The organism is Streptomyces sp. NPDC046915 (assembly GCF_040644935.1).
Classification (GTDB): Bacteria; Actinomycetota; Actinomycetes; order Streptomycetales; family Streptomycetaceae; genus Streptomyces.
In genome coordinates, this window is sequence record NZ_JBEYXB010000032.1 from 1 (window position 1) to 56,372 (window position 56,372).

Below are 56,372 nucleotides of genomic sequence, written 5' to 3' on the forward strand. Positions count from 1 at the left end.
GAGGGCTCGCACCCGGCACTCCCCCAGCCTTCGGCCGGGGGGACCCCCAGAGCACGCACCGGACGCCGCTCCTTGACGGGCAAACGTTGCCTGCCCCGGCACTAGTCCATGGCCGAGCCGAGGGCGGTCGAGCCCGTGGTGAGGAAGGTCGTCGCGGGCAGCGAGCCGTCCGGCTTGCGGGCGCCGTACGCCGTGGTCGCGTCGGTCGACCTGAAGGCGGGGGTGCTGACGCCGCCGTCCCAGTTGTTGGCGGCGGAGACGGTGGCGGAGCCCAGCTTGTCCAGGCCGCCCTTGTTGCTCACGGCGAGGTTGCGGGCGAGGCGGGCCTTGCCGGTGGCGAAGTAGAAGCCGGCCTCGGTGTTGGCGTACGCGGTGTTGCGGCCCAGCACGATCGCGCCGGTGTTGGAGTTCTCGGTGAAGCCGTTGAGGGTGTTGTCCCAGGCCGCGTTGTTGTTCACGACGTGCCCGACCGCGACGCCCCCGCCGCCCAGTTTGAAGCCGTTGCCGTTGCCCTCGAAGGCCGAGTCGTTCCAGCGGTTCTTGCCGTTGCCGAAGGCCCAGGAGTGCTCGATGGTGACCGGCGAGGAGAACTGCCAGAGGTCGAGGCCGTCGTCCGAGTTGTTGTACAGGCGGGCACCGGTGACCCTGTTGCCCGCGCCGGAGCCGAACTTGACGGCGATGCCGTCGGCGTTCTGACCGTGCCCGGCGGCGTCGTAGTTGCCGTGACTGTCCAGGTTCTGCACGAGGTTGTTCACGGTGTTGTCGCCGCGCAGGGTGAAGCCGGAGTCGCCGTTGTCCGCGGTGACGAGGTTCTTGAAGACGCCGCCGGTGGAGGAGGTGACGACGAAGCCCTGGGCCGGGGAGTTCTGGAAGGTGAGGTTCTGGACGGTCCAGTAGCTGCCGTAGATCCCGGTGAGCCAGGAGCCGGCGGGCAGCTCGGACCCGTCGATCTTCACCTTCTCGCCGCCGTACGCCTGGAGCGTGATCCGGTTCGAACCGGTGCCGCTCGCGGTGGACTTGAGCGTGGCCGTCGGATAGTACGTGCCCCCGCGCACCTGGATGACGGTGCCGGCCGCCGCGTTCTTCACGGCCGACTCCAGCTGGGCGGTGCTGGACACGGTGACCGTCGTCGTGGCGGCCTGGGCGCCGCCGTTCGACAGGCCGAGGCAGACGCCGCCGGCCCCCGCGGCGACCGCCACCGCCGCGGCGATCGAGAGGGTGCGCGTCCTGCGGTGGCGTCCGGTGCTCTGGCGCACGGGAGGTTCCTTTCCTAGGGGGAAGCTACGGACACCAGTCGCCACCGTGGCCGGAGTGGGTTGCCGGGCCGAACGAAAACGAGCGAAAGTTTCGGCGGTTCTCATCCCGCTCTCATCGATTGACGCGTCTTTCCCCACTGGTGACACTCCGAGGGCGCAACACCCAACAGAAACCCCCACGCTCCGACAGGATTACCCATGCGCCTAAGAGCCGCGCTCCTCGCCTGTCTCGCCCTGCTGCTCACGCTGTTCGCCGCCCCGCCCGGCACCGCGCACTCTGGAGCCCCACCCGTGAAACACCCCAAGTACGCCGGTTACCTCTTCGCCTACTTCACCGGCGAGGGCACCGCCGACGGCGAACAGATCCGCTACGCCCTCAGCCGGGGCAACGACCCGCTGCACTGGCGCGAGCTGAACGCCGGGAAGCCGGTCCTGACCTCGACCATCGGCGAGAAGGGCCTGCGCGACCCGTTCGTCATCCGCTCCCCGAAGGGCGACAAGTTCTACCTGATCGCCACCGACCTCAGGATGTACGACAACAGCAGCGGCAGCTGGGACCACGTCCAGCGGCACGGCAGCAAGTCCATCATGATCTGGGAGTCCACGGACCTGGTGCACTGGACCGACCAGCGCCTGGTGAAGGTCGCCCCCGACAACGCGGGCAACACCTGGGCGCCGGAGGCCTACTGGGACGACTCGCTCGGCGAGTACGTCGTCTTCTGGGCGTCGAAGCTGTACGCCGACGACGACCCCGGCCACACGGGCTCGACCTACAACAAGATGCTCTACGCGACGACGAAGGACTTCCGCACCTTCAGCGCGCCCAAGGTCTGGGACGACCCGGGCTACTCCGTCATCGACTCGACGGTGGTCAAGTACAAGAACACCTACTACCGCTACACCAAGGACGAACGCGACCCGTCCTCCAGCTCCCCCTGCTCGAAGTTCATCACCGGCGAGAAGTCGACCAGCCTGACGAGCACCACGTACGACTTCGTCTCCGACTGCGTCGGCAGCGGGTCCATCGAGCGCGGCGAGGGGCCGACGGTGTTCAAGTCGAACACCGAGAAGAAGTGGTACCTGTTCATCGACGAGTACGGACTGCGCGGCTACGTGCCCTTCGAGACCACCGACCTGGACTCCGGCAAGTGGACGATGTCCAAGGACTACCAGCTCCCGGCGAGCCCCCGGCACGGCACGGTGATGCCGGTGACGCAGGCGGAGTACGACCGCCTGCTGGCCGCGTATCCGAGCACGCCCACCTCCGTGGTGGACGCGGCGGCGAAGGACCAGAAGGGGTACGCGATCGTCACCGAGTCGGCGTCGAAGGTCGTGCTGCCGGTGGCCCCGGACGCCGATCCGTCCCGGCTGGCGCCGAAGCTGTGGGTGGGTGAGGGCGCGACGGTCAGTCCGAGGTCCGGTACCCGGCGCGACTTCCGCAAGCCGCAGAAGTACACGGTGACGGCGGCGGACGGCACGACCCGCACCTGGACGGTCGAGGCCGTCCGCACCCGAAGTCCGATCCTGCCCGGCCTGAACGCGGACCCGGACGTCCACCACCTGAACGGCCAGTACTGGATCTATCCCACGACGGACGGCTACCAGGGCTGGAGCGGAACGAGTTTCAAGGCGTACTCGTCGAGGGACCTGGTCCACTGGAAGGACCACGGCGTGATCCTCGACCTGGGCCCGGACGTCTCCTGGGCCGACAAGAACGCCTGGGCTCCGGCGATCACCGAACGGAACGGGAAGTACTACTTCTACTTCTGCGCGGAGCAGCAGATAGGCGTGGCGGTGGCCGACTCCCCCGCCGGCCCCTTCAAGGACGCGCTCGGCAAACCCCTGGTCGCCAAGGGGAAGCTGGCGGGTCAGATGATCGACCCGGCCGTGTTCACGGACGACGACGGGCAGGCGTATCTGTACTGGGGCAACGGGCACGCGTACGTGGTCCCGCTGAACGAGGACATGACGTCGTACGACCCGGCGAAGGTGAAGGACATCACCACGGACGACTTCCGTGAGGGATCCTTTGTGATCAAGCGGAACGGCACGTACTACTTCATGTGGTCCGAGGACGACACCCGCAGCGAGAACTACCACGTGGCCTACGCGACGGGACCGTCCCCGCTCGGCCCGTGGACCAAGCGGGGGACGATCCTGTCCAAGCGTCCCGAGTACGGCATCCTCGCCACCGGCCACCACTCCGTGGTGAACGTGCCCGGCACCGACGACTGGTACATCGTCTACCACCGGTTCGCACTGAACGGCCCCGGCAAGGCGGGCGGTGACGGGATGCACCGGGAGACGACGGTCGACCGCATGCGGTTCGCGGCCGACGGCACGATCGAACCGGTCGTACCGACCCTGGAGTCGATCGGACCGGTGAGGACCGCTAGCTGACGAAGTACGTCGGGTTCGGGATCTTGTACGTACGGTCGGCGTGGCCGCCGTCGAGGTCCGAGTACTGGTCGCCGAAGTTGGCGATGATCTCGTACCCGAGGTCGTCCTCGATGTGCTCGCGGGTGCCGGACTTGTACTGGACCGTGGTGCAGTTCCAGGTGCCCGGGGTGGCGCAGGCGCTCAGGTAGGACGGCGGGTTCGCCTTGTCCTTGAGGAACATGTGGTCGGCGTCGAGGTTCACATCGGCGCCGACCTTCTTCAGGTTCTCGACGGCGGCGGTGCGCTGCGACTCGCTCAGACCCGAGTTGTAGAAGACCTCGACGCCCTTGGACTCGGCGTACTGGACCAGCTCGGGACTGCCGAAGACGGCCGGGCGGTCGGCCCGGTTCACGTAGTCGCCCCAGGTGGTCGAGTTGTACGTGTAGTTGTAGCGCTTCTCGTAGTCGAGGCTGAGCAGCAGCGTGTCGTCGATGTCGAAGACGACCGCGGGCTTCTCGTGCCGGTGGTGCGCCTTGCGCGCCGCCTGGTCGATGTACCGCTTCGCGGCGGAGTCGAGGCGCGCCAGGTCCTTGGCGTACGGGCTGTCCGGGGACGCCTGGTAGACGCCGTTGGCGTCCGCGGTGGTCCCGTAGTAGGTGTCGATGTCCTTCACCAGTTGCCCGATGTTGTAGGGCTCGTGGGTGGAGTTCGCCGTGGACTGACCGGCGGTGGCCGCACCGGCGCCGTACAGGGCACCACCGGCGAGGGCACAGGCGGCGGCCACAGAGGCCGCTCTGAGGGACTTCCGCATGGAATCTCCGGATCTTATGTTGTGATTGTTGCGCCAGGTCACGCATTGTCTACGCGCATCACGCAGGGGGATGCGACCCTAGTTATCCGATCGATACAATCCGGCCCTCGTGCCCCCAGTGGCTGGAGAACGCCTCCCCCGCGATTGCCCGGGCCGCACGGCGGACACAATTCCTGCACAGGGGACGCCGCCGAAGGTGGGTGAACGTGGCAGCCGACGGTCCCGAAGACCGGGCAGGACAGCGCTCGGACCTGTCGGGGGCGGCCAGGGACGTCGTGCAGGCCCGCGATGTCAGCGGCGGAGTGCACTTCCACTGTTCCGGAACGGCCAAGGGGCCTGGTCGAGGTCTCCGACGGCCTGTGTGCGGTTGACGAAATGGCCGATTCCGCGGGGCAGTTCCTTGGGCGGACAGCTCTACATCAACCTGCGCGGCTACGACCCTGGCGCCCCGGTCACGGCGGACGAGGCCCTGGAACGCTTCCTGCGCTCGCTCGGGGTGACGGCCCGGTCGGTGCCGACGGACACCGAACACAAGTCGAGCCTGTACCGGTCGCTGGTGGCCGGCCGCCGCCTCCTGGTGGTACTGGACAACGCCTCCAGCGTCGCGCAGGTGCGCACGTTGCTGCCCGGAGGCGCTCATACGGTCGTGTTGGTGACGAGCCGCAGCCGGCTTTCGGGGCTCGTCGTGCGGGACGGCGCACGCCGCTTCACGGTGGATGTCCTCTCCGAGGAGGACGCCATCGACCTGGTGCGGACCAGCACAGGCGAGTTCCCCGTCGGTGACGACGACGCCGACATCGCCGAACTCGCCCGGCTCTGCTCCTACTTGCCGCTGGCGTTGCGTATCGCGGCGGAGCGTGCGGCCAGCCGTCCGGGCATGCCACTGGCCGAGTTGATACAGGATCTGCGGGACGAGTCCGCCCTGTGGGACGCGCTGTCGGTGGACGACGAGGACGAGGCGGGCGCGGTGCGCTCGGTGTTCGCCTGGTCCTACCGCGCCCTGCCGGAGCCGGCCGCGCGGGTCTTCTGCCTGCTCGGGCTGCATCCGGCCGTCGACTTCAGCATCCATGCCGCCGCGGCGCCGGCCGGTGTCCACGTCGACCGTGTCCGGCACCCGTTGGACGTACTGGCCGGAGCACATCTGCTGGAGGCCCGCGGCCCGGGCCGGCGTCGCGCCGAGCTGCGGCGTCTGCTCACGGACGCCTGCTGAGGTCAGGCCGGGTCGAGCTCCCGGTCGCGGCGCAGCAGCGCGTACAGGACCTGGTCGTGCCAGGAGCCTTCGCGCCACTGCGCGTCCCGCAGGACGCCCTCGCGCCGGAAGCCGATGCGTCGCAGCGCGCGTTGTTCGGGGAGGTTCTCGATGTCCGTCATCGCCTGGATGCGCCAGGCGAGGGTGTTGGCGAAGAGGTAGTCCACCAGCAGCCGTTGGGACCGGGTGCCGATTCCCCGTCCCCGTGCGCGGGGGAGGATGTGCACGCCGATCTCCCAGCACCACGAGGTCTGCGGCAGACCGAAGACGCGTCGGTACCAGGAGACGCTGCCCACGGCTGCCTCGCCGTCCACAACGGTCAGCCGACCGCCGTCGGCACCGATCGCTCCCAGCTCCGCCAGGCCGCGGCCCGGTGGGCTGAGGCCGAACCACTGGTGTTCCCCGGCCCCGTCCCGCGATTCGTATGCCGTCTCGAACAGCGCGAGGTCCGACTCATGGAGGGGCCGCAGGGCGACCGAAGGAGGGCTGTCGGGCGCGTTCACCATGAGTACTCGCCGAGCAGTTCCCGTGTCTCCGGGTCGGCCGTGCGCCTCAACTCGTCAGTGAGGGGACGGGACGGCCGCACCCCGCGATCGCGGTGTCCGGCCTGATCCAGGAGGGGACGTAGCCGAGGAGGAGCAGTCGTCGCGGCCCGGCCGCGGCCGTCGCCGCGCCGACCCGGTGCCACAGATTCCCGTGCAGCAGAACGGCGTCTCCCGGCTGGAAGAGGAGCTCCACCTGCCCCGGGCGCGCGCTGTGATCGCCCGGTGGGATGGTGAGGTCGGTGCTGTGGTGCGACCCCGGTATCAGGCACAGGGGTCCCTCGTCCGCACCGATCGGATCGAGATAGACGAGGCAGTGGATTTGGTGGGGACAGCAGAAGAACGGCGGCAGAGGGCGCGGCACCACCGGCATGTGGATGTGCCAGGGCACGGCATAACCGGCCGCGCCCGCGAACGTCATCCGGGCGTCCAGGTCGAGCCACACCTGTGGGCCCAGCAACGACCGGGCGGTCGACAGCGTCGGTTCGAGCGTCAGCAGCGGGTGGAAGGTCGCGTCCTTGTCGAGGAGAAACCGTAGGTAGATGTTCTGCCCGGGAAGCAACTCCGCTGCCGGATCGTCCTTTTCGACCTCGACGAGACGCGAGACCGCCTCTGCCAGAGCTCTCGTCCGGACCGGGTCGATGAGTCCGGGCAACGTGAGATAGCCGTCCCGCACCAGCCTTTCGGTCGCGTCACGCATCGGGTACGCGCAGTTCGCTGTTCCGGATCCTGGCCAGCAGCTCCGACAGGGGAAACGAGCGCCGCAGGAACTCCTTCCAGGCGGTACGTGCCTGTTCGAGGCGCTCGGGGTCGTCGTTCTTGTTGATGTAGAGAAGCCGTCCCTCGTCGTCGTAACTAAGGTCGAGAACGGTTTCGTCGTCGAACAGCCAGGTGTCCGTGTAGACGAGATCGGGGACGTCCTCGCGGAAGATGAAACGGATGTCCTCGCCGGCGGCTCCGTTCACCGCGTAGTACCAGTCGATCTCGAATTGCAGATACGGCGTCAGCGTGCGCGGAATGATGTGGACGCGGCCCACGTATTTCCCGTCCTCCACGCATGCACGGATATTCTCTGCCCATTCCTGGTTCCGGCCGGCGGGCAGCGGATCCCCCGCGAGATAGCTGTGGAAATTTTCCTTCTCGTCTTCGACGCTGTAGACGTTCAGGGTTTCGATGCGTGTCGCCGAGGAACAAAAGCTCGTGAAGTACCGGCCGAATTCTTCCATGCTGACGATCACGCCGACAGACCGCGCGGGCATGGGCAGTTCCTGATCGCCCAGTGGAACGGAATGGGGGAAATCTGATGGATTTGACATCGATAGTGACTCCGGGGGCCCAGTCGCTGGTCGCCGCGATCCTCGCCGACGGATGGCAGCGCGCCCGTTCGGCGCTCGCCGCGCGGTGGAGCCGGGGCACCGGCGAGCCGCAGGCCGAAATCGAGCGGCGCCTCGACGAGGCGTGCCCCGCTCCGGACGCGGAAAGCACCGATCCGGCGGTCCGGCGGGCCCTGCTCCAGGCCCACTGGACCGCCTTCCTGCTGACGGCCGTCACCGAACGGCCCGAACTCCTGGACGTCGTGCGCCAACTCGGCGGCCAGGCCGACGACCGCGTCCACAACACCAACAGCGGGACCGTCACCACGCTCGTCCAGAGCCGTGACATCCACGGGGGGATCACGTTCGGCAACAGCCGCTGAGGCCAGTGGCAGGAGGTCAGTTCATGGTGGCGCCGATGGTGGTGCTGCTCGTGGTCAGGAATGTCGTGGCGGGCAGGGAGCCGTCGGACTTGCGGGCGTTGTACGCCGTCGAGGCGTCCGTGGACTTGAAGGCCGGCGTGGAGATGCCGGAGTCCCAGTTGTTGCCGGCCGAGACCACGCCGGAGCCCTTGCTGACCAGTCCGCCGCCGTTGCTCACCGCGAGGTTCTTGCCGAGCCTGGCGGAGCTGGTGGCGAAGTAGTAGCCCCACTTGCTGTTGGCGTAGGCGGTGGTGCGGTTGATGACGATGGCGCCGGTGTTGGAGTTCTCGGTGAAGCCGTTGCCCGCGTTGCCCCAGGCGGCGGAGTTGTTGACGACGTGCGCGACCGTGACGCCGTTGCCGCCCAGCTTGTAGCCGTTGCCGTTGCCCTCGAAGGCGGAGTCGCCCCAGCGGTTGACGCCGTTGCCGAAGGACCAGGTGTGCTCGATGGTGACGGGTGAGGAGAAGGACCACAGGTCGATGCCGTCGTCCGAGTTGTTGTAGAGCCGCGCCCCGGTGACGAGGTTGCCGGTGCCGGAGCCGAACTTGATGGCGACCCCGTCGGCGTTCTGGCCGTGGGTGGCGGCGTCGTAGTTGCCGTAACTGTCCAGGTTCTTCACGGTGTTGTTGACCGTGCCGTCCCCGGTGAGCGTGAAGCCGGAGTCGCCGCCGTTGATGGTCCTGACGTTGTTCCAGTTGGTGCCCGTACAGGACTGGCAGACGACCGCGCTGTCCGGGGAGTTCTGGAAGGTGATGTCGGAGACGTTCCAGTAGTCGGCGGTCAGCTTGAAGATCCAGGAGCCGGAGGGGAGCGACGAGCCGTCGATCTTGACGGTCTCCGAGCCGTAGGCGGTGAGCGTGACGGGCGAGGAGCTGCTGCCGTTCGCCGTGGACTGGAGCGTGGCCGTCGGGTAGTACGTGCCGCCGCGGACCTGGATGACCGTGCCGGCGGTGGCGTTCTTGATCGCGTTGGACAGGTCGGTGGAGTTGCTGACGACGACGGTCGCGGCCTGCGCCTGGCTGGGGAGCACGGCGAGTGAGGCGCCGAGCGCGAGGGCCGCGGCGACGGCGAGGGAGGTTCGACGAGACATGGGAGTGGGGTTCCTTTCGTCGTTTCAGAGCGGTTGCGCGGGGACCTTCCAGTCGCCGAGGTAGGCCGCCGGGGTGTGCGACCGGGCCTCGGTGCGGGTGAGTTGGGGCCGGTTCTCGGGGACCGTGATCACCGAGCCCGGCCCGGTGTCGCGGTACTCGTGGAAGCGCATGGACTGCCAGGGGTAGGCGTCGCGCATGTTGGTGTAGGGGGTGACCGGGTCGATGCCGGGGCCGATCCAGGTGTCCCGGACGACCAGGGACGGCCAGGCGGTCGTCTCGTACGACGGCACCCAGGGCCGCGCCAGCTTGTACGCCCCGTCCTCGGCTCCGGAGGTGATCCGGGAGCGGACGGCGAGGATGCCGTAGGGGTTGGCGCGGGCGGTGGAGGGGGCGAACACCATGCCCTTGGGGGTGAAGGACACGTCCCGCTGGAGTGTGCGGAAGTGGCAGCGGTCGAAGACGGCGGTCGCCCGGCCGAAGACGAAGTCGACGTCGCCCTCGATGTGGCAGCGGTGGAAGTACTGCCGGTCGAAGGTGTCGAGCGCCGTCGTGTCGACGAACAGCGTGTCCTGGTGGGCCAGCAGCCGGACGTTCTCGAAGCGGGTCCGGTCGCCGTAGGTGTAGGCGGCCACCGCCTGCGTGCCCGTGATGTCGGGGTGGTCGGCACGCAGCCAGTCGTTGGCGAGGGTCAGGTCGCGGACGGTCAGCCCGGGTGCCGCGGAGGTGAAGGTGGCCGAGCCCGCGGTGCCGTACGTCGTGCCGTCGGGCTTCTTCGTGCCGTTGGCGTGGTCGTAGACGATGATGGCGTCACGCGGGTCGCGGGTGGCGCCGCGGATCGTCAACTCCCTCTTCTCCACGGGGATGTCGACGACCTCGCGATACGTCCCCGGGTGCACGACGATCGTCCGGCCGGGCCCGTCCACCGCGTCCACGGCCGCCTGTACGGAGTCGCCGGGGCGGACGTGCAGGACACGGTGGCGGCCGCCGGCGAGAGCGGGCGGGGCGCCGGCGGCGAGCAGGCCGCCGGTGATGCTCGCCAGGAGGGTGCGCCTGCGCATGTCAGCAGCCCTCCCGCCACGGCGTCCAGTCCCCGAGATAGGCCTCTCGGGTCGCCGACCGGGCCTGCTCGCCGGTGAGTTGGGGGCGGTTCTCGGGGACGGTGATCTCCGCGCCCGGCCCCGTGTTGCGGTACTCGGCGAAGCGCTGGTCCTGCCACGGATAGGTGGCCGACATGTTGGTGTAGGGCGCGACCGCGTCGATGCCGGGGCCGAGGCGGGTGTCCCGGACGGTGAGCATCGGGCGGGCGGTGGGGTCGGAGCCGGGGACCCAGGGGCGGGCCAGCTTGTAGAAGGCGTCCGGGGCCTCGCCGCTGACCCGGCTGCGCGTCACCAGGTAGCCGCGGGGATCGGCGACCGCCGTGGAGGGCGCGAAGACGAAGCCGTAGGGGGCGGCGGTGAGGTCGGTGCGGTTCAGCGTGCGGAAGTGGCAGCGCTCGTACACGGCCGTCGCCCGGCCGAAGACGAAGTCGACGTCGCCCTCGACGTAGCAGTGCGCGTAGTACTGGCGGGCGAAGACGCCGAGCGCCATCGAGTCGGCGTACAGGGTGTCCTGGTGGCCGAGGAACCGGCAGTGGGTGAAGGCGCTCCGGTCGCCCTGCACCTTGATGGCCACCGCCTGCGTGCCGGTGATGTCCGGGTGGTCGGCGCGCAGCCAGTCGTTGGCGAAGGTGATCCAGCGGGCGGTGAAGCCGTCGGCCTGGACGGTCGTGGTGGCCGAGCCCGAGGTGCCGTAGGTGCCCGAGCCGTCCGGCTTCGGCGTCCCGTTGGCGTGGTCGTAGACGATCACGACGTCCCGGGGGTCCTCCGAGGCGCCGATCCAGGTCGCCTCGGTGCGGGTGGTGTCGACGGCGACGGTCTCCCGGTAGGTGCCGGGGCCGAGGACCAGGGTCCAGCCGGTGCCGGTCGCGGCGGTCACGGCGGACTGGACGCCGGTGAAGTCACCGCGGCCGTGCGGGTCGACGTACAGGGTCTTCGGCGTCAGGCGGCGCGCCGGTGACCCGTACCGGCCGAAGGGGCGCCGGCCGCCGGTGGCGTAGGTGGGGTTGGCGTGCGCGGGGGCGGCGGTCGCGAGGCCGAGCCCGGCGGCGGCCTGGGCGCTCGCCGTGAGGAAACCCCTTCTGGACAAGGGTGGTCGGAGGTGGGGCGAGGGCATGCGGATGCTCCTTCGCGGTGCGGCTCGTCGGGGGGTGCCGGCCGGGGCCCGTCCGGCCCCGGCCGTTTCGTGCGGTGCTCAGCGCAGGTGCCCGGCGCCCGCGCAGTGGTCGACGATCCTCGGGACGGCCTTCGCCGGGTCGACCCGCGTCCTCAGGGTCGGCGTCCAGCCGGCGCCCGACTGGAGGATCTCGCCGGGGACCTCGGCGTTGTGGACGGCGATCAGGTCGGTCAGGGTGCCGTTGACGTAGTTGTCGTCGGCGGTGACCGGTGCCTCCTTCCACTTCTTCAGGACCGAACCGGTGCCGACCCCAGCCGGCAGCGTGAACGCGTTGTGCTCCGCGACGAGCTGGGACTCCATACCGATGCCGTAGCTGTATCCGTAGCCGTCACCGGCGACGAAGTGGTTGTTGTACGAGTCCACCTGGCCGAAGCGGACCCGGGGCGCGCGCTCCACCAGGTTCGCGAACAGGTTGTGGTGGAAGGTGACCTTCAGATGCCCCCGGTCCACGGCGGCCGTCGAGGCGCTGTCGCTGTTGCCGATGAGGATCGTCTTGTCGTGGTCCTCGAAGACGTTCCAGGAGGCGGTGACATAGTCGGCGCCCTTGACGATGTCGAGCTCGCCGTCGTGCTGCTCGTAGATCCGCCCGAAGTAGTACGGCAGGGTGCTGTCCGGGTGGTCGCCGTCGGTGAAGGTGTCGTGGTCCATCCACACATGGGTGGAGCCGTAGACGACCGCGCTGTCGTACTCGGAGTTCCAGTTGCCGTCGGCGGTGTCGGTCGGGTCCCACTGCGGGAAGCAGTCGAGCGGGCTCTCGAAGCCCAGATTGCGGACGATGACGTTGTCGACGCCCTTGATCTGGAGGCTCGCACCCTTGAAGCCGGCGTCCTTGCCGATGCCGACGATGGTGGTGTTGGCCGGGATGTTCGCCTTGATGTACGCGTCCTGTACGGCGGCGGAGGCGCGGCGCAGGCCCTCGGGGCTGTCGTCGGGCTCGGCGTCCAGGGTCTTGGTGCGGCCCCAGACGGCCGGGTCGTACGTCTTCAGATAGGCGTCGAAGTCGTACCCCGGCACCGCGAACGACGCGCAGCTCGGCCCGTCGGCGTCGATGGTGCCCTTCACCCTGATGATCTTGGGTGCGCTGCCGCCGTCGGCGAGGGCGGCCTTGAAGGCGTCCCAGGTGGTGACGGTGTAGACGTGCGCAGGGTCGGCGGCGGCGCCGCCGGTGGTCCCGGTGGTGGCCGCGCCCCAGCCGTCGTTCGCGGCCAGCACCTGGCGGTCGAGCGCGACCCGGTGGGGGGCGGCCTGGGCCGTCCCGGTCACGGACAGCACGAGGGCCGTGCAGCCCACGACCGCCGCTATGACAAGTCCATGACATTTCTGTGTACGCACTGTGCGGGTCTCCTCAGCTTGCGGGTGGCCAGGTGATCCAGGAGGTGGGAATGGACTCGTGCAGCCGGATGACGTCGTGCCGGGCCAGCACCCGGGTGCGCAGCAGCTCCCGCGCCACGAGCCGGGCCACGGCGATGGCCCCCGGCGGGTTGAAGTGCGTGTTGTCCTGCTCGGTGTCCGTCCAGTTGAAGTACGTCTTGGTCGCCTCGACCCCGAGCGACTGCCACAGCGCGAGCGACAGCGCCTCGATGTCGAGCAGCGCCACGCGCTCCTCCTCGGCGAGGGCCCGCATCGCTGCCGGATAGTCGCCGTGGGTCGGCACGGCGTTGCCGTCGGCGTCGAACTTTCTCCGCTCGACCGCAGTGGCGAGGACGGGCCGGGCGCCCTTGGCCCGCGCCCCGTCGACGTAGAGCCGCAGATAGTCCTGGTACGTGGTCCAGGGCTCGGTGTAGCGGGTCGGGTCGGCGGACTTCTCGTCGTTGTGCGCGAACTGGACGATCAGCAGATCGCGCGGCCGGATGGTGGCGAGGACGGCGTCGAGCCGGCCTTCGTCGACGAAGCTCTTGGAACTGCGGCCGTTGACGGCCTGGTTGGAGACGGTGATCTCCTTCCGGAGGAAGAAGGGGAGGGCCATGCCCCACCCGGTCTCCGGAGCCGCGTCGGCGTACTTCTGGGCGGCGGTGGAGTCACCGGCGATGTAGAGGGTTCGTCGGTCCCTCTCGGGAGAACGACCGACGAGAGGAACGGCGGCAAGGGCCGCGGATGTTACCTGTCTGCGCGTAAGGGACACGTGGGTCGCCTTTCAAACAGGGGGTGAGGAGCCCGCGCCCCCGAAGGGGCGCGGGACCGTGCCGATGTGCGGCTCAGTGGTTCTTCTTCCAGTCGGCCTGCGCCTTGTTCAGCTGGTCGGCCAGCGTGTCCAGGAACTCCTTCGCGCTCATCTTCCCGAGCAGCAGCTTCTGGAAGTTCGGCTCGTTGTCCGCCTTGGAGATCGTGTTCCAGTCGGGCAGGTAGTAGGGCAACTGGACGATCTTCGTGTCGCCCCCGTTCAGCGCCTCGGCCGCCAGCTTCGTCGGCTCGGCCTGCTGGATCCACGCGTCCTTGGCCGCGTCGGTGTTCGCCGGGACCTGCCCCGCCGACTCGTTGAACTTGGAGTTCTCCGCGGCGGAGACCGCGAACTCGATGAACTTCCAGGCGGCCGCCTTGTTCTTGCTGGACTTGAACAGGCTCAGTCCGTCCACCGGGTTGGACACCTGCACCCGGGTGCCGTCGTCCATCGTGGGGTTCGGAACGCCCCGGAACTTCTCCTTGCCCAGCGCCTTCAGATGGTCCTGGTACGAGCCCAGGTTGTGGCTCAGCATGCCGATCGTGCCGCTGTCCCACTGGGCGACCATCTTCGTGAAGTCGTTGTTCACGTCGGCGGACGGGGTGTCCTTCTTGTAGAGCGCGACGTACTTCTCCAGGGCTGCCACGTTCTTGGGGTCGTTGACGGTGGTCTTGTCGCCGTTCCAGAACGACGTGATCCCCGTCTGGCCGTACACCGCGTCGAGGGCCGGCGCGATGGCGCCCTCGCCGCCGCGGATGGTGAAGCCGAACTGGTTCTTGCCCTTGTTCGTGAGCTTGCCGGCGGCCGCGTAGAACTTCGACCAGGTGGTCGGCGCGTCCAGGCCGGCCTTCTTGAACAGGTCGGTCCGGTACCACAGCGTGCCGTTGTTCGCGGAGGTGGGCACCTGGTACAGCGTGTCCCCGCCGCCCGCCGCCTTGCTGACGTCGATCAGGTTCTGGCTCAGCTTCCCGTTCAGCGGGCTCTTCGCCAGCCGGCTGTCCAGCGGCTCCAGCGCACCCTGGGCCCCGACCTCGGCGAGCATCGCGGTGCCCACGCCGCCGACGTCCGGCAGGCCGCCGCCCTGGATGGCGGTGTCGTACTTGGACTGCGCACCGGCCGCCGGAATGCCGACGTACTTGACCTTGATGTCCGGGTACTTGTGCTCGAAGTCGGTGATGATCTGCTTCCAGATGTCGGTGCGGACACCGCCGTTGTTGTCCCAGAAGGTGATCGTGCCCTTGCCGGAGCCCTCGTCGCCCTTGTCCCCCGCGCCGCCGCTGCCGTCGTCGCCGCAGGCGGTGGCGGCCAGCGCGAGCACGGAGCCCAGGGCGACGGCCGTGGCGGCGCGCCTGCTTCTGCGGATGCTGCTCTTCATCGGTCTGCTCTCTTCTTCCGGGTTCAGTGGAGACGTGAGGGGCAAGCGCTTGCTGCGCAGGTGCGTCATTGCGGCTCCCAAGAGGCGTGCGGGTTGAACCAGGCAGGTGATCAGCGGGGCTCGATACGGAAGTGCGTGAAGGTGCCCGCCCCGGCGTGCCCGGTTCCGGCCGGCGCGGCGGCGAACAGTCCGAGCAGAGCGCCGACCCAGCGCCAGGGGGTGGCGGCGAAGACGGGACCCGACGGACGGAAGCCGTCCCCGGTGTCGGCGGCGAAACGACAGCGCGCGTCCGGGCCGATCTCGATGCGCAGCCGGGCGTGTCCCTCGGGCGCGGGCCGCGGATGCCCGGCGTCCCGCTCCCTCTCGGCGACGGCCTCGGCGAACCGGTGCACGAGGTGGACCGTCCCGTCGTCCTGGCGTTCGAGTCCGATCCAGCCGAACGCGTCGCCGAGGACCGCCAGCCCGGCCCGAGCCCCCGGCTCCTCGCTGTGCAGCCTGAGCCCGGCCTCGACGGTCGCCGGGGTGCCGGGCAGCCGCTGGGTGAGGATGTGCGGCAGCGTGCGCAGGTCGTGGGCGCCGCGAGTGCGGACGCAGGTCAGCCGCAGTCCGTCGGCGGAGTGCTGGGTGGCCCAGCCGTCATGGGGGTCCCCCCGCTCGAGCGAAGCCGAGCGTGGGGGAGGATTGGCCGTCCACTGCCACTGACGGCCGTAGCGTCCGCCGGGGAAGTCGTCGTCGGTGGCGGGCGCGGCGGGCGGCTGCGGCGGCAGGGCGGGGCGGCGGTGTTCGGTGACGGGGGCGCCGTCGTCGCCGATCACCGGCCAGTTGTCGGGACCCCAGCGCATCGGCTGGAGGTGCACGACACGGCCGTACGCGCCGCGCTGCTGGAAGTGCAGGAACCAGTCCTCGCCGGTCCGGGTGCGTACCCAGCCGCCCTGGTGCGGCCCGTTGACGCCGGTGTCCCGCTGTTCGAGGACGATCCGCTCCTCGTACGGCCCGAAGAAGTCCCGCGACCGGAAGGCGCCCTGCCAGCCGGTCTCCACTCCCCCGGCGGGTGCCAGGATCCAGAACCAGCCGTCGTGCCGGTACAGCTTGGGCCCTTCGAGGGTGAACCAGCCCGGGATCCCGTCCCCGTCGACGATCAGCTTGCCCTCGTCCAGCAGGCCCGTGCCGTCGGGGCGCATCCGGTGGCCGGTGAGCCGGTTCTTGACGCCCGAGCGGGATTTCGCCCAGGCGTGCACCAGATACGCCTCGCCGGTCTCCTCGTCCCACAGGGGGCAGGGATCGATGAGTCCCTTGCCCGCCTCGACGAGGTACGGGCGGGTCCAAGGACCGCGTATCTCAGGCGCGTTGACCTGGAAGACGCCCTGGTCGGGATCGCCCCAGAAGATCCAGAAGCGGTCGTCGTGGAAGCGCAACGAGGGTGCCCAGACCCCGCAGTCGTGGCGCGGCGACCTGAACTCGGCGGCCGGCTCCAGGCGTTGCAGGGCGTGGCCGACCAGGGTCCAGTTCACCAGGTCGCGGGAGTGCAGCAGCGGGAGGCCGGGGGCGCGGCCGAAGCTGGACGCGGTGAGGTAGAAGTCGTCGCCGACGCGCACGACGTCCGGGTCGGACCAGTCGGCGTTCAGGACCGGGTTGCGGTACGTCTCCGCGGTCAGGGGGACGCTCATTGGCTCACCGCCTTCCGCACCAGCGCCGCCGCCTCGTCCCGGCCGAGCCGGCCGTCGGCGACGACGGTGACGATCCGCCGTACGACGGTGTCGCCGGGCGCGATCGGCAGCCGCTCCGTGGACGCCAGCGAGGAACCCACCCCCGGGTACTCGGCGGTGCGCACGAACCACGGGTCGCCGCGGGTCTCCTCGGTGGCCCCCGCGAAAACCAGCGTCCAGCCGGCGCCCGCCAGCGCCAGCCAGTCGGCGCGGGCGCCGTGCGCCTCGGCCTCGCCCGCACGCTCGCCGGTGAAGACGTCCGGCGCCGACGCCTCCTTGCGGGCCCGCCAGAAGAAGCCGCCGTACGCGGCACCCGGGCGCCCGTTCGTGGCGGGGCTGCCGATGGACAGCGCCTCGGGCGTGACGTTGGTGAGGGAGAAGGTGAAGTCCAACGCCCAGGCGGTGTCCGTGAGTTCGGTGGCGGCCACGGTACGGCGCTCGCGCAGCAGCTCGGCACCCGAGGCGACCCAGCGCAGTTCCTCGACGAAGCCGTCCGGGTCGCGCAGCTGGAAGCCGGTGTGGCGCTGGGCGCCATGGTTGTCCAGCTCTGTCGGGCCCTGGTCGCGGACGTATGTGCGCCCGCCCCAGAAGTTGTGCCCCTCGACGTCGGGAACGGCGACACCGACGCCGAGGTGGTGGGTGTGGTCGGCGGGGCTGAGCTCGGTGACCGCCGTGCCGGCCAGGGTGGTGACGGGGTGCAGGTAGGGGCGCGGAGAGAGCCGGGCCGGCAGTTCGGGCCGGGTGACATAGCGGCCGACCGGGCGGCCCGCGACCCGCAGGACGTGGGTGTCGTGGGGTGTCATCGGGTGCTCACCTCTTTCGGGAGGGCCCAGGAGGCGCCCAGCTCGGAGTAGAGGGCGAGGGTGTCGGCGGCGGCCGCGACCAGAGAGTCGATGCCGGGTACGACCCGGCGGTTCTCGTCCGGGAGCAGGCGCCAGGCGTCGGCGGGCAGCGCGGCCGGGTCCTCGGCCAGCCGGATCGCTTCGACGACCTTCATGAAGGCGCCCGTCGACTCGGGTGCGACCAGCAGGTCCGCGCCGGTGGTGAGGTGGTCGACGAGGTTCTCCAGCAGGTCCGTACGGCCGTACTCGCTCTCCTCCGGCCCGTGGCCCGCCCGCTGGAGCAGCACGCGGTCCTGCTTGTACCAGTAGGTGATCCGGCCGCTGGAGCCGTGCACCAGGACGTACGGCTCCCCCGGCTCCTCGGCGCACAGGGTCGCGGCGACGGTGACCGGGCCGAGCCCGGTGGTCACCCGGACGCAGGAGGTGTCGTCGGACTCGATGTCGTTGGCGCGCAGCAGCTCGGTCTCGATGCCGGTGACGTCCTCGGCGCGAGTGGTGCCGAGGAGGGCGAGGCCGGTCGCGACGGCGTGGGCGAGGGGGTTGGTGAGGACCCCGTCGATCACGTCGACGCCGTTCAGCCGGCGCCTGCCGGCCCAGGGCGCCCGCCGGTAGTACGCCTCGTCGCGTGCCCAGGCCCCGGCGCCGCCGACCCCCATGATCTCGCCGACCGCGCCCTCGGCGATCATCCGGCGGATCGCGGGCACGGCGTGCGAGCCCAGCGACTGGAAGCCGATCTGGCAGGCCACGCCCGCCTTGGTGACACCGTCGGCCATCCGGCGGAACTCCGTGTACGACGGCGCCGGCGGCTTCTCCAGCAGCAGGTGCACACCCCTGCGGGCGGCCGTCAGGGCCAGGTCGGTGTGGGTCGGGATCGGCGTGCAGACGACCGCGATCCGGGCGCCGGTGGAGTCGAGGAGCGCCCCGAAGTCGGCGGACTGCTCGGGCGTGCCGAGGCCCTCGGGGATCTCGTCGGCGCCCAGCGGGGTCAGCTCGCAGATGCCTGCCAGCCGGACGATGCCCTTGCTCTGGAGCCGGCGGATGTTGTCGAGGTGCCAGCGGCCATGGCCGCGCGCCCCCGCCAGCACGACGGGTACGCCGGCGTCCGCCGTCAGGTCACGGGCCCTCATCCCTTCACCGCCCCCGCGCTGAAGCCGGTGATCAGCCACTTCTGGATGAAGGCGAACACGATCACCACCGGTACGGCCGCGATGATGCCGCCCGCCGCCAGGGCGCCCAGGTCCACGCTGTCGGAGCTCATCAGGGTGTTGAGGCCGACCGGGATGGTCTGCTTGCTCTGGTCGGACAGGAACATCAGGGCGAACAGGAAGTGGTTCCAGGCGTGCACGAAGGCGAAGGAGCCGACGGCGATCAACCCGGGCCGCAGCAGCGGCAGGACGACGATGCGGAAGGCGGCGAAGCGGTTGCAGCCGTCCACCCAGGCGGCCTCCTCCAGGGAGTACGGCACGTTCCGGATGAAGCCGCTGATCAGGATCATCGACAGCGGCAGCTGGAAGACGGTCTCGGCGAGGATCACACTGCCGAGCGAGTTGATCATCTGGAGCTTGGCGAAGATCTGGAACAGCGGCACCAGCAGCAGCGCGCCCGGTACGAACTGGGAGCACAGCAGGGCCAGCATGAAGGCGCGCTTGAGCCGGAAGTCGAAGCGGGCCAGAGCGTAGCCGCCGGCCAGCGCGACCACGGTGGTCAGGAACAGGGTGGCGACACCGACGTACACGCTGTTGGTGAAGTAGGTGCCGAAGCTCCGCTCGCTCCACACCTTCTGGAAGTGGTCGAAGGTGACCGGCCAGGGCACCAGCGAGGTGGAGCCGGCCGGGCGGAGGGCGAAGAGGAGGATCCAGTAGAAGGGGACCAGGGTGAAGAGCAGGTAGACCGACAGGGGCAGGTAGATCTGCCAGCGTGGGGCCTCGTCCCAGGCGCGGCGCCTGCCCCGGCGTGCTCGGGCGGGTTCGGGGGCCACGCGCTTCTCCTCCGCCGGGGCGATCTCGGTGATCACTTCTCGCCACCTCCGAACTTGCTCAGTCGCAGATAGGCGATCGAGCAGAAGAGCAGGATCACGAACGCGACCGTGGTGAGGGCGGACGCGTAGCCGAAGTTGTGGGCGTCGACGCTGGTGTTGGCGATGTAGAGCGGGAGGGTCGTGGTCTCCCCCGCCGGGCCGCCGCCGGTCAGGGTGTAGAGCAGGTCGACGTTGTTGAACTCCCACACCGCCCGCAGCAGCGTGGACAGGACGATGGCGTCCTTCAGGTGCGGCAGCGTGATGTGCCAGAACTGCTTGAGCCGGCTGGCGCCGTCCACCTCGGCCGCCTCGTACAGGTCCTTGGAGACGGACTGGAGGTCGGCGAGGATGAGGATCGCGAAGAACGGCACCCCGCGCCACAGGTCGGCGACCACCGCCGCCGGGAACACGGTCGAGGTGTCCGAGAGCCAGCTGGTGCCGTACGAGCCGATGCCCGCGTCGGCGAGGTAACGGGTGAGGCCGGTCTGGGAGTTGTAGAGCAGCACCCAGATCGCGGAGGTCAGCACGCCGGAGACCGCCCACGGGGAGAAGACCAGTGCCCGGCCGAGGGCCCGGCCGACGAAGGTCTGGTTGACGATCAGGGCGAGGGCGAGACCGAAGAGCAGCTGGAGTCCGACCTCGACGACCACCCACTTCGCGCTGAAGGTGAGCGTGTCCCAGAACTGGGGGTCGTGCGCGAAGGCCTGGGTGAAGTTGTCGAGGCCCGCGAATCCGTTCCGCCACGGCTTGGTGGGGTTGTAGTTCTGGAGGCTGTAGTAGAAGACGCTGAGGACCGGGTAGGCGATGAAGCCCAGCATGAGCAGGGCCGCCGGGGCGATCAGCAGGTACGGGAGCCTGCGCGGCGTCGCGGAGGCACGGCGTCGCCGGGGTGGCGCGGGCGGTTTCGCCACGGCTGCGGCTTGGGCCATGACTGTTCTCCGTTCTGGTGCGTCATGCGGTCTCGTGCGGTTTCATGCGGTTTCGTGCGTTCTCGTACGGGTGAAGCGCTTTCTTCGTGCGCAGGGGCCGGGGCGTCACCGTGGTGCGTGGGGTCAGCCCGCGTAGGGGTCCGCGACCTTGCCGGGGCGGGCGAGGAACTCGAAGTCGCAGCCGGTGTCGGCCTGGGTGATCTGGTCGTTGTAGAGCGCGCCGTATCCGCGCTCGTAGCGCGTGGGCGGCGGCGTCCACTCCGCCCGGCGCCGCTGGAGCTCCTCGTCGTCCACGTCGAGCCGGAGGGTGCGCGCCGCGACGTCCAGGGTGATCGGGTCCCCGGTGCGGACCAGCGCGAGCGGGCCGCCGATGTACGACTCCGGTGCCACGTGCAGCACGCAGGCGCCGTAACTCGTCCCGCTCATCCGGGCGTCGGAGATCCGCACCATGTCGCGCACACCCTGCTTGAGCAGGTGGTCCGGGATCGGGAGCATGCCGTACTCGGGCATGCCCGGCCCGCCCTTGGGGCCGGCGTTGCGCAGCACGAGCACGCTGTCCGCCGTGATGCCGAGGCCGGGGTCGTTGATGGTGCGCTGCATGGTCCGGTAGTCGTCGAAGACGACCGCGGGCCCGGTGTGCCGGAGCAGGTGGGGCTCGGCGGCGATGTGCTTGATGACCGCGCCGTCCGGGCAGAGGTTGCCGCGCAGTACCGCGACCCCGCCCTCGTCGGCCACCGGGTTGTGCCGGGGCCGGATGACGTCGTCGTCGTGCACCTGGGCGCCGGCGAGCTGCTCGCGCAGGGTGTCGTGGGAGACGGTCGGCCGGTCGAGGTGGAGCAGGTCGGTGATCCGGGAGAGGAATCCGGGCAGGCCGCCGGCGAAGTGGAAGTCCTCCATGAGGTACGTCCGTCCGCCGGGGCGGACGTTCGCCAGGACCGGGACCGTGCGGGCGATGCGGTCGAAGTCGTCGAGGGTGAGGCGGATCCCGGCGCGTCCGGCCATGGCGATCAGATGGATGACGGCGTTGGTCGAACCGCCGAGGCCGAGGACCGTGGTCACCGCGTCCTCGAAGGCCTCACGGGTGAGGATGCGGGAGAGCCCGCGGTCCTTGTGGACGAGTTCGACGATGCGCAGACCGGAGGCGGCGGCCATCCGGTCGTGCCCGGAGTCCACGGCGGGGATGCTGGACGCGCCCGGCACGGTGACACCGAGCGCCTCCGCGGCGGCGGTCAGGGTGGAGGCCGTGCCCATGGTCATGCAGTGGCCGGGCGAGCGGGCGAGGCCGCTCTCCAGCTCGGTCATCTCGCAGTCGCCGATGAGGCCGGCGCGCTTGTCGTCCCAGTACTTCCACATGTCGGTGCCGGAGCCGAGCACTTCATTGCGCCAGTGCCCCGGCAGCATGGGCCCGGCCGGCACGAAGACGGTGGGCAGGTCGACGCTCGCGGCGCCCATGAGCAGGGCGGGGGTGGACTTGTCGCAGCCGCCCATGAGGACGGCGCCGTCGACCGGGTAGGACCGCAGCAGTTCCTCGGTCTCCATGGCGAGCATGTTGCGGTAGAGCATGGGGGTCGGCTTCTGGAAGGTCTCGCTGAGGGTGGAGACCGGGAACTCGAGGGGGAAGCCGCCCGCCTGCCACACGCCGCGCTTCACGGCCTGCGCCCGGTCTCTTAGATGTACATGACAAGGATTGATGTCGGACCAGGTGTTGAGGATCGCGATGACGGGCTTGCCCAGGTGCTCCCCGGGCAGATAGCCGAGCTGGCGGGTGCGGGCCCGGTGGCTGAAGGAGCGCAGTCCGTCGGTGCCGTACCACTGGTGGCTTCGGAGCTCTTCCGGCTTCTTCATATGGCCCACCCGGCGGCGATGGCGGCGACCTCGGCGCGTTCGTCCTCGGGCAGCGGCCTGCTGGGCGGGCGGACGTCGCGGCGGCACAGTCCGAGGGAGGCGAGCGCCTCCTTGACGACGGTGACGTTGTTGGCGGAGCCGTGGGCCGCGCGCAGTTCCTCGAAGCGGCGGATCTGCTCCCAGACCTTCATGGCGGCCGGGTAGTCACCGGATCGAAGCGCTTCGATCATGTTCAGCGAAACGGCCGGGGCGACGTTCACCAGCCCGGAGGTGAAGCCGGTGGCGCCCGCGGAGAAGTACGAGGGGGCGTACGGCTCGGCCAGGCCCGCCACCCACACGAAGCGGTCCAGGCCCGCGTCCCGGGCGAAGGCGGCGAACCGGGCCGCGTCCGGCACCGCGTACTTGACGCCGATCACGTTCGGGCAGGCGTCGGCGAGTTCGGCGAGGCGGGCGCCGGTGAGCTGGGCGTTGCGGATGTACGGGACCACGCCCAGCTCGGGGACGGCCTCGGCGATGGCGCGGTGGTAGTCGACCCAGCCGGACTGGGAGACGTACGGGTGGACCGGCTGGTGGACCATCACCATCTGCGCGCCGTGCTCGCGGGCGTGCCGCGCGGAGGCGACGGCGGTCGGCACGTCGTGCCCGACGCCCACCAGGACGACGGCGCGCTCCCCGGCCTCCGTCAGGGTCGACTCCGTGACGAGAAGGCGCTCTTCGGGGGTGAGGGCGTAGAACTCGCCGGTGTTGCCGCCCGGGGTGAGGGTGGTGATGCCGCCGTCGAGCAGACGACGCAGCAGGGCCCGGTGGGTGTCCCGGTCGACGTCGCCGTCCGCGGTGAACGGGGTCACCGGGATCGCCACCACGTCGGCCAGGGCGGCCCGTTGGGTCTCGAACGTCGCGCTCATTCCTGACCTTCCTCTACCTGGGCGTGGGGGAACGCGCGCCGCACGAACGACGCGATGTGCGCGTGCAGGGCGGCCGCCGCGCCGTCCGCCTCACCCGCCAGGGCGAGCCGGAGGATCTCCCGGTGCTCCTCGGCCTCCCGCTCCCAGGAGGGGTCGGCGGCCCAGGCCACGGCCGAGACCAGGGCGGCCTGGTCGCGGACCTCGTCGAGCATCCGGCCGAGCAGCGGGTTGCCGCAGGGCAGGTACAGCGCGCGGTGGAACTCCCGGTTGGCCAGCGAGCGTTCGGCGGTGTCACCGGCCGCGTCGGCCCGGCGCAGCGCGTCCCGGGCGTCGTCGAGGGAGGCGCCCCGGCGCACGGCGCGCCTGAGGGCCTCCGGTTCGAGCAGCAGCCGCACGTCGTAGACCTCGCTCGCCATGTCCGCGTCCACCATGCGCACCGTGACGCCCTTGTACTGGTTCATCACCACCAGCCCGGTCCCGGCCAGCGTCTTGAGCGCCTCGCGCACCGGGGTCTTGGACACCCCGAACTGCGCGGCGAGCTCCGTCTCGACCAGGGCCTGGCCGGGCGTCAGCTGCCCGGTGAGGATGCGGTGTTTGATCCCCTCCAGCACGAACTGCGTGCGGGACGGGATCGGCGTGGGCACAGAGGTCATGCGCGCCTCTCGGGTGTCGCGTATCTGATCTCGCGTATCGCGTCTCATATATGACGTACGAAGTACGACGCGATGAAACTAGGAGGGGGCATGTGTTTCGTCAATGCTTCCGGCAAAGGAAGTTGAGGTTGCCGAGGCAGGAGGGCAGAGGGATGAAGCGCGGGAGGGCCCCAGGGTCAGACGGTTCGCGTCTCGCCCTCGCGGGCGGTGTCGGTGGGCCGGCCGGCGATCACGGCGGCGCGCGCGGTCGCGGTCTCGCGGCCGAGCGTCGGTCCGACGTGGGTGATCAGCAACTCCCCCACACCCGCCTCCCGGGCGACACGCCCGGCGTCCTCAGGTGTCAGATGGACCTGTTCGCCTTCGCGATGCTCATTGATGTCGGCCTCGCACAGGAACAGGTCTGCGTTGACGGCGAGTTCGCCCAGCGCGGCGCAGGGGCCGCTGTCCCCGGAGTACGCCAGGACGCTGCCCTGGGACTCGGCGCGCAGGCCGTACGCCTCGGCGTCGTGGACGACGGCGCGGGTGGTGAGGCGGAGGTTCCAGTGCTGGACGACGTGGCCGTCATACAGGGGGCGGAAGTCCAGGACGTGGCTCAGCCACACCACGTCCGGCCGGTCGAAGAAGCCCGCCAGCCGGCGGGCGCAGTCCCGCGGCGCGTACACCGGGATCGGCGCGGGCGGGGCGAGTCCGCCGAAGGCGAAGGCGTAGGCGGCGGCGAGCAGGTCGGCGCTGTGGTCGGCGTGCAGGTGCGAGATCCAGATCGCCGTCAGCCGTGCGGGGTCCGTGTGCCGCTGCAACTCCGCGAAGGTTCCGGTACCGGCGTCCACCCACACCTCGGCACCCCCGCCGCGCAGCAGGTACCCGGAGCAGGGGCGGCCGGGACCCGGGTGCGGGGAGGCGGTGCCGAGGACGGTGAGGGTGAGGGGCACGCCAGGAGAGTACGTGCCGCCGTACCGTCCTGACTCAGTTCACGGCATCGGCGTCCACCCCGGGTCGCGTCCGCTCAGCCCCAGCGCCCGGTCCAGCAGCGGTGCGCCGGCCGGGACGGGGACGACCGGGCCGAAGATGCCGCTGCCGCCGGAGTTCTCGGCCGCCGCGAGGAGGAAGCCGTGCGCGGCCTGAAGCGCGGCCGGGTCGGGGATGTACTCCTGGCCGGTGGCGCGGGCCAGGTCCCAGCCGTGGATGACCAGTTCGTCGGCGGCGACGGCCCCCGCGACCGCCCCGGGCAGGTCCACGCCGCCCGCCCGGGTCATCCCGGTCCAGGCGGCCGGGTCGCGCCAGGCCTCGGCGAGTTCGTCGAGCACCTTGGGCAGTTCCTCGCGCCAGCCGGGGCCGATGTCCGGGACGGCGGCGTCCGGCCCGGTGTCGGTGGTGGCGCCCAGGTCCTTGCGGGCGGCGTCGCGGAAGGCGGCGGCCAGGCCCGCGAGGTGCCCCAGCAGGTTGCGCACCGCGAGGTCCGGGCACGGCGTGACGGCCGAGAGCCGCTCGTCGGTCACCGCCTCGGCGAGCCGCGCCACGACCAGGGTCTGTGGGCCGAGGTCGAGGATCGTGTCTGTCATGACCTTGCTCCTTAGGGTGTGCGGTACCGGTACGGAGGAAGGACCGGCCCGCGCCGGGAAACTCATCGGTGGGCCGACTCCCTTTCTAAGGCACCTGCCCGATGCTCCCGGGCATGCCTTAGACCCACGATGAGCAGGCATGACCACCTCCTGGACCGTGACCCGCCTGCTCCGCGACCGCAACGCGGCCCTCTGTCTCACCGGCGTCGTGGTGTCCGGCTTCGGCAGTTCCGCGCTCTGGCTCGTGTCGGGCGTCTGGGTCAAGGACCTCACGGGATCCAACGGCCTCGCCGCCCTGTGCACCGCCGCCCTCTGGGCCCCCACCCTCCTCGGCCCCGCCCTCGGCACCCTCGCCGACCGGGTCCGCCGCAAACCCCTTCTGATCTGCGTCAACCTCGGCCTCGCCGGGCTCCTGCTCCCCCTGTGGACCGTCGACTCCCCCGCCTCCGTCCCGCTGCTCCTCGCCGTCCTCGTCTGCTACGGCGCGGCAGGCGTCGTCGAGGACGCGGCCAACTCCGCCCTCGTCGCCGCCGCCGTCGACCCCGCCCTGCTCGGCGACTTCAACGGCCTGCGGATGACCGCCCGCGAGGGCATGAAGCTGGTCGCACCGCTGACCGGCGCCGCGCTGTACACGGCGTACGGCGGGCCGAGCGTCGCGATGCTGGACGCCGGCACCTTCGTGCTGGCGGCGGGACTGTGCGCGCTGCTCCGGGTCCGCGAGGAACACTCCGCGCCGGCCGGCGACGGCTGGTGGCGGCAGACCGCCGAGGGCGCCCGGCGTCTGGGGGCGCACACCACGCTCCGTCCGCTCGTCCTGGCCGGCGGGACGACCATGTGCCTCACCTCGCTCGGCAGCAGCCTGAACTACGCCGTCGTGGACGCCCTCGGCCGCTCCCCCGCCTACACGGGCGTGATGTACGCCGTCCAGGGCGTGGGGTCGGTCGCGGTCGGGCTGGTGTCCGGGCCCGCGCTGCGGCGGCTCGGCGAGCGCCGGTTCGCGGCGTACGGCATCGCGCTGGCGGCGGTCGCGGTGGCCGCGCGGGCGGTGCCGTACGACGCGGTGGTACTGGCGTGCAGTGCGGCGGGCGGGCTCGGGCTGCCCTGTGTGCTGATCGCCGCCTACACCGCCGTACAGCGCGAGATCCCGGCCGACGCCTTGGGGCGGGCGACCGCGACCGCCGGCACGCTGATGTTCACGCCCAATGTGATCGGCCTGACCGTCGGGGCCGCCCTCGTCGAACTCGTCGACCACCGGCTGCTGTTGGTGCTCCTCGGCGGCGCGCTGCTCGCCACCGCCGGGTCACTGGCTCAGCGCAGTGCCTCCCGCACCGCCGCCAAGTCCCCGTCCGACGCCAACCCGGCGTGATAGAGCCGCAGTTCCGTCGCGCCCAGCGCACGTGCCCGCGCCGCGTCTGCCGCGAGGGTGGCCGGGCTGCCGCCCATGCCGGACACCACGGTGAAGTTGGCGGCGATCACCGCGCCCGCCCGGCCCTGTCCGGCGAACGGCGTCAGCGGCTCCGTACCGCCCGCGCAGGGGACGACCACGCCGTCCGCGACGGACAGGATGTGCGCGGGGTCCACTCCCGGGTTGGCGCCGCAGTGGTAGGACACGGGGTCCGCGTGGAGCAGCACCTGGAAGCCCTCGGGCGCGGCGGCGCGGACGGCGGCGACCGCGTCCTCCTGGAGCGTGCGGGCGGTCCGGTCGCGCCACGCGCGCGTGGCGGCCGCCGTCTCCTCGCCGAGGAGCTTCTCCACGCCCGCCCAGCCCCCGTCCTCGGCCGCCGTGCCCTGCCACAGGGGCTCCAGCGCGTCCCGTACCGAGGCCGCCAGTTCGTCGGCGTCCAGGCCTTCTCCGGCGTAGCCCGCGCGGCAGTCCGGGCAGAAGCACAGCGCCATCAGGTACTGCCCGGCCTCGCCCAGGCCGACGCCGGAGGTCTTGTCGTGGGCGTGCAGGTGCTGGAGCCCGTACCAGCCGAGGGACTCCAGTTCCGTGCCGCGTGCCCCGGGCCGTACGGCGGCCTCGGCGGCCAGGTCGACGAGGTACGCGCGCGTGGCCTGCTGGGCGATGCAGGGCGCCCAGGGGTAGCGGTCGCCGTAGGCGTTGACGACCGAGGTGCCGGGGTGTTCGGCGCCGAGGCGGGAGTTGTGCGCGAGGACCACCCAGGTGTGCACCTCCAGGCCGGCCGCCGTGAGGGCGTCGGCGGCCTCGCCGAAGGCGTCGCCGGGGGCCCAGTCGCCGGCCGGGTACGGGCGCGGGGTGCGGCCCTCCCAGCGCCGCGGGTCGACGGGGTAGAGCACCGCCGCGTGCTCGGCGGTGACGATGCGGTGGCGGGGGTGGCGGGGGGTCAGCGCGCGCGTGGAGTGGTAGGCGGCGGCGAGGGTCACCTGCTCCACGCCGAGTCCGGCGATCCGCGCGGCGGCCTGAGGGTCCCCGTTGACGTCCCAGGGGTAGACGAACGCCGACGCCTTCACGCGTCCTCCTCGAGCAGTGCGTAGCCGCGCTCGATCAGCTGGGCGAGCTGCTTGACATGGTCCTCGGCCGGCTCGTGCAGCGGGGGCCGCACCTCCCCCACGTCCAGGCCGCGCAGCCGTACGCCCGCCTTGACGAGGGCGACGGCGTAGCCGCGGCCCTGGGCGCGCAGGTCGACGAACGGGCGGTAGAAGCCGTCCAGCAGGCGATGGGCGGTGTCCTGGTCGCCCGTCTCCAGGGCCCGGTGGAAGGCGAGGGCGATCTCGGGCGCGAAGCAGAACACGGCGGAGGAGTACAGGCGGATACCGATGCCGCGGTAGGCGAGCTGGGTCTGCTCGGCGGTGGGCAGGCCGTTGAAGTACAGGAAGTCGCCGGGGGCCTCGGTGCGGACGACGCTGACGATCCGCTGCATCAGGTCCAGGTCGCCCAGGCCGTCCTTGAAGCCGATGATCCCCTCGGTGCGGGCCAGCTCGACGACCGTCTCGGGGGTGAACACCGCGTTGTCGCGCTGGTAGACGATCACGGGCAGCTCGGTGGCCGCCGCGACCTGCCGGTAGTGGCGCAGCAGGCCCTCCTGGCCGGGGACGACCAGGTACGGCGGCATGGCCAGCAGTCCGTCGGCCCCGGCCGTCCGCGCCAGCGCCGCGTAGCGCACGGCGAGCGCGGTGCCGTATCCGGCGCCCGCGACGACCGGTACGCGCCCCTCGGCCGCCTCGACGGCCGCCCGTACGCACGCCTCGAACTCCTCGGGCAGCAGGGCGTGGAACTCGCCGGTGCCACAGCAGGCGAACACGGCGGCGGCCCCGGCGTCGACGCCCCGGCGCACGTGCGTGCGGTAGACGTCGAGGTCGATCGAGCCGTCCGGGCCGTACGCGGTGACGGGGAAGAACAGCGGCCCCCGGGGGTCGCTGAGACGAGCGGCGAGAGGGGCTGGCGTCACGGGCTCTCCCTGTCGGTGCATACTTCTGATCGACGTCTATATTTCTGAACACATCCACGCTAAGGGCCCCACGCAACGCCGGTCAAGCACGCAAATGCGCAACACGCGAGCGGATTTCCGCACTCCACGGCACACTTGACCCGGTGCGCGACCCCTCCTTAACGTGTCCATGAATGTGAATGACGGACAGGTAGTCGGATGTGGACGTGCCGCCCGAGCCAAGGAGACCCAGGATGCCCGCACCCCGCACCGTTCTGCTCACCGGCGCCGCAGGCGGGCTCGGCACCCTGATGCGCGGCCTGCTCCCGGAGTACGGCTACGACCTGCGCCTGTTCGACGTGCGCCCCATCGAGGACGCGCCCGGGGCGATCACCGCCGACCTCGCCGACAAGGAAGCGCTGCGCGAGGCGGTCCGGGGCGTCGACGCGGTCCTGCACCTCGCCGGCATCTCCCTGGAGGCGCCCTTCGAGAAGATCCTCAGGGCGAACATCGAGGGCACCTACAACCTGTACGAGGCGGCCCGCCAGGAGGGCGTGCCGCGCATCGTCTTCGCCTCGTCCAACCACGCGGTGGGCTTCACCCCGGCTCCCCGGGGGGACGCGCCCTTCGACCGGAGCGCGCTGATCCCGATCGACACCCCGCGCCGCCCGGACACCTTCTACGGCCTGTCCAAGTCCTTCGGCGAGGACCTCGCGCAGCTCTACTGGGACAAGCACGGCCTGGAGACCGTCTCCGTGCGCATCGGCGCCTGCTTCCCCGAGCCGACCGGCGTGCGCATGCTCTCGGTGTGGATGAGCCCGGCCGACGGCGCCCGCCTCTTCCACGCGGCCCTGACCGCCGAGGACGTCGGCCACACCGTCGTCTACGGCTCCTCCGCCAACACGCGCCTGTGGTGGGACCTGACCACCGCGCGGGCGCTCGGCTACGAACCCCGGGACGACTCCGAGCCGTACGCCGAGAAGCTCGTCGCCGAGCACGGCGAGCTGGATCCGGAGAACCCGGCGCACACCCACCTCGGCGGCCCCTTCGTGAGCGACCCGCCGATCTGGCCGTACTGACCGGCGGGAAACGACCCCGCACGGCGGCGGGGGGGGGCCCCGCCGGGCCCCCCCCCCCCCGGGGGGGGGGGGCCCCCCCCCGCCCCCCCCCGCCGCCGTGTTCGGGCACGGACCCCGCCCGATCCCACGCCCGAGTGCGCGGCCCCGCAGGTCCGAGCCGGGCACTCCCGAGGCGGAACGGGCACACCCGGGCAGTATCGGGCAGGCAACAGGCCTGTTCAGTGCCCGGACCCCGCTGTACAAATTCCCTCATGGGCCTCACAGGGCCCGAACGGGCACACGGCGGGAGGTGCGAGGTATGGACGGCAGGACGGCGGAGGAACGCCAGCGCGAGATCGTGCGGTCGGCGCGCGCCACCGGCGCGGTCGACGTCACCGTGCTCGCCGCCGAGCTGGGGGTGGCCAAGGAAACCATCCGGCGCGATCTGCGCGCCCTGGAGGACCACGGCCTGGTGCGCCGCACACACGGCGGCGCCTATCCGGTGGAGAGCGCCGGGTTCGAGACGACGCTCGCCTTCCGCGCCACCAGCCACGTACCCGAGAAACGCCGGATCGCGGCCGCCGCGGCCGAGCTGGTCGGGGACGCGGAGACCGTCTTCGTCGACGAGGGCTTCACCCCACAGCTCATCGCCGAGAACCTGCCCGGGGACCGGCCGCTGACCGTGGTCACCGCGTCCCTGCCGGTCGCCGGCGCGCTCGCCGAGGCGGAGAACGTCTCCGTCCTGCTGCTCGGCGGCCGGGTCCGCCCCGGCACACTGGCGACCGTCGACCACTGGACGACGAAGATGCTCGCCGGTTTCGTCCTCGACCTCGCCTACATCGGCGCCAACGGCATCTCCCGCGAACAGGGCCTGACCACTCCCGACCCGGCGGTCAGCGAGGTGAAGGCCCAGGCGATCCGCGCCGCCCGGCGCACCGTCTTCGCGGGGGTGCACACCAAGTTCGGCGCGGTCAGCTTCTGCCGGTTCGCCGAGATCGGCGCCCTGGAGACGATCGTGACGAGCACGCTCCTCCCGGCGGCCGAGGCCCATCGGTACGCACTGCTCGGACCGCAAGTGATCCGGGTTTGAATTCCCAACTCGTTCCCCGACCCCAACAGCACATCGGTTTGTAAATCCAACTCACCCATTCGGGGCACATCCACGCCATAATGCGCCCTTAATATCCTCAAATGTCCAGGAGCGATCCATGCGAACCCAGAGCCGACGACGGCCGTCGCGAGCCCCGCTCGCCCTGGCCGCCGCAGGGACGCTGCTCGCCCCGCTGCTCTCCGGCTGCTGGGTCGGTGCGGGCGGGTCCGGTTCCGGCGGCGACTCCATCAACGTACTGATGGTCAACAACCCCCAGATGACCGACTTGCAGAAACTCACCGCCGCCCACTTCACCAAAGAGACCGGCATCAAGGTCAACTTCACCGTCCTGCCCGAGAACGACGTCCGCGACAAGATCAGCCAGGACTTCGCCAACCAGGCCGGCCAGTACGACGTGGCCACCCTCTCCAACTACGAGATACCGATCTACGCCCGCAACGGCTGGCTGCACGAGATGAACGGCTACGTCGCCAAGGACCCCGCGTACGACGAACAGGACGTCCTGGAGCCGATGCGCCAGTCCCTCACCGCGGACGACGGCAAGCTCTACGGCCAGCCCTTCTACGGCGAGTCGTCCTTCCTGATGTACCGCAAGGACGTCTTCGAGGCGAAGGGCCTCACCATGCCCGCGCACCCGACCTGGACCCAGGTGGCGGACCTGGCCGCGAAGGTGGACGGCGCCAGGCCCGGCATGAAGGGCATCTGCCTGCGCGGCCTGCCCGGCTGGGGCGAGCTGATGGCCCCCCTCACCACGGTCGTGAACACCTTCGGCGGCACCTGGTTCGACAAGGGCTGGAAGGCCCGCCTCGACTCCCCCGGGTTCGAGAAGGCCACCAAGTTCTACGTCGACCTCGTCCGCGCGCACGGCGAGTCCGGTGCCGCCCAGTCCGGGTTCGCCGAATGCCTCAACAACATGACCCAGGGCAAGGTCGCCATGTGGTACGACGCCACCTCGGCGGCCGGATCCCTGGAGGCGAAGGGCTCCCCGGTCAAGGGCAAGCTGGGCTACGTCCCCGCCCCGGTCGAGAAGACCAGGTCCTCCGGCTGGCTCTACACCTGGGCCTGGGGCATCCAGAAGGCCTCCCGCAACTCCGACAAGGCCTGGAAGTTCGTCTCCTGGGCGTCCAGCAAGCAGTACGAACAGCTGGTCGGGGACACGAGCGGCTGGTCGAACGTCCCGGCGGGCAAGCGCTCCTCGACGTACGCCAACGCCGCCTACCGCAAGGAGGCCGCCGCCTTCCAGGACATGACGAGGGACGCCATCGAGAACGCCCGGCCGAACGACCCCGGTGTCCAGCCGCGCCCGGCGCCCGGCATCCAGTTCGTCGACATCCCCGAGTTCACCGACCTCGGCACCAAGGTCTCCCAGGAGATCAGCGCGGCCATCGCCGGACGCCAGTCCACAGGCTCGGCCCTGAAGAAGTCCCAGCAGCTCGCCGAGCGGATCTCCAAGGAGTACGAGGGACGATGACCGCCACCACCACGGCCCCCGTGGCCGCCGCTCCCGTACGCGCCACCCGGCCGCCCTCCGCCCGGCTGCGCGCCTGGGCCACCCGTGCCCCGCTGCTCCCCGCGCTCGTCTTCATGATCGCCGTGACCCAGCTGCCGTTCGTGGCCACGCTGGTGATCTCCTTCTTCGACTGGAACGCCCTCTATCCCAAGGCCCGCCACTTCACCGGCCTCGACAACTACCACCAGGTGCTGACCGACGCCGACCTGCGCCACTCGGTGTGGACGACCGTGCTGCTGACGGTGGCGGTGGTCCTGGCCAGCCTGGTCCTGGGACTGGCCCTCGCGCTGCTGCTGGACCGCAGGTTCCGCGGCCGGGGCGTGGTCCGCACGCTGCTCATCGCCCCGTTCCTGGTGGTCCCGGTGGCGGCGGCCCTGCTCTGGAAGCACGTCCTCTACAACCCCGAATACGGCCTGCTCAACGGGCTGCTGCACTACGTGGGCGGCCCACAGCCCGACTGGATCTCCAGCACCCCGCTGCTCGCGGTGGAGACCTCCCTGGTGTGGCAGTGGACGCCCTTCATGATGCTGATCCTGCTCGCCGGACTCCAGAGCCGCGACCAGCAGCAGATCGAGGCCGCCCGGGTGGACGGCGCGAGCGACTGGCAGATCTTCCGCCACCTCACGCTGCCGCACCTGCGCAGGTACCTGGAGCTGGGCGCCCTCCTCGGCTCGATCTACATCGTCCAGAACTTCGACGCGGTCTTCACCATCACGTCCGGCGGCCTGGGCACCGCCAACCTGCCGTACACCGTCTACCAGAGCTTCTACCAGGCCCACGAGAACGGCCTCGCCTCGGCCGCCGGCGTCCTGGTGGTCATCGGCTCGATCATCATCGCGACCTTCGCCCTGCGCGTGGTGTCGTCCCTGTTCCGCGAGGAGGTGTCCCGCGCATGAGCGCCATCGCCGTACGCGTCCGCCGCAAGGGCATGGGCCTCGGCCTGGTGGCCTGGCTGGCCGGCATCGTGTTCTTCCTGCCCATCGCCTGGATGGCCCTGACGTCCTTCCACTCGGAAGCCGACGCGGCCACCAACCCGCCCTCCTTCGCGGCGTCGCTGACCCTCGACGGCTACCGCGAGTTCTTCGGCGCGGGCGGCGGGGCGAGCCCCTGGCCCGCGCTGATCAACTCCGCCGTGGCCTCGGTCGTGTCCACCCTCTTCGTCCTGCTGCTGGCCCTCCCGGCGGCGTACGCGCTGTCGATCCGGCCGGTGCGCAAGTGGACGGACGTGCTGTTCTTCTTCCTGTCCACGAAGATGCTGCCGGCCGTCGCGGGCCTGCTGCCGATCTACCTCTTCGCCAAGAACGCCGGGATGCTGGACAACATCTGGCTCCTGGTCATCCTCTACACCTCCATGAACCTGCCGATCGCGGTCTGGATGATGCAGTCCTTCCTGGCCGAGGTCCCCGTGGCGGTCATCGAGGCCGCCCGGGTGGACGGCGCGCGCCTGCCGACGATCCTCGCGCGCGTGGTGGCACCGATCGCCCTGCCCGGCATCGCCGCGACCGCCCTGATCTGCTTCATCTTCAGCTGGAACGAACTTCTCTTCGCCCGAGTCCTGACGGGCGTGGTCGCCGAGACCGCCCCCGTCTTCCTGACCGGCTTCATCACCAGCCAGGGCCTGTTCCTGGCCAAGGTGTGCGCCGCGTCGCTCGTCATCTCCCTGCCGGTGCTCGCCGCGGGGTTCGCCGCCCAGGACAAGCTGGTCCAGGGCCTGTCGTTGGGAGCCGTCAAATGAAGGCCGCCGTCATCGAGTCCGTGGGCCGCGCCGTCGTCGCCGAGGTCCCCGACCCCACGCCCGGCCCCCGCGAGGTCGTCGTCGAGGTCGCGGCCTGCGGACTCTGCGGCACCGACCTGCACATCCTCCAGGGCGAGTTCGCGCCCAAGCTGCCGATCGTCCCCGGGCACGAGTTCGCCGGCGAGGTGGTCGGGGTCGGCGCCCAGGTCACGGAGGTCTCGGTCGGCGACCGGGTGGCCGTCGACCCCTCCCTCTACTGCTACGAGTGCCGCTACTGCCGCACCGGCCACAACAACCTCTGCGAGCGCTGGGCCGCGATCGGCGTGACCACGGCGGGCGGTGCGGCACAGTACGCGGTCGCACCGGTGGCCAACTGCGTCAAGCTCCCCGAGCACGTCCGCACCCAGGACGCGGCCCTGGTGGAGCCCCTGTCGTGCGCGGTACGGGGCTACGACGTCCTGCGCTCCCGCCTCGGCGCCCACGTCCTCGTCTACGGCTCCGGGACCATGGGCCTGATGATGCTGGAGCTCGCCAAGCGCACCGGCGCGGCCAGCGTGGACGTGGTGGACGTCAACCCGGCGCGGCTGGAGACGGCACGGCGGCTGGGCGTCTCCGCGACCGCGGGCAGCCCCGACGAACTGGACCGGCCGCAGGGCTGGGACCTCGTCGTCGACGCGACCGGAAACGCGGCGGCGATCCAGGACGGGCTCGACCGGGTGGCCAAGGCCGGCACGTTCCTCCAGTTCGGCGTCGCCGACTACGCGACCCGCGTGACGATCGACCCGTACCGCATCTACAACCAGGAGATCACCATCACCGGTTCGATGGCGGTGCTCCACAGCTTCGAACGCGCGGCCGAACTGTTCGCGAACGGGGTGCTGGACCCCGAGATCTTCATCAGCGACCGGATCCCCCTGGAGCGCTACCCGGAGGCGCTGGAGCAGTTCGCGGCGGGGGTGGGCCGCAAGATCGTGGTGGTGCCGTAGGGCTGTTCTCGCCCCCGCCGCCCCTACCCTTCCCGTCCTCCAGGGGCTACGCCCCTTCGACCCCACCTGGGGCTCCGCCCCAGACCCCGCTCCTCAAACGCCGGAGGGGCTGGCTTTTCAGCCTGTCCGGCGTTTGAGGACGAGGCCCGTTCAGGGCCGAACGGGGGTCCGGGGCGGCGCCCCGGGATGGGACGGGTAGGGGCGGCGGGGGCGAAATCCCTCCCCGGGTCGGCCGTCGGGTAAGGGAACGGTAAAGCGCCCCCGCTCGTTCACCCGGCATGACAGCTATGACCCCTGGCTCGAACATCCCTCTCTCCGTCTCCCGCGTGGCGGTGGACGTCGCCGCACCGGTGCGGCTCGACGTGTCGGGCCTGCTGCTGACCGCCGACGGCAAGGTGCGCTCCGACGAAGACTTCATCTTCTACAACCAGCCCGCCGGACCAGGCGTGACGTACCGCTCGGGCGGCGGCACGGCCCCCGACGCGATCACCGTCGACACCGCCGCCGTCCCGCCCGGCATCGAGAAGATCGTCGTCACGGCGAGCCCCGACGCGGCGGGACAGACCTTCCAGGGCATCGAACCCACGGCGACCGTCCGCAACGCCGACGACGGGTCCGTGCTGGCCACGTTCACGCCGCCGCAGCTGGGCGCGGAGACGGCGCTGGTGGTCGTGGAGATCTATCTGCGCGGCGGCCAGTGGAAGGCCCGCGCCGTCGGCCAGGGGTACGCCAACGGCCTGGCGGGCATCGCGACCGACTTCGGCGTGACGGTGGAGGAACCGGCCCCGGCGCCCGCGTCCGCCCCGCAGCCGGTCGCCGCCCCGGCGGCGCCGGTCACCGCTCCCGCAGCCTCCGCCGCACCCCCGGCCCCGCCCGCCCCGCCCGCCCCCGGCGCCGGGAAGGTCAACCTCGACAAGGGCCGGGTCAGCCTCCAGAAGAACCAGACCGTCTCCCTCGTCAAGGGCGGCCGCCCGCTGCTGTCGCAGGTCAAGATGGGCCTCGGCTGGGAACCGGCGTTCCGCGGCAAGGACATCGACCTGGACGCCTCGGTCATCGCCTACGGCCCGCAGCGCGACCACATCGACAGCTGCTACTTCGGCAAGCTCACGATCCTGAGCGGCGCGGTGAAGCACTCCGGGGACAACCTCACCGGTGAGGGCGGCGGGGACGACGAGGTGATCACGGTCGACCTCGGGCGCCTGCCGCAGGAGGTCAGCGGCCTGGTCTTCACCGTGAACTCCTTCTCCGGGCAGAAGTTCACCGAGGTCGCCAAGGCCTACTGCCGGCTCCTGGACGCCGCGACCGGCGAGGAACTGGTCCGCTTCGACCTCACCCACGCCGAACCGCAGACGGGCGTGATGATGGCCAAGCTCGTCCGGCAGTTCTCCGGCGAGTGGGACATGACCGCGATGGGCGACTTCGTGAAGGCCCGTACGGTACGGAACATGGTGAAGCCGGCCGCCCAGGCCCTGTAAGCACCCGTACGACCAAGCACCCGTACGACGCCTGCGGGCGCCCCCGGCTCCCCGGGGGCGCCCGGCCCGCCGGCGCTCACCCCGCGCCCGGCCGCAGCCCCTCCGTCAGCAGGGACAGATACCGGCGGATGTTCCCGCCCTGCCCGTTCGCCAGCTCGGACGCCGTCACCACCCCGTGCGTCAGCCGCAGGAGCTCGATCGGCTCGATGTCCGCCCGCAGGGTTCCCTCCGCCTGAGCCGCCTCCACCAGCCGGGTCGCCGCGTCCCGCACCGAGGTGCCGCAGGCCGTGACGGCCGCGGAACCGGTCCCGTCCGTGACGGCCGACCCCAGCAGCGCCTTCATGCCGCGCACCTCGATCGTGCCCGCGCCCAGCTCGTACAGCCACTCCGTCAGTGCCTCGCCCGGCGGCAGCTCCCCGGCGAGTTCGTCCGCCCGGTTCGCCAGTGCCTCGATCCGGTCGACGTAGGCGGCCTCCAACAGCGCCTGCCGGGTGGGGAAATGCCGGTAGAGGGTGCCGGAACCGACGCCCGCCCGCTTGGCTATGTCGTCCAGCGACGCGTTCTCCCCGTGCTCGGCGAACGCGGCCACCGCAGCCTTCAGCAGCCGCTCGTAGTTGCGCCGTGCGTCCGCGCGCATGGGCCTGACCTGCGTCATCCAGTAACTCCTTGCAAACCGGGGACCCTCTCCGTATCTTAGCAAACACTAAACGGAGACAGTCCCCGCTTACCGCCGTGTGCTCCACGGGCAGTCCGACCTGCCCTTTCGCGCCTCATCCGGGGACGCCACAACGGGAGAACCCATGTCCACCCCGTCCGCACCGCCCACGACAGCCGACGCCCTCTCCGCACCACCGCACCCCGCCAGGCTCGGCACCGTCCTTCTCGTGATCGTGACCGCCTACCTGATGGTCGGCGTCGACTCGACCGTCGTCAATGTCGCACTCCCCGACATCCAGCGGGGCCTGGACTTCAGCCGCACCGGCCTGTCCTGGGTCCTCAACGCCTACACGCTCGCCTTCGGCGGTCTGCTGCTGCTCGGCGGACGCGTCGGCGACATCCTCGGGCGCCGGCGCACACTCACCGCCGGCGTCCTGGTCTTCGCCCTGTCCTCGCTGCTCGGCGGCCTCGCCACCGACGGCGGCTGGCTGCTCGCGGCCCGCGCGCTGCAAGGCGTCGGCGCCGCCCTCATAGCGCCGAGCACCCTCGCCCTGATCACCACCAACTTCCCGGAGGGGCCGCGCCGCCACCACGCCCTGAGCGTCTACGCCTCCATGGCCGGCATCGGCGGCTCCGTCGGCCTGGTCCTCGGCGGCATGCTGACCTCCTGGGCCTCCTGGCGCTGGGCCCTGCTCATCAACGTGCCCATCGGCCTCGCCCTCACCCTCGCCCTGCCCCGCTTCGTCACCGAGACCCCGCGCCACGCGGGCCGGTTCGACGCGGCGGGCGCGCTGACCGGAACGGCCGGGATGACCTCGCTGGTGTACGCGTTCATCCGCGTCTCGGAGCGGGGCTGGAGCGACGGCCAGGCGCTGCTCGGCTTCGGCGCGGCGACCGCCCTGCTCGCCGGCTTCGTCCTGATCGAGGCCCGCGCCGGGCAGCCGATCATGCCGCTGCGCCTGTTCGCCGACCGGGACCGGGCCGGCGGCTACGTGAGCATCATGCTGCTGCCCGCCGGGATGTTCGGCGCGTTCTACTTCCTCACGCTGATCGGCCAGCAGGTCCTGGGCTTCAGCCCGTTGCGCGCGGGGTTCGCCTTCCTGCCGCTGACCCTGGTGATGTTCACGATCGTGCGCCTGGTGCCCCGGCTCCTGGCCCGGTTCGGCGTCAGGCCGGTGCTGCTCACCGGCATGACGCTGATCACCGTGGCGAGCGTGTGGCTGTGGCGGCTGCGACCGGACGACGGCTACGTGACCGGTCTGCTCGGCCCGCTGCTGCTGATGGGCCTGGGCGTCGGTCTCAGCTTCATGCCGCTGAACGCGACGATCCTCGCCCGGATCGAACCCCGGGAGGCGGGCGCCGCCTCCGGCCTGCTCCAGACCCTCCAGTGGCTCGGCGGCACCCTCGGACTCTCCGTCCTGGTCACGGTGTTCGGCACGGCGACCCGGCACGCCACCGGATCCCCGGCCGACGTCCTCACCCACGGGGCGTCCCGCGCCTTCGGCACCGGAGCACTGATCGCGCTGGCAGCGCTGCTGGTGGCGGCCTTCGTGATCAGGGGCCGGCGCACGGATGCCTAGGGGCTGTCGTAGCAGGCCCTAGAACAGCGCGCTGTAGGCGTTGAGCGCGGGCTGGCCGCCGAGGTGGGCGTAGAGGACGGTGGAGTCACGGCCGATCTCACCGCGCGCGACCAGGTCGACGAGCCCGGCCATCGACTTGCCCTCGTAGACCGGGTGGGTGACCATCCCCTCCGTGCGGGCGGCCAGCCGCATCGCCTCCAGCGTGGCCTCGTCCGGGATGCCGTACGTGCCCGCGTGGTACCGCTCGTCGAGTTCGACGTCCGCCTCGGTCAACTCGCGCTTGAGGCCGATGAGTCGTCCGGTGTTCTGGGCGATCCGGGTGATCTGCCCGCGGGTGGCGGCGGGCTCGGCCGAGGCGTCGATGCCGATCACGCGGCGGCTGCGCCCGCCCGCCTCCTCCAGCGCGGCGAACCCGGCGACCATGCCGGCCTGCGTCGACCCGGTCACCGAGCACACGACCACCGTGTCGAAGAAGACCCCCGACTCCCGCTCCTGCTCAGCGACTTCATACGCCCAGCCCGCGAAGCCCAGGCCGCCGAGCGGGTGGTCCGAGGCGCCGGCCGGGATCGCGTACGGCTTGCCGCCGCCCTCCTCGACCTCCCTCAGCGCCTGCTCCCAGCTCTCCTTGAACCCGATCCCGAACCCGGCCCTCACCAGCCGTACATCGGCCCCGGCGAGGCGGCTCACCAGGATGTTGCCGACCTTGTCGTACACGGAGTCCGGCCAGTCCACCCAGCTCTCCTGCACCAGCACGCACTTGAGCCCCGCGCGGGCGGCGACGGCGGCTACCTGGCGGGTGTGGTTGGACTGCACTCCGCCGATCGAGACGAGCGTGTCGCAGCCCTGGGCGAGGGCGTCGGCGACCAGGTACTCCAGCTTGCGGGTCTTGTTCCCGCCGTACGCGATCCCGGAGTTGCAGTCCTCCCGCTTGGCCCACAGGGAGGCTCCGCCGAGGTGGGCGGTGAGGCGCTCCAGGGGGTGCACCGGGGAGGGGCCGAAGAGGAGGGGGTAACGGTCGTACGAGGAAAGGGACACGGGTCCTCCCGGTTCAGTCGGGGTCGGCCAGGTCGGCGAGGGTGCGCCAGATGTCGGCGGTGACCCGGACCGCCTCGTCCGGGTCACCGGCCGCGCAGGCCTCGATGAGGCGCTCGTGCAGCCCGGCGGAACGGCATGAGCCGCCCTCGCCGAAGCGCCGTCGCTCCAGACGGCGGATGAGCGGGGTGTAGCGGGCGATGGTGGCGGCGGCCGCGCGGTTGCGGCTCGCCCGGACCAGGACGTCGTGCAGTTCGTCGTCGGCGTGCAGCGCCCCGTCCACGTCGCCGGTGCCCACGGCGGCGGCGAACCGCTCGTTGGCGGCGCGCATGGCGGCCAGGTCGGGCTCCCGCAGCCGGGGCACCGCGACCCGGGTGACCAGCTCGTGCATGGCACCGACCACGGCCGCCGCATCCCGTACGTCGGCCGCGACGACCGGGGTGACCCGGGTGTAGCTCTGCGGCTTGCTCTCCAGGAGCCCCTCGTCCACCAGTCGGGAGAAGGCCTCCCGCACCGGCGCCCGGGACAGCCCGAGCCGCTCGGCGAGCTCGGCGTCCCGCACCACCGCGCCGGGTTCCAGCTCCCCGGCCACGATGGCGTCCCGGATGGATGCGTAGGCGCGGTCCCTGAGGAGGGTGCGCCGGACGGGTCGTATGGCCTCCACGAACTGAAATGTTAGATATCAGTTCGCCGCTCGCACAAGAGCGCGGACAAGGGCGCGGGCAAGGGTGTGGCCCGCACCCCCCGTAGAAGTGCGGGCCACGATTCGGCGGCTCAGGCGGTCCAGGGCCAGTCGGCGTCGCGGGCCGCTTCGAGCAAGGGCACCATCCGGAAAGCCGCGTCCGAAAGGCCCCCGAACGTGTGCCGGTTGGCCTTGCCCGACGGGCCGTGGCCCGCCCGGTAGCCGGCGAGGTTCCAGGTGTAGACCGGCACGTGCGCCGGGACCTGCTCGGTCGGGTCGCCGTAGCGGTTGAAGGCGTACTGCTCGTCGGTGACGATCAGCACCCGGTCCTGCCCCCGGTAGTGGGCGCGGACCGCGCTGGTGGTGTCGGTGCCGCCCAGGTCGCGGAAGCGGCCGAGGATCTTCAGCACCGACTCGCCCTTGCCGAACTCCAGCCGCCTGCTCGTGGTGCCGAACTCGACGAGATCCGCCTCCGCCGCCCGCAGCGCGAGCGCCGTGCCGAAGATCGCCGCCGCGTCGGCCCGGTTGAGCTCCGAGCGGTCCGACAGGGGCGCCCACATGGAGCCGGAACGGTCGACGAGGACCAGGGTGCGGCCGGGCAGCGCGGGCACATTGGCCAGCGAGTGGCCGAGCGCCTGCTCCAGCGGGTACGACCAGCGCAGCGAGGGCACGTGCCGGTACGCGGCCAGGTACCGGAAGGGGAACTGCCGCGAGCGCGCCACCTCGGCCGGGTCGCTGATCTTCGCGGCGACCCGGGCCGCGACCTCGTCACAGACGCCGGCCTGGTCGAAGTTGCGCAGGTTGCGGACCAGTGCCATGGCACCCATGGACGGGATCACGGCCTCCCAGGCCGCCTTGTCCATCGGGCCCTGGAGCCAGCCGGCCAGCGCCTCCCAGGTCATCCCGGCCGCCGCGAGCCGCTCGGCACCGCCCTCGGACGTCACGACCGCGCGCCGCCGCTCCACCGGCAGCGCCATCAGCTCACGGTGCGCGGTCAGGACGCGGTTCGACGCGGGCGGCACGGCGGTGTCGGGGTGGTGCCGGCGGTCGAGGGCGTACTGGAACAGCTCACCCTGCCACGGCTTGTCCGGATCCGGCGCCGCGTGCACCAGGTTGAGGATGTCGCCGAAGCGGTAACCCTTGGAGACGGTGTCGTACTTCAGCAGCGACTTGCCGCTGTAGAGGCGGCGCACGGCGTCGGCGATCCCGCGCTTGACGGGCTTGGGGACACCGCGGCCGTACATCGCCGTCCAGTAGGCGAGCAGTTCGCCGGGCTCGTCGGGCCGCTGGAGCACGGAGGCCACGACCTGACGGTTCGACGGGCCGTCGGTGGTGCCCGCGTCGAGGCGTGCCTTCACGTACTCGGCGGCGCCCACGATGGAGGCGGTGCGGAGGTTTCCCGCCCCGCGCAGCCAGCCGAGCAGGCCCGCCGTCCACGCGGGATCCTCGACGGCGAGCTGCCGTACGAGCTTCGCGAAGCGGTCGTCGCGGTCGTCGCCGGTCTCGTAGAAGGCCTGCTGCGACACGAAGTTGGCGAGCGCGAGCAGGAAGAGCTCCGAGCGGGCGTCGCGCTCACGGCCACGGCCGCCCTCGTAGGTGCGCAGCACCCGTCCCGTCGAGGTGACCCGCGAAACGGGCTGCGCGCGGGCGGACTTGCGGTTGAATCGCGCCATGGTGAATTCCCCCGAATTCATTGGAGTTTCGGAGGGAGGCGCAGCAGAAGGAGGGTGCCCGAGATCAGGAGTCGGCGACGGGACTTATCATCTGGCGCGTCTTCCTTTTCCGCCACACCGGCCCTGAGCCGATGACGGGATTCGAACCCGCATCCCTGTTTCCAAGGACCAGATCCCTGAAGTATCCGCTGCCTGCGCACCGGGCACCCACCATGAGCTGCGCCTCCCGAGATCGTGTTGCGCACCGGGAGGTGCATGAAGTTTTGGGTGTCCAGAGATCGAGGTCGGCGGAACCGACGTAGGTGCTCTAACCCCTGAGCTACACCGGCCGGTTGTACCGGTGGCGGGACTCGAACCCGCGGCCGCCCCATTATGAGTGGAAGTAGGTCCTGCCTTCGCACCTGGACGTGCATCACTCTAGGAGGCGGCCCGCGGGACGGGCGAGCGAATTAATTCCCGTGTGGGTGTTACCGCTTCTGGCGCTTCCAGGGGCCCGTGATGGCCAGCATGATGCCCGGCTCCTGGATGTTGGCGAACAGGGTGCTGCCGTCGGGCGAGAAGGTGACGCCGGTGAACTCGCTGTACTCCGGCTGCTGTTCGGTGCCGTTGTTGAGTTCGTTGCGGGCGATGGGGTAGGTGCGTCCGCTGTCGGTGGCGCCGAACAGGTGCTGGAGGCCCTCGCCGTCCTCGGCGATGACGAGGCCGCCGTACGGGGAGACGGTGATGTTGTCGGGGCCGTCGAAGTCGCCCTCCACGGCCGGGTTCGGGTTCACCCCGATGCGGACCTTCAGCGTCAGCGTGCGGCGCTTGGGGTCGTAGAACCAGACCGAGCCGTCGTGCTGGACGGGGCTCTCCTCGCGGGCGTACGAGGAGACGATGTACGCGCCGCCGTCGCCCCACCACATGCCCTCGAGCTTGCGGGCGCGGGTGATCTGACCGTCGGTGAACTGCTTGCGGACGGACGTGGCCTTGGCGTCGCGGTCGGGGACGTCGACCCAGTCGACGCCGTAGACCGTGCCGATCTTCGTGGCGCGGGAGAGGTCGTCGACGAACTTGCCGCCGGAGTCGAAGCACTTGAACGCCTGGAGCACGCCGGCGTCGTCGGCGAGGGTGCGCAGCTTGCCGCGGCCGTGGTGGAAGCCCGCCGGCGGGGTCCAGCGGTAGAGCGAGCCGTTGGGGCCGGCCGCGTCCTCCGTCAGGTACAGGTGGCCGCGCTCCAGGTCGACGACGACGGCCTCGTGGGCGTAGCGGCCGAGGGCCTTGACGGGCTTGGGGGCGCGGTTGGCGCGGCGGTCCTCGGGGTCGACCTCGAAGACGTAGCCGTGGTCCTTGGTCATGCCGTTCTGGCCGGCCTTGTCCTCGGTCTCCTCGCAGGTGAGCCAGGTGCCCCACGGGGTGTTGCCGCCGGCGCAGTTGGTGGAGGTGCCGGCGATGCCGACCCACTCGGCGACGTGGTCGCGGCGGACCTCGACGACGGTGCAGCCTCCGGAGGCGGCGGGGTCGTAGACCAGGCCCTCGGTGAGCGGAACCGGGTATTTCCAGTTCGCCCGCGGGCCCTTCAGCTCGTGGTTGTTGACCAGGAGCGTGGCGCCACGCGGGCCGCAGAAGGTGGAGGTGCCGTCGTGGTTGGACGGGGTGAACTCGCCCGACTCCAGCTTGGTCCGGCCGCTGTAGGTGATGATCCGGTACTTGAAGCCGGCGGGCAGCGCGAGGATGCCGTCGGGGTCGGGGAGCAGCGGCCCGTAGCCGACTGAGCCGTGCCCTCCGTGCGCTTCCTCGTCGGCGCTGTCGGTCTCCGTGGACGCGAGGGCGTTCGGCGCGGTGGCGAGGGCGCCGACGCTGCCCGCCAACGCCACTCCGGCACCGGTGATCGCGGATTTCCTGGCGAAGTCCCTGCGGGTGAGCGACATGGTGTCTCCCGTGATGGTGTGCGTACCGTGGAGGGTGGCGGACCTCGGGTCGGCGAAACGCTCCCGCCCGCCCCTGAACGGCGGTTGAACACCGGGCGACTTCACCGGACCCTGTTCCATGAATCCGTAATTACTCCCCCACGGACGCCAAAAGTCCCGTCGGCTTCCGGCCGTTGCCGGGGACTTCATCGGCCTCTTGCCCGCTCCCGGGCACCGAGGCCGTGTCCGGGACTCAAGTCACCCGCTGGGACCTGGCCTTGAAGGCCGCCTTCCGGGCTTCCTTCGCTATCCGCTTGTCGGGGTGCAGGCGGCCCATGGCCTCGAGGACGTCCGCGGTGGCCGGGTGGTCCACGCGCCAGGCCGCCGCGAAGAACCGGCTGTGCTGGCGGGCGAGGCCCTCGACGAGGGCTTGCAGTTCCTCGGAGTTGCCCTCGGCCTGGAGCTGGGCGGCCACCGTGTCGATGGTCAGCCAGAAGACCATCCGCTCGGACGGCGGCGGCACGTCGGCCGCGTCGTGCTCGCTCAGCCACACCCGGGCCAGTCCGCCGAGTTCCGCGTCGTCGAGGACCTCGCGCAGCGCCGGTTCGGCCTGCGGGCCGACCAGGGACAGCGCCTGCTGGCAGCGCAGCCTGCGCAGCGGTGCGCCGGGGTCCGAGCCCCGCGCGGCGGCCAGCAGTTCGGTCGCGGCGACGAGCGGTTCACGGCGGGTGAGCCACTGTTCGGTCTCGGCCTGGGCGGCGGCCGGCGGGTAGGCGGACGTCCCGTCGAGCAGTACGTCCGCGCCCTTGTCGGCGAGGTCGCCCACGGCGGGCGCCTCGAATCCGCCCTCCAGCAGGCGCGCCCGCAGCCCGTAGATGCCGAGCGGGGTCAGCCGGACCATGCCGTAGCGGGTGACGTCGGTGTCGTCGACCGGGCCGGAGGCCTCCTCGGCGGCGGCGGTGCCGTCGGGGTCCGTCATCAGCGCCTCGTCGACCGGCTGGTACTCCACGAGCCCGATCGGCTCCAGCACCCGGAACTGGTCGTCCAGCCGCATCATCGCGTCGGAGACCTGTTCGAGCATGTCGTTGGTGGGCTCGCCCATGTCACTGGGCACGATCACCGAGGCGGCGAGCGCGGGCAGCGGGACGGCCGCGTCGCCGGGACCGTTCTCGCTGACGGTGAGCAGGTACAGGTTCCCGAGGACCCCGTCGAGGAACGCGGCCTCCGCCTCGGGGTCCCAGTCGAGTGACGAGAAATCGACCTCGCCGCCCGCGTCCATCGCGTCGGCCAGGTCGTCGAGGTCGGGCACGCTCGCGTCGGCGGCCACGGTCTCCAGCGCGGTCAGCCACACCGCGAGCACGTCGTGCGGGGAGCCGCCGGTCAGCCGTGCCAGCTCCTGCCCCGTGGCGACGGTGCCGGCCTCCTCGTCGAGGATCTCGACCAGACCGGTGTCCACGGCGATCCGCCAGGCCTCGCTCGCGAGGGCGGCCGCGTCGTCCCCGCTCAGCGAGAGCGCTTCCGCGGCGGCCGGGAGCTGCTCGTCGACCAGCCCGCCGCCGGCGTCCACGCGGGTGTCGGGTCCGGCCCAGCGGGCGAGCCGGGCGGCCCGGGAGAGCAACGGCGTGGACAGCGCGTCACGCGCCAGCTCCGCTTCGGGGTGCAGCCTGACCGGCGGCAGGGGGGAGCTGTCTGACATCGGACTCCTCGCGGTTGTCAGGGGTTCAACCGCTCAGCCTAGACGGATTTGGGCCCATGCCGCCCGGTTCATCTACCCGCCACCGGCCGTACATGGCCGAAACCTTGACAACTGGCCTGGCCAGGCAGGAGATTGACGCGCGTAGAAACGGGGGGACAACTGTTCACTCACTTGTTTCACGCGGCTCTACGCGTGTCACGTCGTGCCACTCACGGCACGCTGTCCCACCCTCGTACCGGCGCTCACGTACGTCCCCGGAGGGATCCCTTGCCGAGCAGGTCTTCCGCGCGCCTCGCCGCGCTCACCGTCGCCACCGTCTGTAGCGCGGCCGCCGCCACCCAGATGGTCGCCCTCCCCACCCCCGCGCACGCGGACTCCGTGCGCATCCACGACGTCCAGGGCACCACCCGCGTATCGCCGTACGCCGGCCAGAAGGTGACGGACGTACCCGGCATCGTCACGGCCACCCGCACCTACGGCTCCTCCAGAGGCTTCTGGATCCAGGACCCGACCCCGGACGACAACCCGGCGACCAGCGAGGGCGTGTTCGTCTTCACCAGCTCCACCCCGAAGGTCGCGGTCGGCGACTCGGTCACGGTCACCGGCACGGTCTCGGAGTACGTGCCCGGCGGCACCTCGTCCGGCAACCAGTCGCTGACCGAGATCACGAAGCCGACGGTCACCACCGTCTCCACGGGCAACGCGGTCCCGGCCCCGACGGTGATCGACGCCAAGTCGGTGCCGAGCCGGTACGCCCCGGCCGGCGACACCGCCGCGAACGGTTCGGTCAACGGTCTGACCCTGGACCCGGCGACGTACGCCCTGGACCGCTACGAGTCCCTCGAGGGCATGAACGTCCAGGTGGCCGACGCGCGCGTGGTCACCGCCACCGACCCCTACAGCGAGCTGTGGGTCACAGTGAAGCCGCACGAGAACCGCACCCGCCGCGGTGGCACGGTCTACGGCTCCTACGACTCGCAGAACACCGGCCGGCTACAGATCCAGTCGCTGGGCTCGACCGCCGACTTCCCGAAGGCGAACGTCGGCGACACCCTCACCGGCACCACCACCGGCCCGCTGGACTACAACCAGTACGGCGGCTACACCCTCGTCGCCGGGCAGCTCGGCACCCTGAAGAACGGAGGCCTGGAGCGGGAGACCACCCGCAGGCAGTCCCACGGCGAGCTGGCGGTGGCCACGTACAACGTCGAGAACCTCGACCCGTCCGACGCCACCTTCGACAAGCACGCCGCCGCGATCGTGAACAACCTCCAGTCGCCGGACATCGTGTCCCTGGAGGAGATCCAGGACGACAACGGCGCCACGGACGACGGCACGGTCGACGCGAGCGCGACCGTGAACAAGCTGATCGACGCGATCGTGGCGGCGGGCGGCCCGAAGTACGACTGGCGCTCGATCAACCCGGTCAACGACCAGGACGGCGGCGAGCCCGGCGGCAACATCCGCCAGGTGTTCCTGTTCAACCCGGAGCGGGTCTCCTTCACCGACCGCGCGGGCGGCGACTCCACCACCGCGGTGGGTGTCACCAAGGTGCACGGCAAGGCGCAGCTGACGGCCTCCCCCGGCCGGATCGCCCCCGCCGACGCGGCCTGGACCTCCAGCCGCAAGCCGCTGGCCGGCGAGTTCGTCTTCCGCGGCAGGACGGTGTTCGTGATCGCCAACCACCTCAACTCCAAGGGCGGCGACCAGGGCCTGACCGCGCAGTACCAGCCGCCGGTGCGCAGCTCGGAGATCCAGCGGCACGCGCAGGCAACGCTGGTCAACGCGTTCGTCAAGAACATCCTCGACGTTCAGAAGAACGCGGAGGTCATCGCGCTCGGCGACATGAACGACTTCGAGTTCTCCGACACCGCCAAACTTCTCGAGGGCGACGGCGAGCTGTGGTCGGCGATCAAGTCGCTGCCGAAGAGCGAGCGCTACACGTACGACTACCAGGGCAACCAGCAGGTCCTGGACCAGATCCTGGTGAGCCCCTCGATCCGGCGCGGCTGCGACTTCGACTACGACAGCGTGCACATCAACTCGGAGTTCAACGACCAGATCAGCGACCACGACCCGCAGGTGCTGCGGTTCCGTCCGTAGCGGCCACGGGCCGGACGAACGCGGGGGCCGCGGGATCGGAGGATCCCGCGGCCCCCGCGCCGTGGCGCCCGGTCGGACGGCCGGCCGGTGAGCAGGTCAGCGGTGGCTGCGGCGCACGCGCCACCAGATGCCCGCCGCGACGAGTGCCGCGCCCGCCGCGCCGACGATCAGCGTCGGCACCGGGTGCCGCGCACCCGCCTGGACGAGGGAGCGCGCCTGGCGCGGCACGCGCTGCTCGACGGCGTGCCCGGCGTGCGTCGCCCTGTCCTGCGCGAGGTGTCCGGCCTGCCCCGCCCGCTCCTGCACGGTGTGGCCGGCCCGGAGCGCCCGCTCCTGCGCGGTGTGCCCCGCCCTGGCCGCCCGTTCCTGCGCGGTGTGCCCGGCCCTGGTCGCCCGTTCCTGCACGAGGTGCCCGGCCTGCGCGGCACTGCTGCGCAGTTGTACGGTCATCGCGCCCGCCTTGTCCCTGAGGTCGGCGGCGCGGGCCCTGGCGCGGCCCTTCACGTCCGCCCTGGCGGCCAGCTCCTCCACCGTGCTGCCGAGCTGGCTCCTGGTGTGCCTGATCTGCTGCCGCAGCTCGTCGGGGCCCTTCGCGCCGCCCCCGCCGGGTCCGCTGCTGTTGGTCATCGGTGCGCCCTTTCCCTGATCTCCTCGACGTCTGCCTTGACGCTGCCGAGCGTCTCCTCGGGTGTGGGCGGTGCGGCGCGCCGCAGCTGGGCGCGGCCGGTCGCGGCGAGCACCGCGGCGACGGCGAAGAGCACCGCCGTGACGATGAGCGCCGCGGCCCACACGGGCAGCGTCAGCGAGAGGGCGGCGACGGCCGCGGCGGCCAGACCCAGCAGACCGGCGTAGGCGACGGCGCCCGCCGCACCCAGCAGCCCGCCGCCGCGCCCTGCCCTCCGCCCCTTCTGTGCCAACTCCTCCTTGGCGAGGGCAACTTCCTGCCGCACGAGCCGGGAGAGCTGTTCAGTGGCCCGGCTGACGAGCTCGCCCACGGGCGGGTGCTCGTCGGTTGTGGGCCGCACGTTCATGGTCCCGGTCACGGTGTTCCGCCTCCTCTCGGTCCGGAACATCCGAGTACCCCGGCCGGCGACCGTTAAGGGGGCGGCCAGGCCCCCGGCAAGGCTGCCCAGGAGCGGACCGAGAGCGGATCTAGCCCTTCGGGCCTCCTCCCGCCCCGCGCTCGCCGAGGCGGGCCAGCTGGGTCTGGAACCAGTCGAGGCGGGCCTGCAACAGGGCGGCCTCCGCGACGAGTTCGGGCACGCCGAGCCCCTCGGGCCCGGCCGGGCCGACGCCCGCCGCCGGAGCGGTTCCGCCCGCGACCATCCGCAGCCCCTCCCCGGCCAGCCGGGCGAAGGAGGCGAGCGAGACGGACGTACGGCCGCGCAGGCACAGCGGACAGCCGGCGGTCAGGCCCCGCCACCCGGGCCTGCCCCAGCCGGCGTCGGCGAGCGCCGCCGGGGACGCGCCGCAGGCGCAGGGGCCGACGGTGGCCGTGCGCACCCGTTGCCGGGCATAGCGGAAGCCGCGCTCGAAGCGGATGTAGACGCCGAGGACGGAGACCTCCAGCAGGACCGCCGTCCGGTGCTCGGTGGTGGTGAGCAGCGCCTCCGCCGCCGCGCGGTCGTGCACGCAGTGGAAGCCGCAGTCGCACAGCCGTGCGGGCGGGCGGTGCCGGCGGCCGTAGACGCAGGACGCGTCGTCCACAACGGCGTACGGCAGCGCGCCGCCGAGCGACACACCGGTGAACCCGGCCCGGGTGCCGTCCTGGGACAGCACCGGGTGGGCGATCTTGTATCCGGTCGGCGGCTCCGTCGGGCGTTCCGTGGGGAGCCGCAGTCTCATCGGGCGGCCGGGACCTCTTCGGGTACGGAGTCCTGCGGTTCGCGGATCTCCTCGGTGACGTCGAGTTCTTCCTCGTGGACGACCGGCTGCTCCTCAGCGACTCCGGTGGCCAGTGCCTTGCCGAGCTTCATGGCGCCTCCCATGACTGCCGTCGGGGACCCTCCCGGCCATAGTGACCCATGAGAGGCCGAGTTGGACATAGGGCAGGGCGCGCACCCCTGCCGATACCGCAGCGATGCTTAGCGATATCCCGTAGAAGAATTAAGTGGAGCTTCACCTTCGTCGTGCCGAGACTACTCCCATGACGACCACCCCGTGCCCCTCCTCGCGCCCCTCCTCGCGCCCCTTCTCGCGCCCCTTCGGCCGCACGCTCTGCGCGATGGTCACCCCCTTCACCCGGTCCGGCGCGCTCGACCTGGACGGCGCGGGGCGCCTGGCCGGGCGGCTGGTGGCGGAGGGCTGCGACGGCCTGGTCCTCAGCGGCACGACGGGCGAGTCGCCGACCACGAGCGATGCCGAGAAGGCGGAGCTGATCACGGCCGTCCGGGAGGCGGTCGGCGGCCGGGTGCCGATCGTGGCGGGCGTGGGCACCTCGGACACCCCGCACACCGTGGAACTGGCCCTGGCGGCCGAGAAGGCGGGCGCGGACGGCGTGCTGGTGGTGACCCCGTACTACAGCCGGCCGCCGCAGGACGCGCTGGAGGCGCACTTCCGCCAGGTCGCCGACGCGAGCGGTCTGCCGGTGATGCTGTACGACATCCCGGGCCGCACCGGCACCCGCATCGCGCCGGAGACGTTGATCCGGCTCGCGGACCATCCCCGGATCGTGGCGGTCAAGGACTGCTCGTACGACTTCCTCGGCACGCAGAAGGTACTGGCCCGCACCGGCCTGGCGTACTACGCGGGCTGCGACGAGCACATCCTCGCCCTGTACGCGGTGGGCGCCGCGGGCTGTGTCAGCACGGTCGCGAACGTCGTCCCGCGCCAGGTCGCCGACATCCTGGACGCGTTCGACGCGGGCGACACCGCCCGCGCGACCCGGCTCCAGCTGCGGGCCACCCCGCTGATCGAGGCGATGATGGGCACGGACCTGCCCGGTACGGTCACCGCCAAGACCCTGCTGGCCGGGCTCGGCCTGCCCGCGGGCCCGGTGCGGGCACCGCTCGGGCCCGCCGGCCGGGAGACGGCCGACGGGCTGCGCGCGGTGTACGAGGAGTACGTGTCGGACGTCAGCGGGTCGTGAACAGCGGCTCCCACCGTCCGCCGGTGTCGTCCTTGGGCGAGCGGAAGCCGCTGAGCGGTTCGGCCTTCTTGCTGCCGACGGTGACCAGTACCAGCCGCTGGTGGTACTCGTTGTGGTCGCCGCCGATCCCCCAGGCGATCAGCCGCTTGCCGTCCGCCCAGGCCAGCAGTTGCTGGCCGGGCACCTTGGTGATCCGCTTGCCCGTGGCGGGGTCGTCGACCGCGGAGGCGATCTCCTTGCCCTTTCCGGCGAAGCCGCCCGCCACCAGCTTCCCGTCGGGCGAGAGCCCGGCGTCGACCCAGGGGTCCACGTGTGCCTCGTCGGCGGGCGTGGCCACCTTGGTGCCGTCGAAGGAGTGGTACACGCTGCCCGACTTCATGGGGATGGGCTCCCAGAGGAGCTTTCCGTCGTGACTGAACTCCAGATCCGCGCGTGCGTTGAGTGACAGACCAAGTTCGTCCTTCCAGTACGGCAGCTTGTGCCACTGCGCGTCGCCCGAGGCGACGTCGATCAGGGTGAAGCCGGTCCGGCTGGGCACCGTCTGCGGTTCCACCTCGTCGTTGACCGGGATCCGCTTGCTCCAGAAGGCACGGTCGGGGTTCTTGGCGTAGGTGGTGGCGACCAGCTTGGTCCCGTCCGGCGAGAAGGCCAGCCCGCCCACGCCCTGCGGCACCTGGATCCAGCGCTCCACCTTGCCGGTGCTCAGATCCAGCAGCCCGACGCGCGAGACGGGCAGTTCGCGCTCCAGCACGGCGGCGAGACGCGCTCCGGGAGCGACGGCCACGAACGACCACCGGGTGTCCTTCTTGTACGTGCGGCTCCCGGGATCCAGCAGCCAGTACGTCCGCGTGGTGATCTCGTCCTTGTCCGGCTGCTTCACCCGCTTCTGGGTGCTGTACCCGGCGACCACCGCGCCTCCCGCCCCGATCAGATCACGCGGCGGCGACTGGTCGGCGTGGGCGACCACCCGGCCGTCGCCGACGCGCGCCGGGCGCGCGTCCCGCCCGCCGGAACCGTCCAGCAGCGGGACCCCCACGGCGATGGCGATCACGGTCGCGGTGGACGCGGCGAGCGTCGCGACCGTGCGGGTCCGGCGGCGCCGGCGCAGCACGAGCACCCGGTCGGCCAGGGTCCCGGACGGCGGCTCCGTCTCCCCCGCCATCTCGCGCAGGGAGTCACGCACGAGTTCCTCGACGTTCACGAACGCACCTCCACGGGCGAGAAGTCACGGGACGGCAGTTGCTCGGCGTCCGCCGGACCGAGCGCGGCCAGCTCGGGCGCATGGACGCGCAGCCGGGCCAGGGAGCGGTGAGTGGTGGACCGTACGGTGCCCACGGAGCAGCCCAGCAGAGCGGCCACGTCGGCCTCCGGCAGGTCCTCGAAGTAACGCAGCACCAGCACGGTGCGCTGGCGGTCGGTGAGCCGGGACAGGGCCGCGCGCAGCACGAGCCGCAGCTCGGCGGCGTTCGAGGCGTCCTGGGTCGCGGAGGTCTCCGGCGGCTCGGCGACGCTCACCTCCCGCCGGCGCCACTTCAGCCGCCAGCGGCTGATCTGCTGCCGGTACAGGATCTGCCGTACGTAGGCCTCGGGTTCGTCGATCCGCTGCCACCGTCCCGCCGCCTTGACCAGTGCGTTCTGCAACAGGTCCTCGCCGGCGTGCCGGTCCCCGCCGGTCAGCAGGACGGCCGTCTTCAGCAGCGCGGACGACCGGTTCGCCACGAACTCCCGGAAGCGTTCCTCCGCTTCGGCATCCATCGCCACCTTCTCTTTCCCCCGGGCGGACCCGGTGCCCGGCCCCTCTACCCCTTGTGACGCGGCCGACCGCCTGCCGCTATGCCTGTGTGCCGCGAGGAAATTCCCGCCGGTCCACGGCGCACGGTGCCGTACGTTGGTCCCGTGAGCCGCCCCCTGCTGTACCTGGACGTCGACTTTACCGACCACGGATAGTGCCGCCCGTGATGTCCGTCTGGGCCTGTGACCAGGACGTCATGGGCTCGTTTACCGACCGGGACCGGGACGTCAGTCACGTTCCGGAGTCGGTACGGAGGACAAGTGGCACGGCACGTCGTGATCGGGGAGTTGAGGGTCCAGCGGATCGAGCGGAAGGACGGGCGGAGATCATGGACGATCGCCTGGCCTGAGGGCACGCTTCACACGGAGGCGGACCGTTACCTGCGTGAACACGAGGGCTCGGGCACGCAGAAGACCTACGCGTACTACCTGGTGGACCACCTGCGATGGCTGGAGCGAGAGTGCCTGGCCTTCGAGACGGTCCAACTGCGCGACCTTAATCGGTACATGGGGATCGTCGGTGCCGAGGTCCGCATGCCGCTCGGAGAGCCGTGGCGGGTCGGCAAGCGCCCCTACGGTCGCTCCGCGCTGTCGACCGCGGCGGCCTGCTTGAAGGGCTTCTACCTGCACCAAGCCGCGCTCGGCGTAAACGGCGAACTCGGCAAGAAGCTCGACAAGTCCCGGCTGCCGTCGCGCGTGGACCGCCGTCGCTCGTTCCTCGGTCACGTGAAGTCGCCACTGCCCACGAACCCGCTGGCACCGAAGGGGCCGCACCGCCGGCACCCGAAGATGCTGCCAGACGGTGCGAGGAAGAGGCTGCTGGAGACGGTGAACTCCGCCCGGGACCGGCTGGTCGTCGACTGGCTCGCCGACGGGGGCCTGCGGATCGGCGAGCTCTGCGGGCTGCACCTGGTCGACCTGCACCTGAGGGAGAACGCTGCCTGCGGCGAGTGCCGCACCCCGCACCTGCACATCTGCCACCGGCCAGGCAACCCGAACGAGGCCGAGGCCAAGACCAAGCACCCGTGGCAGGTCGAGCGCGGGACGGTCACCGGCGGGCTGATCAAGCGAGTCAGCCCTGCGATGGTGCACTCCTACTTCGAGTACATCACCACCGAGTACCCACGCGGCGCTCGGCACGGCATGCTCCTGGTCCAGCTGCACGGTGCCGGCGTCGGCGAGGCGTGGGCCCCGGTCGGCGCCCGCCGGATGCTCGGGCGGGCAGGGAAACGCGCTGGTCTGGGGCTGGTGAAACCCCATGCCTTCCGGCACACCTTTACCTCGGCGGTTCTGGATGCCGCGGACGGCAACAGCTTGATCGCCCGGGACGCAGGCGGCTGGGCCTCGGCCGCGATGGTCGACGAGGTCTACGGGCATGTCGACATCCATGATCCGGTCTTCGACGCCGCTCTGCGCACGGTCTGGGGTGAGAGCCGATGAAGCGCCGGGACGCCTTCCTGTTGCCGTTGCTGGCCACGCACCAGAACGACACGCGGATCGGCAGAGATCGTTTGGAGATCCTCACCGCGCTGATGAACGGGCCCTCCTTCGATCCTCTGTTTCGCGACGACATCATCCAAATTCCACAGGGACACCAAACCTACCGGTGGTTCTGCCGGGTCGGCGGATGCGAGCGCGCTACCGGCCTCGGCGACTTCTGCCACAGCCATCGAGAAGAGTGGCTCACCGTCGCGAAGCAAGGAGTCAGCCGGTCTGCTTTCCTCAGCGCTGCTGAACCTTTGGGCCAGTCAACCGATCATTACGGCAATATGTCTTGCCTGATCTGCCCCGAGCGCCCCGCGCGACCAGGTGAGTATCGTCTCTGCGAATTGCACTTCAAGAAGTGGAGTCGGGCGCGAGCTGGAAAAGAAGCCGCACTCGACTTGGATGGGTGGGTCGCCGAGCAAAGTCCTTCTCCGGGATTCGGGGCTTGCGTGGTGCTGGTCTGTCCTCTGTTGGCAGAGTCGCCGCTCGGACTATGTCGTCGGCACGGTAACGCCTACCGGAGGGCAGGTTCCCTCGGCGACGCATCGATTTCGCAGGGATGGTGGCGTGACGACCAAGCCGCACTCAGTTACACGGACCAGAACCGGTTCCAGGCATGGTGCAATGCGGAGACCGCAGTCGCCCTACCCGCTCAGTTGAACCTGCGTGGCCTGCGTCCGCTGGCGCAAAAGGAGATCCAGTGGGGGCTGTTCACTCACACCCAACGGTCGCGTCCCGCTCGTTGGGATGTCATCGCACTCCGCATGGTAGTGAATGCCTGTCGCGAAACAGACGCGACCTCGATCATCGATCTGGACGTTTCCTCCTTGAGTAAAACCGCCACGGGGATCACGAAAGAGATCCTTCACGAGTTGCGTCTGGTCTATTTCACGCGAGAGGAGACCAAGGAGGCTGGATTCATCGAGACCAGGCACTTCGGCATCAGTCTCGATCAGCGGCTCGGGCATATCAGTCTCACGGGGATCTCCCAACGATGGTTACAGGGAATCGCATGGGACTACTTTGCCGAGATCCTCAGTTCGCCCAGATGTCCCAGCGCTCACAAACTCGACCAAATTCGCCGTGCGATGACGGAATTGAGCGCTTTCCTTGAAGTCGATGCCCCTGGCGGGGGCCACGACCCAGCAGTCTTGACGAAGGAGCATGCCGATCGCTTCGTCGCAGATCAGAGACATCGCGAACGCCATGGACTCCCCTCTCTGGCCATGGTCCGGTCCGATGGGAAGCCGAGCATCGTCACAACCGGCACGCGGTCGGTGGTCTTCAACCACACGCGCAAGATCCTCCGCAAGGCAATGGACGACGGTGCGACCGATGCTCTTAGCCTGGCGCGAGAGTTTGTCGTCGCGTTGCCGAACGCCGGTGCCACCGCCTACCCGAAGCGTCGTCGCCCCTTCGCCGACGAGGTGGCGCGCGCACTGGCAGACGAGCGCAATCTCGCCGAGCTCACACGCGTCCACGATCCGGATGACGAGGGAGCCCGAGACATCTGGGAGATCGTCGTGGTCACCGGACGACGGTTGGGCGAGGTCATCGAGCTCCGCTGGAACTGCATCGGCCGGCTCAGCGGACTCGCGATGCTCTGGCACGACCAGACCAAGGTTGGTAACTACGACGCGGCAATCCGCATCCCCGAGTCGCTCTTCGACCTCATCACCGCCCGACAATGCAAGACTCTCAGCCGGTTCGCCGACGAACACGGCTACACCCCCAGGCAAAGAACGCGACGGACTCGCGCTGTTCCCCACCAGCCACCGCAGCACCGATGGAACGATCGCACTGAGCAGACCGTGGTTCTACAGCCGCTTCCGCCCCTGGGTCGACGCCATGGACATCGGCCATTGCGTCCCCCACCAGGCCCGCCACACCCTGGCCACCAGCCTCCTCCGCCAAGGCGCCACACTCACCCACATCCGTCGCTATCTCGGGCACGTCTCGGACCGGATGGCCGAGCACTACGTCCATCTCTCCAACACCGATCTGGAGAACGTGCTCCAGCATGTGTGGGTCGCCGGCCCCGGCGCGGCCGCTCCTGGGGAACTCCTCGCAGGGGACGCAGCCGAGGCGCTCACGAAGGAGCAGGCCCTG

52 protein-coding genes (1 of these 52 running past the window's edge) are annotated in these 56,372 nt (G+C 70.8%); 16 read left to right on the forward strand and 36 right to left on the reverse strand.

Annotated features, from left to right (window positions below; genetic code table 11):
- Nucleotides 1-101: 101 nt before the first annotated feature.
- On the reverse strand, nt 102-1,256 hold the full coding sequence (locus tag ABZ915_RS44195; protein WP_361815647.1) for a right-handed parallel beta-helix repeat-containing protein: 1,155 nt from the start codon (nt 1,254-1,256) through the stop codon (nt 102-104).
- A gap of 198 nt (nt 1,257-1,454) precedes the next feature.
- Here ABZ915_RS44195 and ABZ915_RS44200 point away from each other — a divergent pair, with 198 nt between their 5' ends.
- Nucleotides 1,455-3,656 (forward strand): family 43 glycosylhydrolase, encoded by a 2,202-nt coding sequence (locus tag ABZ915_RS44200; RefSeq protein ID WP_361815650.1) that lies wholly within the window; start codon nt 1,455-1,457, stop codon nt 3,654-3,656.
- On the opposite strand, the gene ABZ915_RS44205 is transcribed toward ABZ915_RS44200, so the two are convergent.
- Nucleotides 3,649-4,446, reverse strand: a complete 798-nt coding sequence (locus tag ABZ915_RS44205; protein ID WP_361815653.1) for an HAD family acid phosphatase — start codon at nt 4,444-4,446, stop codon at nt 3,649-3,651. The two genes, ABZ915_RS44200 and ABZ915_RS44205, sit on opposite strands and share 8 nt — an antisense overlap.
- Before the next feature lie 400 nt (nt 4,447-4,846).
- Here ABZ915_RS44205 and ABZ915_RS44210 point away from each other — a divergent pair, with 400 nt between their 5' ends.
- Entirely contained in the window at nt 4,847-5,656 is an 810-nt protein-coding gene (locus ABZ915_RS44210) for an NB-ARC domain-containing protein (protein ID WP_361815656.1), read from the forward strand.
- 2 nt (nt 5,657-5,658) lie between these two features.
- Here the strand turns inward: ABZ915_RS44210 and ABZ915_RS44215 are convergent, their stop codons facing one another.
- From ABZ915_RS44215 to ABZ915_RS44225, 3 genes are read right to left on the reverse strand one after another with little or no spacing between them, the layout of a single operon-like run.
- Nucleotides 5,659-6,201 carry a GNAT family protein gene (locus ABZ915_RS44215; RefSeq protein ID WP_361815658.1) on the reverse strand — a complete coding sequence of 181 codons (543 nt, stop codon included), beginning with the start codon at nt 6,199-6,201 and terminating at the stop codon, nt 5,659-5,661.
- A 46-nt stretch (nt 6,202-6,247) separates the two neighbouring features.
- Nucleotides 6,248-6,937 carry a phytanoyl-CoA dioxygenase family protein gene (locus ABZ915_RS44220; RefSeq protein ID WP_361815661.1) on the reverse strand — a complete coding sequence of 230 codons (690 nt, stop codon included), beginning with the start codon at nt 6,935-6,937 and terminating at the stop codon, nt 6,248-6,250.
- A complete protein-coding gene (locus ABZ915_RS44225) occupies nt 6,930-7,496 on the reverse strand; it encodes a DUF6879 family protein (protein ID WP_361815664.1) in 567 nt (188 codons plus the stop codon). Before ABZ915_RS44225 ends, ABZ915_RS44220 begins: the two co-directional genes overlap by 8 nt.
- A gap of 44 nt (nt 7,497-7,540) precedes the next feature.
- Between ABZ915_RS44225 and ABZ915_RS44230 the strand changes: the two genes are divergently transcribed.
- Complete coding sequence (locus tag ABZ915_RS44230) at nt 7,541-7,933, forward strand: hypothetical protein (RefSeq protein ID WP_361815666.1); 393 nt, start codon at nt 7,541-7,543, stop codon at nt 7,931-7,933.
- A gap of 16 nt (nt 7,934-7,949) precedes the next feature.
- Here ABZ915_RS44230 and ABZ915_RS44235 read toward each other — a convergent pair whose 3' ends face one another.
- The 16 genes from ABZ915_RS44235 to ABZ915_RS44310 form a co-directional block, all read right to left on the reverse strand.
- Entirely contained in the window at nt 7,950-9,062 is a 1,113-nt protein-coding gene (locus ABZ915_RS44235; RefSeq protein ID WP_361815669.1) for a chondroitinase-B domain-containing protein, read from the reverse strand.
- Nucleotides 9,063-9,086: 24 nt separating this feature from the next.
- Nucleotides 9,087-10,121, reverse strand: coding sequence for a pectinesterase family protein (locus tag ABZ915_RS44240; RefSeq protein ID WP_361815672.1), 1,035 nt, complete (start codon nt 10,119-10,121; stop codon nt 9,087-9,089).
- A 1-nt stretch (nt 10,122) separates the two neighbouring features.
- Nucleotides 10,123-11,274, reverse strand: coding sequence for a pectinesterase family protein (locus ABZ915_RS44245; protein WP_361815675.1), 1,152 nt, complete (start codon nt 11,272-11,274; stop codon nt 10,123-10,125).
- Nucleotides 11,275-11,352: 78 nt separating this feature from the next.
- Nucleotides 11,353-12,666 (reverse strand): pectate lyase, encoded by a 1,314-nt coding sequence (locus ABZ915_RS44250; RefSeq protein ID WP_361815677.1) that lies wholly within the window; start codon nt 12,664-12,666, stop codon nt 11,353-11,355.
- Nucleotides 12,667-12,679: 13 nt separating this feature from the next.
- Nucleotides 12,680-13,456 (reverse strand): rhamnogalacturonan acetylesterase, encoded by a 777-nt coding sequence (locus ABZ915_RS44255; protein ID WP_361815680.1) that lies wholly within the window; start codon nt 13,454-13,456, stop codon nt 12,680-12,682.
- Between the two features lie 73 nt (nt 13,457-13,529).
- Complete coding sequence (locus tag ABZ915_RS44260; protein ID WP_361815683.1) at nt 13,530-14,867, reverse strand: sugar ABC transporter substrate-binding protein; 1,338 nt, start codon at nt 14,865-14,867, stop codon at nt 13,530-13,532.
- A gap of 110 nt (nt 14,868-14,977) precedes the next feature.
- Nucleotides 14,978-16,534 carry a family 43 glycosylhydrolase gene (locus ABZ915_RS44265; RefSeq protein WP_361815686.1) on the reverse strand — a complete coding sequence of 519 codons (1,557 nt, stop codon included), beginning with the start codon at nt 16,532-16,534 and terminating at the stop codon, nt 14,978-14,980.
- Complete coding sequence (locus ABZ915_RS44270; RefSeq protein WP_361815689.1) at nt 16,531-17,376, reverse strand: PmoA family protein; 846 nt, start codon at nt 17,374-17,376, stop codon at nt 16,531-16,533. The genes ABZ915_RS44265 and ABZ915_RS44270 overlap by 4 nt, the downstream gene beginning before the upstream one ends.
- Nucleotides 17,373-18,542, reverse strand: coding sequence for a Gfo/Idh/MocA family oxidoreductase (locus tag ABZ915_RS44275; protein WP_361815692.1), 1,170 nt, complete (start codon nt 18,540-18,542; stop codon nt 17,373-17,375). Before ABZ915_RS44275 ends, ABZ915_RS44270 begins: the two co-directional genes overlap by 4 nt.
- Nucleotides 18,539-19,417: a carbohydrate ABC transporter permease gene (locus ABZ915_RS44280; protein ID WP_361815872.1), complete on the reverse strand. Its 879-nt coding sequence runs from the start codon at nt 19,415-19,417 to the stop codon at nt 18,539-18,541. Before ABZ915_RS44280 ends, ABZ915_RS44275 begins: the two co-directional genes overlap by 4 nt.
- Nucleotides 19,418-19,425: 8 nt before the next feature.
- A complete protein-coding gene (locus tag ABZ915_RS44285) occupies nt 19,426-20,361 on the reverse strand; it encodes a sugar ABC transporter permease (RefSeq protein ID WP_361815695.1) in 936 nt (311 codons plus the stop codon).
- A 123-nt stretch (nt 20,362-20,484) separates the two neighbouring features.
- On the reverse strand, nt 20,485-22,206 hold the full coding sequence (gene araD / locus ABZ915_RS44290; RefSeq protein WP_361815698.1) for an L-arabinonate dehydratase: 1,722 nt from the start codon (nt 22,204-22,206) through the stop codon (nt 20,485-20,487).
- On the reverse strand, nt 22,203-23,111 hold the full coding sequence (locus ABZ915_RS44295) for a dihydrodipicolinate synthase family protein (protein WP_361815701.1): 909 nt from the start codon (nt 23,109-23,111) through the stop codon (nt 22,203-22,205). The genes araD and ABZ915_RS44295 overlap by 4 nt, the downstream gene beginning before the upstream one ends.
- Nucleotides 23,108-23,764 (reverse strand): GntR family transcriptional regulator, encoded by a 657-nt coding sequence (locus ABZ915_RS44300; protein ID WP_361815704.1) that lies wholly within the window; start codon nt 23,762-23,764, stop codon nt 23,108-23,110. The genes ABZ915_RS44295 and ABZ915_RS44300 overlap by 4 nt, the downstream gene beginning before the upstream one ends.
- A 176-nt stretch (nt 23,765-23,940) precedes the next feature.
- Nucleotides 23,941-24,693, reverse strand: a complete 753-nt coding sequence (locus tag ABZ915_RS44305; protein WP_361815707.1) for an MBL fold metallo-hydrolase — start codon at nt 24,691-24,693, stop codon at nt 23,941-23,943.
- Nucleotides 24,694-24,732: 39 nt separating this feature from the next.
- Nucleotides 24,733-25,323: a TIGR03086 family metal-binding protein gene (locus ABZ915_RS44310; RefSeq protein ID WP_361815710.1), complete on the reverse strand. Its 591-nt coding sequence runs from the start codon at nt 25,321-25,323 to the stop codon at nt 24,733-24,735.
- A gap of 139 nt (nt 25,324-25,462) precedes the next feature.
- On the opposite strand from ABZ915_RS44310, the gene ABZ915_RS44315 reads away from it, so the two are divergent.
- Nucleotides 25,463-26,689 carry an MFS transporter gene (locus ABZ915_RS44315; RefSeq protein ID WP_361815712.1) on the forward strand — a complete coding sequence of 409 codons (1,227 nt, stop codon included), beginning with the start codon at nt 25,463-25,465 and terminating at the stop codon, nt 26,687-26,689.
- Here the strand turns inward: ABZ915_RS44315 and ABZ915_RS44320 are convergent.
- Nucleotides 26,632-27,795 carry a hypothetical protein gene (locus tag ABZ915_RS44320; protein WP_361815715.1) on the reverse strand — a complete coding sequence of 388 codons (1,164 nt, stop codon included), beginning with the start codon at nt 27,793-27,795 and terminating at the stop codon, nt 26,632-26,634. The genes ABZ915_RS44315 and ABZ915_RS44320 overlap by 58 nt on opposite strands.
- Nucleotides 27,792-28,733 carry a 5-dehydro-4-deoxyglucarate dehydratase gene (locus tag ABZ915_RS44325; protein WP_361815717.1) on the reverse strand — a complete coding sequence of 314 codons (942 nt, stop codon included), beginning with the start codon at nt 28,731-28,733 and terminating at the stop codon, nt 27,792-27,794. Before ABZ915_RS44325 ends, ABZ915_RS44320 begins: the two co-directional genes overlap by 4 nt.
- A 233-nt stretch (nt 28,734-28,966) precedes the next feature.
- On the opposite strand from ABZ915_RS44325, the gene ABZ915_RS44330 reads away from it, so the two are divergent.
- From ABZ915_RS44330 to ABZ915_RS44360, 7 genes are all read left to right on the forward strand, one after another.
- Nucleotides 28,967-29,791, forward strand: a complete 825-nt coding sequence (locus ABZ915_RS44330) for an NAD(P)-dependent oxidoreductase (RefSeq protein ID WP_361815720.1) — start codon at nt 28,967-28,969, stop codon at nt 29,789-29,791.
- Nucleotides 29,792-30,089: 298 nt separating this feature from the next.
- Complete coding sequence (locus tag ABZ915_RS44335) at nt 30,090-30,860, forward strand: DeoR/GlpR family DNA-binding transcription regulator (RefSeq protein ID WP_361815723.1); 771 nt, start codon at nt 30,090-30,092, stop codon at nt 30,858-30,860.
- Nucleotides 30,861-30,978: 118 nt separating this feature from the next.
- On the forward strand, nt 30,979-32,352 hold the full coding sequence (locus ABZ915_RS44340; protein ID WP_361815726.1) for a sugar ABC transporter substrate-binding protein: 1,374 nt from the start codon (nt 30,979-30,981) through the stop codon (nt 32,350-32,352).
- Nucleotides 32,349-33,287 (forward strand): sugar ABC transporter permease, encoded by a 939-nt coding sequence (locus tag ABZ915_RS44345; RefSeq protein ID WP_361815729.1) that lies wholly within the window; start codon nt 32,349-32,351, stop codon nt 33,285-33,287. Before ABZ915_RS44340 ends, ABZ915_RS44345 begins: the two co-directional genes overlap by 4 nt.
- Entirely contained in the window at nt 33,284-34,126 is an 843-nt protein-coding gene (locus tag ABZ915_RS44350; protein ID WP_361815732.1) for a carbohydrate ABC transporter permease, read from the forward strand. Before ABZ915_RS44345 ends, ABZ915_RS44350 begins: the two co-directional genes overlap by 4 nt.
- A complete protein-coding gene (locus tag ABZ915_RS44355) occupies nt 34,123-35,112 on the forward strand; it encodes a zinc-dependent alcohol dehydrogenase family protein (RefSeq protein ID WP_361815735.1) in 990 nt (329 codons plus the stop codon). The genes ABZ915_RS44350 and ABZ915_RS44355 overlap by 4 nt, the downstream gene beginning before the upstream one ends.
- 287 nt (nt 35,113-35,399) lie before the next feature.
- Entirely contained in the window at nt 35,400-36,587 is a 1,188-nt protein-coding gene (locus ABZ915_RS44360; protein ID WP_361815738.1) for a TerD family protein, read from the forward strand.
- A gap of 76 nt (nt 36,588-36,663) precedes the next feature.
- Here the strand turns inward: ABZ915_RS44360 and ABZ915_RS44365 are convergent, their stop codons facing one another.
- The gene (locus tag ABZ915_RS44365; RefSeq protein ID WP_361815741.1) at nt 36,664-37,242 is read right to left on the reverse strand and encodes a TetR/AcrR family transcriptional regulator; all 579 of its coding nucleotides are present in this window, start codon (nt 37,240-37,242) and stop codon (nt 36,664-36,666) included.
- 145 nt (nt 37,243-37,387) lie between these two features.
- Between ABZ915_RS44365 and ABZ915_RS44370 the strand changes: the two genes are divergently transcribed.
- Nucleotides 37,388-38,824 (forward strand): MFS transporter, encoded by a 1,437-nt coding sequence (locus ABZ915_RS44370; RefSeq protein WP_361815744.1) that lies wholly within the window; start codon nt 37,388-37,390, stop codon nt 38,822-38,824.
- A gap of 18 nt (nt 38,825-38,842) precedes the next feature.
- Here ABZ915_RS44370 and ABZ915_RS44375 read toward each other — a convergent pair whose 3' ends face one another.
- The 5 genes from ABZ915_RS44375 to ABZ915_RS44395 form a co-directional block, all read right to left on the reverse strand.
- Nucleotides 38,843-39,859, reverse strand: a complete 1,017-nt coding sequence (locus ABZ915_RS44375; RefSeq protein ID WP_361815747.1) for a 1-aminocyclopropane-1-carboxylate deaminase — start codon at nt 39,857-39,859, stop codon at nt 38,843-38,845.
- Nucleotides 39,860-39,872: 13 nt separating this feature from the next.
- Nucleotides 39,873-40,520 carry a GntR family transcriptional regulator gene (locus ABZ915_RS44380; protein WP_361815750.1) on the reverse strand — a complete coding sequence of 216 codons (648 nt, stop codon included), beginning with the start codon at nt 40,518-40,520 and terminating at the stop codon, nt 39,873-39,875.
- A 110-nt stretch (nt 40,521-40,630) separates the two neighbouring features.
- Nucleotides 40,631-42,211, reverse strand: a complete 1,581-nt coding sequence (locus ABZ915_RS44385; RefSeq protein ID WP_361815753.1) for a TROVE domain-containing protein — start codon at nt 42,209-42,211, stop codon at nt 40,631-40,633.
- A gap of 467 nt (nt 42,212-42,678) precedes the next feature.
- On the reverse strand, nt 42,679-44,121 hold the full coding sequence (locus ABZ915_RS44390) for an alkaline phosphatase PhoX (RefSeq protein WP_361815756.1): 1,443 nt from the start codon (nt 44,119-44,121) through the stop codon (nt 42,679-42,681).
- 232 nt (nt 44,122-44,353) lie between these two features.
- Entirely contained in the window at nt 44,354-45,796 is a 1,443-nt protein-coding gene (locus tag ABZ915_RS44395) for a hypothetical protein (protein WP_361815759.1), read from the reverse strand.
- A gap of 267 nt (nt 45,797-46,063) precedes the next feature.
- Here ABZ915_RS44395 and ABZ915_RS44400 point away from each other — a divergent pair, with 267 nt between their 5' ends.
- The gene (locus ABZ915_RS44400) at nt 46,064-47,899 is read left to right on the forward strand and encodes an endonuclease/exonuclease/phosphatase family protein (RefSeq protein ID WP_361815762.1); all 1,836 of its coding nucleotides are present in this window, start codon (nt 46,064-46,066) and stop codon (nt 47,897-47,899) included.
- Nucleotides 47,900-47,995: 96 nt separating this feature from the next.
- Here the strand turns inward: ABZ915_RS44400 and ABZ915_RS44405 are convergent, their stop codons facing one another.
- The 4 genes from ABZ915_RS44405 to ABZ915_RS44420 all read right to left on the reverse strand — a co-directional run bounded on the left by ABZ915_RS44405 (nt 47,996) and on the right by ABZ915_RS44420 (nt 49,875).
- On the reverse strand, nt 47,996-48,526 hold the full coding sequence (locus ABZ915_RS44405; RefSeq protein ID WP_361815765.1) for a DUF3618 domain-containing protein: 531 nt from the start codon (nt 48,524-48,526) through the stop codon (nt 47,996-47,998).
- Nucleotides 48,523-48,942 (reverse strand): phage holin family protein, encoded by a 420-nt coding sequence (locus ABZ915_RS44410; protein WP_361815768.1) that lies wholly within the window; start codon nt 48,940-48,942, stop codon nt 48,523-48,525. Before ABZ915_RS44410 ends, ABZ915_RS44405 begins: the two co-directional genes overlap by 4 nt.
- Nucleotides 48,943-49,051: 109 nt before the next feature.
- Entirely contained in the window at nt 49,052-49,744 is a 693-nt protein-coding gene (locus ABZ915_RS44415; RefSeq protein WP_361815771.1) for a hypothetical protein, read from the reverse strand.
- Nucleotides 49,741-49,875, reverse strand: coding sequence for a hypothetical protein (locus ABZ915_RS44420; protein WP_361440083.1), 135 nt, complete (start codon nt 49,873-49,875; stop codon nt 49,741-49,743). Before ABZ915_RS44420 ends, ABZ915_RS44415 begins: the two co-directional genes overlap by 4 nt.
- A 170-nt stretch (nt 49,876-50,045) precedes the next feature.
- Here ABZ915_RS44420 and dapA point away from each other — a divergent pair, with 170 nt between their 5' ends.
- Complete coding sequence (gene dapA, locus ABZ915_RS44425; protein ID WP_361815774.1) at nt 50,046-50,987, forward strand: 4-hydroxy-tetrahydrodipicolinate synthase; 942 nt, start codon at nt 50,046-50,048, stop codon at nt 50,985-50,987.
- Here the strand turns inward: dapA and ABZ915_RS44430 are convergent.
- Both ABZ915_RS44430 and ABZ915_RS44435 read right to left on the reverse strand, forming a co-directional pair.
- Nucleotides 50,974-52,188, reverse strand: a complete 1,215-nt coding sequence (locus tag ABZ915_RS44430; protein WP_361815777.1) for a hypothetical protein — start codon at nt 52,186-52,188, stop codon at nt 50,974-50,976. The genes dapA and ABZ915_RS44430 overlap by 14 nt on opposite strands.
- Nucleotides 52,185-52,742, reverse strand: a complete 558-nt coding sequence (locus tag ABZ915_RS44435; RefSeq protein ID WP_361815780.1) for a SigE family RNA polymerase sigma factor — start codon at nt 52,740-52,742, stop codon at nt 52,185-52,187. Before ABZ915_RS44435 ends, ABZ915_RS44430 begins: the two co-directional genes overlap by 4 nt.
- A 297-nt stretch (nt 52,743-53,039) precedes the next feature.
- Here ABZ915_RS44435 and ABZ915_RS44440 point away from each other — a divergent pair, with 297 nt between their 5' ends.
- Nucleotides 53,040-54,218, forward strand: coding sequence for a tyrosine-type recombinase/integrase (locus ABZ915_RS44440; RefSeq protein WP_361815783.1), 1,179 nt, complete (start codon nt 53,040-53,042; stop codon nt 54,216-54,218).
- A 1,043-nt stretch (nt 54,219-55,261) separates the two neighbouring features.
- Here the strand turns inward: ABZ915_RS44440 and ABZ915_RS44445 are convergent.
- Nucleotides 55,262-55,984, reverse strand: coding sequence for a hypothetical protein (locus ABZ915_RS44445; protein WP_361815786.1), 723 nt, complete (start codon nt 55,982-55,984; stop codon nt 55,262-55,264).
- A gap of 127 nt (nt 55,985-56,111) precedes the next feature.
- Here ABZ915_RS44445 and ABZ915_RS44450 point away from each other — a divergent pair, with 127 nt between their 5' ends.
- Nucleotides 56,112-56,372, forward strand: partial view of a site-specific integrase gene (locus ABZ915_RS44450; RefSeq protein WP_361815789.1) — the 5' end (the start) only. 462 nt of this gene lie beyond the right edge of the window; the window shows 261 of its 723 coding nt (coding positions 1-261); the start codon lies at nt 56,112-56,114; its stop codon lies beyond the right edge, outside the window.

Coding starts and splice junctions, on each gene's coding strand:
- ABZ915_RS44200 (WP_361815650.1), top strand. CDS start 1,455: ATGCGCCTAAGAGCCGCGCTCCTCGCCTGTCTCGCCCTGCTGCTCACG.
- ABZ915_RS44205 (WP_361815653.1), bottom strand. CDS start 4,446: ATGCGGAAGTCCCTCAGAGCGGCCTCTGTGGCCGCCGCCTGTGCCCTC.
- ABZ915_RS44215 (WP_361815658.1), bottom strand. CDS start 6,201: ATGGTGAACGCGCCCGACAGCCCTCCTTCGGTCGCCCTGCGGCCCCTC.
- ABZ915_RS44220 (WP_361815661.1), bottom strand. CDS start 6,937: ATGCGTGACGCGACCGAAAGGCTGGTGCGGGACGGCTATCTCACGTTG.
- ABZ915_RS44225 (WP_361815664.1), bottom strand. CDS start 7,496: ATGCCCGCGCGGTCTGTCGGCGTGATCGTCAGCATGGAAGAATTCGGC.
- ABZ915_RS44230 (WP_361815666.1), top strand. CDS start 7,541: ATGGATTTGACATCGATAGTGACTCCGGGGGCCCAGTCGCTGGTCGCC.
- ABZ915_RS44235 (WP_361815669.1), bottom strand. CDS start 9,062: ATGTCTCGTCGAACCTCCCTCGCCGTCGCCGCGGCCCTCGCGCTCGGC.
- ABZ915_RS44240 (WP_361815672.1), bottom strand. CDS start 10,121: ATGCGCAGGCGCACCCTCCTGGCGAGCATCACCGGCGGCCTGCTCGCC.
- ABZ915_RS44245 (WP_361815675.1), bottom strand. CDS start 11,274: ATGCCCTCGCCCCACCTCCGACCACCCTTGTCCAGAAGGGGTTTCCTC.
- ABZ915_RS44260 (WP_361815683.1), bottom strand. CDS start 14,867: ATGAAGAGCAGCATCCGCAGAAGCAGGCGCGCCGCCACGGCCGTCGCC.
- ABZ915_RS44265 (WP_361815686.1), bottom strand. CDS start 16,534: ATGAGCGTCCCCCTGACCGCGGAGACGTACCGCAACCCGGTCCTGAAC.
- ABZ915_RS44270 (WP_361815689.1), bottom strand. CDS start 17,376: ATGACACCCCACGACACCCACGTCCTGCGGGTCGCGGGCCGCCCGGTC.
- ABZ915_RS44275 (WP_361815692.1), bottom strand. CDS start 18,542: ATGAGGGCCCGTGACCTGACGGCGGACGCCGGCGTACCCGTCGTGCTG.
- ABZ915_RS44285 (WP_361815695.1), bottom strand. CDS start 20,361: ATGGCCCAAGCCGCAGCCGTGGCGAAACCGCCCGCGCCACCCCGGCGA.
- araD (WP_361815698.1), bottom strand. CDS start 22,206: ATGAAGAAGCCGGAAGAGCTCCGAAGCCACCAGTGGTACGGCACCGAC.
- ABZ915_RS44295 (WP_361815701.1), bottom strand. CDS start 23,111: ATGAGCGCGACGTTCGAGACCCAACGGGCCGCCCTGGCCGACGTGGTG.
- ABZ915_RS44300 (WP_361815704.1), bottom strand. CDS start 23,764: ATGACCTCTGTGCCCACGCCGATCCCGTCCCGCACGCAGTTCGTGCTG.
- ABZ915_RS44310 (WP_361815710.1), bottom strand. CDS start 25,323: ATGACAGACACGATCCTCGACCTCGGCCCACAGACCCTGGTCGTGGCG.
- ABZ915_RS44315 (WP_361815712.1), top strand. CDS start 25,463: ATGACCACCTCCTGGACCGTGACCCGCCTGCTCCGCGACCGCAACGCG.
- ABZ915_RS44330 (WP_361815720.1), top strand. CDS start 28,967: ATGCCCGCACCCCGCACCGTTCTGCTCACCGGCGCCGCAGGCGGGCTC.
- ABZ915_RS44335 (WP_361815723.1), top strand. CDS start 30,090: ATGGACGGCAGGACGGCGGAGGAACGCCAGCGCGAGATCGTGCGGTCG.
- ABZ915_RS44340 (WP_361815726.1), top strand. CDS start 30,979: ATGCGAACCCAGAGCCGACGACGGCCGTCGCGAGCCCCGCTCGCCCTG.
- ABZ915_RS44345 (WP_361815729.1), top strand. CDS start 32,349: ATGACCGCCACCACCACGGCCCCCGTGGCCGCCGCTCCCGTACGCGCC.
- ABZ915_RS44350 (WP_361815732.1), top strand. CDS start 33,284: ATGAGCGCCATCGCCGTACGCGTCCGCCGCAAGGGCATGGGCCTCGGC.
- ABZ915_RS44355 (WP_361815735.1), top strand. CDS start 34,123: ATGAAGGCCGCCGTCATCGAGTCCGTGGGCCGCGCCGTCGTCGCCGAG.
- ABZ915_RS44360 (WP_361815738.1), top strand. CDS start 35,400: ATGACCCCTGGCTCGAACATCCCTCTCTCCGTCTCCCGCGTGGCGGTG.
- ABZ915_RS44365 (WP_361815741.1), bottom strand. CDS start 37,242: ATGACGCAGGTCAGGCCCATGCGCGCGGACGCACGGCGCAACTACGAG.
- ABZ915_RS44370 (WP_361815744.1), top strand. CDS start 37,388: ATGTCCACCCCGTCCGCACCGCCCACGACAGCCGACGCCCTCTCCGCA.
- ABZ915_RS44385 (WP_361815753.1), bottom strand. CDS start 42,211: ATGGCGCGATTCAACCGCAAGTCCGCCCGCGCGCAGCCCGTTTCGCGG.
- ABZ915_RS44390 (WP_361815756.1), bottom strand. CDS start 44,121: ATGTCGCTCACCCGCAGGGACTTCGCCAGGAAATCCGCGATCACCGGT.
- ABZ915_RS44395 (WP_361815759.1), bottom strand. CDS start 45,796: ATGTCAGACAGCTCCCCCCTGCCGCCGGTCAGGCTGCACCCCGAAGCG.
- ABZ915_RS44405 (WP_361815765.1), bottom strand. CDS start 48,526: ATGACCAACAGCAGCGGACCCGGCGGGGGCGGCGCGAAGGGCCCCGAC.
- ABZ915_RS44415 (WP_361815771.1), bottom strand. CDS start 49,744: ATGAGACTGCGGCTCCCCACGGAACGCCCGACGGAGCCGCCGACCGGA.
- ABZ915_RS44420 (WP_361440083.1), bottom strand. CDS start 49,875: ATGAAGCTCGGCAAGGCACTGGCCACCGGAGTCGCTGAGGAGCAGCCG.
- dapA (WP_361815774.1), top strand. CDS start 50,046: ATGACGACCACCCCGTGCCCCTCCTCGCGCCCCTCCTCGCGCCCCTTC.
- ABZ915_RS44435 (WP_361815780.1), bottom strand. CDS start 52,742: ATGGATGCCGAAGCGGAGGAACGCTTCCGGGAGTTCGTGGCGAACCGG.